Origin of the sequence: Chitinophaga sp. Hz27, from assembly GCF_042263525.1 — a bacterium.
In the GTDB taxonomy this organism is placed as follows: Bacteria; Bacteroidota; Bacteroidia; order Chitinophagales; family Chitinophagaceae; genus Chitinophaga.
Genome location: NZ_JBHKFJ010000001.1, coordinates 692,057 through 749,727, shown reverse-complemented (window position 1 = coordinate 749,727; position 57,671 = coordinate 692,057). Strand labels below are relative to the sequence as shown.

Annotated in this window: 52 protein-coding genes (2 of these 52 running past the window's edge); 20 read left to right on the top strand and 32 right to left on the bottom strand. The window is 44.3% G+C overall.

Features of this window, described 5'->3' with window-relative positions:
- A protein-coding gene (locus ACE38W_RS03020) for an arylsulfatase (RefSeq protein WP_375828752.1) crosses the window boundary here: on the bottom strand, positions 1-1,173 show its 5' portion. 375 nt of this gene lie to the left of the window's left edge; only the first 1,173 of its 1,548 coding nucleotides appear in the window; its start codon is at positions 1,171-1,173; its stop codon lies beyond the left edge, outside the window.
- A gap of 177 nt (positions 1,174-1,350) precedes the next feature.
- Positions 1,351-2,886: a M20/M25/M40 family metallo-hydrolase gene (locus ACE38W_RS03015; protein ID WP_375828751.1), complete on the bottom strand. Its 1,536-nt coding sequence runs from the start codon at positions 2,884-2,886 to the stop codon at positions 1,351-1,353.
- A gap of 129 nt (positions 2,887-3,015) precedes the next feature.
- On the opposite strand from ACE38W_RS03015, the gene ACE38W_RS03010 reads away from it, so the two are divergent.
- Positions 3,016-3,963, top strand: coding sequence for an alpha/beta hydrolase (locus ACE38W_RS03010; protein ID WP_375828750.1), 948 nt, complete (start codon positions 3,016-3,018; stop codon positions 3,961-3,963).
- A gap of 3 nt (positions 3,964-3,966) precedes the next feature.
- On the opposite strand, the gene ACE38W_RS03005 is transcribed toward ACE38W_RS03010, so the two are convergent.
- On the bottom strand, positions 3,967-5,151 hold the full coding sequence (locus ACE38W_RS03005) for an acyltransferase family protein (protein ID WP_375828749.1): 1,185 nt from the start codon (positions 5,149-5,151) through the stop codon (positions 3,967-3,969).
- A gap of 225 nt (positions 5,152-5,376) precedes the next feature.
- On the opposite strand from ACE38W_RS03005, the gene ACE38W_RS03000 reads away from it, so the two are divergent.
- From ACE38W_RS03000 to ACE38W_RS02980, 5 genes are all read left to right on the top strand, one after another.
- Entirely contained in the window at positions 5,377-6,207 is an 831-nt protein-coding gene (locus tag ACE38W_RS03000) for a hypothetical protein (protein WP_375828748.1), read from the top strand.
- Positions 6,208-6,238: 31 nt separating this feature from the next.
- On the top strand, positions 6,239-6,913 hold the full coding sequence (locus ACE38W_RS02995; RefSeq protein ID WP_375828747.1) for a hypothetical protein: 675 nt from the start codon (positions 6,239-6,241) through the stop codon (positions 6,911-6,913).
- A gap of 3 nt (positions 6,914-6,916) precedes the next feature.
- Positions 6,917-7,486 (top strand): dihydrofolate reductase family protein, encoded by a 570-nt coding sequence (locus ACE38W_RS02990; protein WP_375828746.1) that lies wholly within the window; start codon positions 6,917-6,919, stop codon positions 7,484-7,486.
- A 109-nt stretch (positions 7,487-7,595) separates the two neighbouring features.
- On the top strand, positions 7,596-8,192 hold the full coding sequence (locus ACE38W_RS02985; protein WP_375828745.1) for a TetR/AcrR family transcriptional regulator: 597 nt from the start codon (positions 7,596-7,598) through the stop codon (positions 8,190-8,192).
- Positions 8,193-8,197: 5 nt separating this feature from the next.
- Complete coding sequence (locus ACE38W_RS02980; RefSeq protein WP_375828744.1) at positions 8,198-9,346, top strand: FAD-dependent oxidoreductase; 1,149 nt, start codon at positions 8,198-8,200, stop codon at positions 9,344-9,346.
- 2 nt (positions 9,347-9,348) lie between these two features.
- Here the strand turns inward: ACE38W_RS02980 and ACE38W_RS02975 are convergent, their stop codons facing one another.
- Together ACE38W_RS02975 and ACE38W_RS02970 are read right to left on the bottom strand one after the other, a co-directional pair.
- On the bottom strand, positions 9,349-9,927 hold the full coding sequence (locus ACE38W_RS02975) for an RNA polymerase sigma factor (RefSeq protein WP_375828743.1): 579 nt from the start codon (positions 9,925-9,927) through the stop codon (positions 9,349-9,351).
- A 50-nt stretch (positions 9,928-9,977) separates the two neighbouring features.
- On the bottom strand, positions 9,978-10,490 hold the full coding sequence (locus ACE38W_RS02970; protein WP_375828742.1) for a hypothetical protein: 513 nt from the start codon (positions 10,488-10,490) through the stop codon (positions 9,978-9,980).
- 112 nt (positions 10,491-10,602) lie between these two features.
- On the opposite strand from ACE38W_RS02970, the gene ACE38W_RS02965 reads away from it, so the two are divergent.
- Genes ACE38W_RS02965 through ACE38W_RS02955 form a run of 3 tightly spaced genes read left to right on the top strand, consistent with a single transcriptional unit; the run spans position 10,603 to position 13,895 of the window.
- The gene (locus tag ACE38W_RS02965) at positions 10,603-11,790 is read left to right on the top strand and encodes a BamA/TamA family outer membrane protein (RefSeq protein ID WP_375828741.1); all 1,188 of its coding nucleotides are present in this window, start codon (positions 10,603-10,605) and stop codon (positions 11,788-11,790) included.
- The gene (locus ACE38W_RS02960; protein WP_375828740.1) at positions 11,790-13,493 is read left to right on the top strand and encodes a sulfatase-like hydrolase/transferase; all 1,704 of its coding nucleotides are present in this window, start codon (positions 11,790-11,792) and stop codon (positions 13,491-13,493) included. The genes ACE38W_RS02965 and ACE38W_RS02960 overlap by 1 nt, the downstream gene beginning before the upstream one ends.
- 33 nt (positions 13,494-13,526) lie before the next feature.
- Positions 13,527-13,895 carry a DUF1304 domain-containing protein gene (locus ACE38W_RS02955; RefSeq protein WP_375828739.1) on the top strand — a complete coding sequence of 123 codons (369 nt, stop codon included), beginning with the start codon at positions 13,527-13,529 and terminating at the stop codon, positions 13,893-13,895.
- Position 13,896: 1 nt separating this feature from the next.
- Here ACE38W_RS02955 and ACE38W_RS02950 read toward each other — a convergent pair whose 3' ends face one another.
- Entirely contained in the window at positions 13,897-14,037 is a 141-nt protein-coding gene (locus ACE38W_RS02950; protein WP_375828738.1) for a hypothetical protein, read from the bottom strand.
- A gap of 457 nt (positions 14,038-14,494) precedes the next feature.
- Between ACE38W_RS02950 and msrB the strand changes: the two genes are divergently transcribed.
- On the top strand, positions 14,495-14,938 hold the full coding sequence (gene msrB, locus ACE38W_RS02945) for a peptide-methionine (R)-S-oxide reductase MsrB (RefSeq protein ID WP_375828737.1): 444 nt from the start codon (positions 14,495-14,497) through the stop codon (positions 14,936-14,938).
- Positions 14,939-15,086: 148 nt separating this feature from the next.
- Here the strand turns inward: msrB and ACE38W_RS02940 are convergent, their stop codons facing one another.
- From ACE38W_RS02940 to ACE38W_RS02925, 4 genes are all read right to left on the bottom strand, one after another.
- A complete protein-coding gene (locus tag ACE38W_RS02940; protein WP_375828736.1) occupies positions 15,087-15,395 on the bottom strand; it encodes a hypothetical protein in 309 nt (102 codons plus the stop codon).
- A gap of 137 nt (positions 15,396-15,532) precedes the next feature.
- A complete protein-coding gene (locus ACE38W_RS02935; RefSeq protein WP_375828735.1) occupies positions 15,533-15,976 on the bottom strand; it encodes a hypothetical protein in 444 nt (147 codons plus the stop codon).
- 98 nt (positions 15,977-16,074) lie between these two features.
- Positions 16,075-18,678, bottom strand: coding sequence for a polynucleotide kinase-phosphatase (locus tag ACE38W_RS02930; protein WP_375828734.1), 2,604 nt, complete (start codon positions 18,676-18,678; stop codon positions 16,075-16,077).
- 45 nt (positions 18,679-18,723) lie between these two features.
- Positions 18,724-20,094: a 3' terminal RNA ribose 2'-O-methyltransferase Hen1 gene (locus ACE38W_RS02925; RefSeq protein WP_375828733.1), complete on the bottom strand. Its 1,371-nt coding sequence runs from the start codon at positions 20,092-20,094 to the stop codon at positions 18,724-18,726.
- Between the two features lie 164 nt (positions 20,095-20,258).
- Here ACE38W_RS02925 and ACE38W_RS02920 point away from each other — a divergent pair, with 164 nt between their 5' ends.
- Positions 20,259-20,573 carry a hypothetical protein gene (locus tag ACE38W_RS02920; RefSeq protein WP_375828732.1) on the top strand — a complete coding sequence of 105 codons (315 nt, stop codon included), beginning with the start codon at positions 20,259-20,261 and terminating at the stop codon, positions 20,571-20,573.
- A gap of 10 nt (positions 20,574-20,583) precedes the next feature.
- Here ACE38W_RS02920 and ACE38W_RS02915 read toward each other — a convergent pair whose 3' ends face one another.
- From ACE38W_RS02915 to ACE38W_RS02880, 8 genes are all read right to left on the bottom strand, one after another.
- The gene (locus ACE38W_RS02915) at positions 20,584-21,222 is read right to left on the bottom strand and encodes a hypothetical protein (protein ID WP_375828731.1); all 639 of its coding nucleotides are present in this window, start codon (positions 21,220-21,222) and stop codon (positions 20,584-20,586) included.
- 9 nt (positions 21,223-21,231) lie between these two features.
- Positions 21,232-22,005, bottom strand: a complete 774-nt coding sequence (locus ACE38W_RS02910; RefSeq protein WP_375828730.1) for a DNA polymerase beta superfamily protein — start codon at positions 22,003-22,005, stop codon at positions 21,232-21,234.
- Positions 22,006-22,663: 658 nt separating this feature from the next.
- Positions 22,664-23,167: a hypothetical protein gene (locus tag ACE38W_RS02905; protein WP_375828729.1), complete on the bottom strand. Its 504-nt coding sequence runs from the start codon at positions 23,165-23,167 to the stop codon at positions 22,664-22,666.
- A gap of 44 nt (positions 23,168-23,211) precedes the next feature.
- Positions 23,212-24,546, bottom strand: a complete 1,335-nt coding sequence (locus ACE38W_RS02900) for an anaerobic C4-dicarboxylate transporter family protein (protein ID WP_375828728.1) — start codon at positions 24,544-24,546, stop codon at positions 23,212-23,214.
- A gap of 156 nt (positions 24,547-24,702) precedes the next feature.
- The gene (locus tag ACE38W_RS02895; protein ID WP_375828727.1) at positions 24,703-24,876 is read right to left on the bottom strand and encodes a hypothetical protein; all 174 of its coding nucleotides are present in this window, start codon (positions 24,874-24,876) and stop codon (positions 24,703-24,705) included.
- The gene (mgtA, locus tag ACE38W_RS02890; protein WP_375828726.1) at positions 24,867-27,572 is read right to left on the bottom strand and encodes a magnesium-translocating P-type ATPase; all 2,706 of its coding nucleotides are present in this window, start codon (positions 27,570-27,572) and stop codon (positions 24,867-24,869) included. The genes ACE38W_RS02895 and mgtA overlap by 10 nt, the downstream gene beginning before the upstream one ends.
- Positions 27,573-27,755: 183 nt before the next feature.
- Positions 27,756-28,112, bottom strand: a complete 357-nt coding sequence (locus ACE38W_RS02885) for a VOC family protein (RefSeq protein ID WP_375828725.1) — start codon at positions 28,110-28,112, stop codon at positions 27,756-27,758.
- 32 nt (positions 28,113-28,144) lie between these two features.
- Entirely contained in the window at positions 28,145-28,447 is a 303-nt protein-coding gene (locus ACE38W_RS02880; RefSeq protein ID WP_375828724.1) for a hypothetical protein, read from the bottom strand.
- 274 nt (positions 28,448-28,721) lie between these two features.
- Here ACE38W_RS02880 and ACE38W_RS02875 point away from each other — a divergent pair, with 274 nt between their 5' ends.
- From ACE38W_RS02875 to ACE38W_RS02855, 5 genes are all read left to right on the top strand, one after another.
- Complete coding sequence (locus ACE38W_RS02875; RefSeq protein ID WP_375828723.1) at positions 28,722-29,273, top strand: RNA polymerase sigma factor; 552 nt, start codon at positions 28,722-28,724, stop codon at positions 29,271-29,273.
- A 104-nt stretch (positions 29,274-29,377) separates the two neighbouring features.
- Positions 29,378-30,313 (top strand): FecR family protein, encoded by a 936-nt coding sequence (locus ACE38W_RS02870; protein ID WP_375828722.1) that lies wholly within the window; start codon positions 29,378-29,380, stop codon positions 30,311-30,313.
- A 33-nt stretch (positions 30,314-30,346) separates the two neighbouring features.
- Positions 30,347-33,739, top strand: coding sequence for a TonB-dependent receptor (locus ACE38W_RS02865; protein ID WP_375828721.1), 3,393 nt, complete (start codon positions 30,347-30,349; stop codon positions 33,737-33,739).
- A 19-nt stretch (positions 33,740-33,758) separates the two neighbouring features.
- Positions 33,759-35,273: a RagB/SusD family nutrient uptake outer membrane protein gene (locus tag ACE38W_RS02860; RefSeq protein ID WP_375828720.1), complete on the top strand. Its 1,515-nt coding sequence runs from the start codon at positions 33,759-33,761 to the stop codon at positions 35,271-35,273.
- Between the two features lie 99 nt (positions 35,274-35,372).
- Positions 35,373-37,316: an alkaline phosphatase gene (locus ACE38W_RS02855; RefSeq protein WP_375828719.1), complete on the top strand. Its 1,944-nt coding sequence runs from the start codon at positions 35,373-35,375 to the stop codon at positions 37,314-37,316.
- Between the two features lie 101 nt (positions 37,317-37,417).
- Here ACE38W_RS02855 and ygiD read toward each other — a convergent pair whose 3' ends face one another.
- The 4 genes from ygiD to ACE38W_RS02835 all read right to left on the bottom strand — a co-directional run bounded on the left by ygiD (position 37,418) and on the right by ACE38W_RS02835 (position 40,955).
- Complete coding sequence (ygiD, locus tag ACE38W_RS02850; protein ID WP_375828718.1) at positions 37,418-38,299, bottom strand: 4,5-DOPA dioxygenase extradiol; 882 nt, start codon at positions 38,297-38,299, stop codon at positions 37,418-37,420.
- Between the two features lie 142 nt (positions 38,300-38,441).
- Positions 38,442-39,020, bottom strand: coding sequence for a Crp/Fnr family transcriptional regulator (locus ACE38W_RS02845; protein WP_375828717.1), 579 nt, complete (start codon positions 39,018-39,020; stop codon positions 38,442-38,444).
- Positions 39,021-39,199: 179 nt separating this feature from the next.
- Entirely contained in the window at positions 39,200-39,754 is a 555-nt protein-coding gene (locus ACE38W_RS02840) for a PhnA domain-containing protein (RefSeq protein ID WP_375828716.1), read from the bottom strand.
- 82 nt (positions 39,755-39,836) lie between these two features.
- The gene (locus tag ACE38W_RS02835; protein ID WP_375828715.1) at positions 39,837-40,955 is read right to left on the bottom strand and encodes a hypothetical protein; all 1,119 of its coding nucleotides are present in this window, start codon (positions 40,953-40,955) and stop codon (positions 39,837-39,839) included.
- Positions 40,956-41,110: 155 nt separating this feature from the next.
- Here ACE38W_RS02835 and ACE38W_RS02830 point away from each other — a divergent pair, with 155 nt between their 5' ends.
- On the top strand, positions 41,111-42,547 hold the full coding sequence (locus tag ACE38W_RS02830) for an acyl-CoA dehydrogenase family protein (RefSeq protein WP_375828714.1): 1,437 nt from the start codon (positions 41,111-41,113) through the stop codon (positions 42,545-42,547).
- A gap of 19 nt (positions 42,548-42,566) precedes the next feature.
- Here the strand turns inward: ACE38W_RS02830 and ACE38W_RS02825 are convergent, their stop codons facing one another.
- Together ACE38W_RS02825 and ACE38W_RS02820 are read right to left on the bottom strand one after the other, a co-directional pair.
- A complete protein-coding gene (locus tag ACE38W_RS02825) occupies positions 42,567-43,313 on the bottom strand; it encodes an SDR family NAD(P)-dependent oxidoreductase (protein WP_375828713.1) in 747 nt (248 codons plus the stop codon).
- A 35-nt stretch (positions 43,314-43,348) separates the two neighbouring features.
- Entirely contained in the window at positions 43,349-44,344 is a 996-nt protein-coding gene (locus tag ACE38W_RS02820) for a 3-oxoacyl-ACP synthase III family protein (protein WP_375828712.1), read from the bottom strand.
- Positions 44,345-44,694: 350 nt separating this feature from the next.
- On the opposite strand from ACE38W_RS02820, the gene ACE38W_RS02815 reads away from it, so the two are divergent.
- Positions 44,695-46,125, top strand: coding sequence for a hypothetical protein (locus ACE38W_RS02815; protein ID WP_375828711.1), 1,431 nt, complete (start codon positions 44,695-44,697; stop codon positions 46,123-46,125).
- Between the two features lie 3 nt (positions 46,126-46,128).
- Here ACE38W_RS02815 and ACE38W_RS02810 read toward each other — a convergent pair whose 3' ends face one another.
- The 7 genes from ACE38W_RS02810 to ACE38W_RS02780 form a co-directional block, all read right to left on the bottom strand.
- Positions 46,129-46,764 (bottom strand): Crp/Fnr family transcriptional regulator, encoded by a 636-nt coding sequence (locus ACE38W_RS02810; protein WP_375828710.1) that lies wholly within the window; start codon positions 46,762-46,764, stop codon positions 46,129-46,131.
- Positions 46,765-46,783: 19 nt separating this feature from the next.
- Positions 46,784-47,494, bottom strand: a complete 711-nt coding sequence (locus ACE38W_RS02805; protein WP_375828709.1) for an alpha/beta fold hydrolase — start codon at positions 47,492-47,494, stop codon at positions 46,784-46,786.
- Between the two features lie 171 nt (positions 47,495-47,665).
- Positions 47,666-49,087 carry an efflux transporter outer membrane subunit gene (locus ACE38W_RS02800; protein ID WP_375828708.1) on the bottom strand — a complete coding sequence of 474 codons (1,422 nt, stop codon included), beginning with the start codon at positions 49,085-49,087 and terminating at the stop codon, positions 47,666-47,668.
- Positions 49,088-49,098: 11 nt separating this feature from the next.
- Positions 49,099-52,233, bottom strand: coding sequence for an efflux RND transporter permease subunit (locus tag ACE38W_RS02795; RefSeq protein WP_375828707.1), 3,135 nt, complete (start codon positions 52,231-52,233; stop codon positions 49,099-49,101).
- A gap of 18 nt (positions 52,234-52,251) precedes the next feature.
- Positions 52,252-53,385: an efflux RND transporter periplasmic adaptor subunit gene (locus tag ACE38W_RS02790; RefSeq protein WP_375828706.1), complete on the bottom strand. Its 1,134-nt coding sequence runs from the start codon at positions 53,383-53,385 to the stop codon at positions 52,252-52,254.
- Between the two features lie 231 nt (positions 53,386-53,616).
- On the bottom strand, positions 53,617-54,366 hold the full coding sequence (locus ACE38W_RS02785; protein WP_375828705.1) for a LytR/AlgR family response regulator transcription factor: 750 nt from the start codon (positions 54,364-54,366) through the stop codon (positions 53,617-53,619).
- Positions 54,367-54,372: 6 nt separating this feature from the next.
- Positions 54,373-55,491, bottom strand: a complete 1,119-nt coding sequence (locus tag ACE38W_RS02780) for a sensor histidine kinase (protein WP_375828704.1) — start codon at positions 55,489-55,491, stop codon at positions 54,373-54,375.
- 204 nt (positions 55,492-55,695) lie between these two features.
- Between ACE38W_RS02780 and ACE38W_RS02775 the strand changes: the two genes are divergently transcribed.
- Complete coding sequence (locus ACE38W_RS02775) at positions 55,696-56,907, top strand: ATP/GTP-binding protein (RefSeq protein ID WP_375828703.1); 1,212 nt, start codon at positions 55,696-55,698, stop codon at positions 56,905-56,907.
- Positions 56,897-57,319, top strand: a complete 423-nt coding sequence (locus ACE38W_RS02770) for a hypothetical protein (RefSeq protein WP_375828702.1) — start codon at positions 56,897-56,899, stop codon at positions 57,317-57,319. Before ACE38W_RS02775 ends, ACE38W_RS02770 begins: the two co-directional genes overlap by 11 nt.
- 83 nt (positions 57,320-57,402) lie before the next feature.
- On the opposite strand, the gene ACE38W_RS02765 is transcribed toward ACE38W_RS02770, so the two are convergent.
- Positions 57,403-57,671: the end of an NAD(P)H-dependent oxidoreductase gene (locus tag ACE38W_RS02765; protein WP_375828701.1), read on the bottom strand. The gene runs 310 nt beyond the window's last position; the window shows 269 of its 579 coding nt (coding positions 311-579); its start codon lies beyond the right edge, outside the window — the gene reads right to left on this strand; its stop codon occupies positions 57,403-57,405.

Sequence of the window (57,671 nt, the reverse complement as noted above, 5' to 3'; positions counted from 1 at the left end):
GCCCGTCAGATATGGCACCATGTTATAGCCATCCAGATGTACTTTAAATGATTTGTTACCTGCTGCATAGCCATTCTTTACTTTATTCACCAGATCAGCATCTCCACCTGCAGCAATTACAAGTGTTGGCAGCCAGTCTTCAGCGGAGAAGATATCATTATAGACGGTACCCGGTGTGATGTGCCCTGGCCAGCGCACTACACAAGGTACTCTGAAAGCGCCTTCCCAATTCATATCTTTCTCTCCTTTAAAAGGCGATACACCACCGTCAGGCCATTCACATTTCATGGCGCCATTATCGGTAGAATAAATTACGATGGTATTTTCTGATAATCCATTATCATCCAGAAATTTGAGAAGATCACCCACCATATCATCATGCTCCGTCATGCCATCCGCTTGCAACCCGAGGCCTGTACGGCCATCAGAGGCTGGTTTAAGATGAGTATTGACATGCATACGGGTAGAATTGAACCACACAAAAAATGGTTTATTATCTCCTTTGGCGCGTTTCATAAAGTCAATGGCAGCATCGCGAAACTCCATATCTACCGTTTCCATACGTTTACGTGTAAGCGGTCCAGTATCCTCTATTTTGCCACCTGCATAAGAATGTATGACGCCTCGCGGGCCATACTTTTTCTTAAATGCCGGATCTTTCGGATAATCAGGGTATTCCGGCTCTTCCTCTGCGTTTAGGTGATAGAGGTTCCCAAAAAACTCATCAAAGCCATGCGCAGTAGGCAGATAGCGGTCCTGATCTCCGAGGTGATTTTTCCCGAACTGACCAGTCGCATATCCCAAAGGTTTCAGGAACTCCGCGATAGTAGGGTCTTCCTTCTGTAGGCCCACCGCAGAACCAGGAAGGCCTACTTTTGTTAGTCCTGTACGGAAAGGACATTGCCCGGTGATAAAAGCAGCACGGCCAGCGGTACAACTCTGCTGACCATAATAATCCGTAAACATTGCTCCTTCCTTGGCAATACGATCTATGTTAGGGGTCTTGAATCCCATCATCCCTCGATTCCAGCAACTAAGATTCCAGAAGCCAATGTCATCACCAAAAATGACAAGGATATTAGGCTTTTTTTGGGCAGATACTGGTAACTGTACCAATAGCAACAGGAAGACAGTTGCAAGGGTAACACAGCCTGATAGCAACAAACGTTTCATATGGGTCCTGAGTTTAGGTTTACATAATCGGGAGCTGCCCTCCGTATATTGTAATACACGCAGTGCCTGGTGTTGCTATGCTTTGCTCAGGAAAGGATGTTGAAGATTAATTGTTTTAACTTAACAGGTCGTACCAAACATTGTTTATGGTATGTAGAAATTAATGCTAACATCAGCCTACTTTTTGTCATACTCGCTCAACATCGTCTCAAAATACTTGATCATCCTGCTATAATTTTCTATGCTGATATATTCGTTATTGTTATGTATAGACTGTTGTTCAAAATTATTAATGGCTACGGGCAAAAACCGGTATACATGGTCACAGATCATTTCATACTTATAGGCATCTGTGCCACCAATGGTCAGATATGGCGCTACCACCGCATCAGGGAAATATTGCTTTACGGTGCGTTCCATCACCTTATAACCTTGTGAATTGGTAGAAGACACACGAGATGCCTCCCTTGCTTCGCGCACATTTTCTAGTTCCACATCAAATCCTTGACAAGCAGCCAGTACATGCTTTCTTACATCTTCCACCGTGTTTCCCGGTAATAAACGAAAATTGACCACAAAATCTACCACAGGAGCCAACACATTACTTGCATCGCTGCCTTTCATTTGTGTAAGCGCAGTAGTAGTACGTACCAAAGCGTTAGTAGTATGATTGGCCGTCAGTTGTTTTATCAGCATGCCTTTAAACAGCCATTGATTAGCAATCGCCATACGACTTGCAAAACCCATAGAACCACCGATTTCCGTAAAAAACTGATTGATGGTAGGAATGATCATGGGCTTCATCTGATCATTTTCCAGTCGTTGCATAATAACAGCAGCCTTACCCATGGCACTTTGCAGCGGAGGCATAGAAGAATGCCCACCCAATCCTTTTACCTTTATTTTTACTGACCAGAAGCCTTTCTCTGCGCATCCGATCAATGCCACAGCAGTGTTTATACCGGGCAAACTCCCTTTCGTTGATACGATGCCGCCTTCGTCATAAACAGCATCAAAGCTGATGTTTTTCTGTTTGAAGTCTTCTGCGATTTTTCTCGCACCTTCCGTTCCGCCTACTTCTTCATCAAACCCAAAGGCAAAATAAATATCGCGTTCTGGTGTGTATCCCTGGGCCAGGAGGTTATCAGCAGCTTCGAGCAGGGAGAAAAGCATTGACTTCATATCCAGCGTGCCGCGGCCATAGATACGGCCATTGACAACATTCCCTGAAAATGGATAGTAATCCCAGGTTTGCGCAATCGCAGTGATCGGTGGTAACGGTGGGTCTTTAGGTGAGAATATCACAGCTGCACTATCTTTCCCGGCAAAATCTCCCGGCGGCACCACATCCTGATGAGCAAGAAACAGGATAGGTTTGAGACCAGTATTTTTTCCTTTCCAATGAAATACGAGGCCGTGTTTATTGATCACATAATGTTCCATTCCCTCATAAATCCGTGGGTACGTGCGCGTTAGGTACTGCTCCAGGGTATCAAACGGCGTATAGTTAAACTGCATATAATCTACATTGGAAACGGTTGGTATCCGTATGCCACCAGAAAAGCGTATCAGTGCTGTATCGCTGATCGGGTAAGTCTTTGATTGTCCTTCACCAGTAACAATCTTCGCAAAAGGATAGGTCAGCGTTTTAACAACGATTACCACAGCCAATACAACAATTATTCCCAGCAATAACAACAGCAGTTTCTTCATAATACCCTGATTTTTATTTTTTATAAACAGTCGCTCCTTGTTATTGTTCCAATAAATTCTCTATCAAACCGGTACTTCACTATCAGCAGATAACTTCTTAAATTTAGAAACCCATGAAAGACCCTGGTTATGCATAAACAAATATTGACAGTCATCGTTTGCTGCCTCATTGCTTTTCAAACCCTTCAGGCACAGGATATAATACCTTTGTATGAAACAGATAAAGTACCCAATGCCATCCACACAGATATCCTGACGGATACGCTGCATGGTAAAAGCTGGATAACGGGTATGGATACTACGGTAATACGCCCACGAACTATCATGCCTACACTTACGGTTTTTGTTCCACATAAAAAGACCAGTGATATTGGCGTAATTGTTTGCTCGGGCGGTAGCTACAGAAATGTGGCCGATGAACAAGAAGGCATCCCCGCCGCTAAGAAGCTGGTAGATGCTGGGATTACCGTGTTCCTGTTGCATTATCGTGTACCCAGGGCTGATTTGATGGAGAACAAATCCATCGTTCCAATGCAAGACCTTCAAACGGCTATATTATTTGCCAGAGAAAACGCTAAAACATACAAGTTAAATCCAGATAATATCGGCATTATGGGCTTTTCTGCCGGCGGACATTTAGTATCCACTGCTGGTACGCATTTCAACACCAACTATATTGAGAACCCAAATGGAATTAATCTTCGCCCTGATTTCATGGTGCTGGTCTATCCTGTTATAAGCCTTACTGATAGCCTGACACATACCTTATCCCGCAAAAACCTGATAGGCCCGGATATCAGCGAAACGCAAGTCAATGAATTCTCCAATGAAAAACAGGTGCGGACCAATACCCCACCTACATTTATTGTTCATGCCATGGATGATTCTACCGTGAAGATTGGTAACAGCCTGGCCTTTGTGGCCGCCCTGGAACAGCAACAGGTGCCGGTACGCTTTTTCGTATATACGAAAGGAGGACATGGATTTGGCGTCAACAATGAAACCTCGAAACGCCAATGGATTGATCCCTGCATTGCCTGGATCAAGGAGGAAAAGTGGAAGGAGGCGAATAAATAATCATTAGGATTTCCTCCTTAAATATTTCTCTGCAATACGAACCGCCGCAGGCGTTTTATCCAACCAACGTTTTTCTATCAGCTGGTAAGAACAGAAGCTGACAATCATCAGCACTACAGATAATCCGCCAATCAGGCACCAATAGGCTACAGGACTTAAGCCTGCAACAAAGCCATGTCCGAGCAGAAAATGAAAAGTTGAGAATAATAAAATGCCATGCAGTAGATAAATACTGTAAGATAATTGACCGATGATAGCCGTGGCAGGAAGATTAAGTAAACCAAAAATTGAATTACCATTTGCTATCAATATAAAGCTCAACGCCATACAGCAATAGGGAATAATACTGTCAATATCCCGATAACCTATCACTACCACCATCAATAATGCGATGATAACCATCGAGGCATACCAACTTTTGGCGATGCGTTGCACCATGGTATTTTCCGATAAGAGACCAGCCATAATTCCTCCTGCAAAAAAACTGAGTCGCAGAAACATGTTGTATTGATAGAAATAAAGCAGGATAAATATGAAAAGCATCCAGCATAATAAGGCACAGATAAATGTTCTGAAGGAAGGCCATATTTGAAAAAACAGCATACCTAACAAAGGCAGGGAGAAGTAGAACAACCACTCATAGGCCAGACTCCAAACCACGCCTGCAACTATCAGTCTGGTGCCGCCAATACCATTAATATCGGGTTCCATGAAGAGGAGCCATTTTCCCAGTTCCAGGCCTATGGCCGGAACGGGTTCATTGAGCTGAAAATGCGTGATGATACCAGCAATGAAGAAAACAATTATTACCACTACAAAATACAAAGGCAAAATGCGAAAAAACCTGCCTGTATAAAGTTTTAGCCAATCTGCCCCATTTCTTTTAAAAGACCTTAATCGTGTGAAGAACAGGAAGGCGGTGATCATGAAAAACATGGATACACTCGTTGGCCCGAGGTGGCTGTACAGATGTGATGGCGGAAAGCCCCATTGACCCGAATGCAGGAAATAATACCATATCACTGAATGGTGAAAGAAAACAAAAAAAGCAAGTAATCCACGAAGTCCGTCTATGGATTTATATTTCCCTGGTTTCACTTTATAGCCGAACCTATCAGCAATAAATTTTATCCATAAAATGGTGAGGGTGATTAGCAGGAAAAAAGGAATGCAGCTTTCTATTTTCATGGGAAGGGGCATAGTGAAAATAAATATAAGGGGGCTTGCTGCGGTGCCCTTTACATTAATCTACCATTATCATTTTGATTTGGTATTTATGTTTATGTTTTTCGTATTTTTGATGAAGTGTGGCACACTATGTAAAACCTGTTCATCAATCCGTTGTAGCCTGATCCAGTTAGGAAGGCCCGTAATAAAAATTTATTCATTGTTTAACCTGCCAACACCCCCAAAATGAACTACGCTATCATTTCAGCAACGACATTACTCACTTTTGTTAGCCTTATGGTTAACAGCGATCCTGTGCCACTTACGGCAGATGTCGGCAAGTCTTTTCAAGCGCCTATAACGGTATCAACAGTACGAACAAAAAAAGACATTCAACTGTATAATAAAGAAAGCTTATCTTTAAACACAGGAATCAGTAATCCTAACTCATTCAAAAATAAAAAAGGTATTTTTTATTATGATCTGAATGGCTTCAGGAAATATGAAGAGAAAGATACTACAGCAAGGATTCTTGTACTTAGTTCCAGCAACAAGCAGTTCAGTACAACACTTACGAAAGGATATTGTCTCAACGACCCCGGCAAAGCGCTAATAGATAGTCTGGACAAAGTATATCGTTTATCAGAGATTGATCATTGTGAATATTACTTCCAGGTAGGATGGAAAGGTCGTATTTCCAGCATTGTCAAAGGCGATGGCCAATCGGTCAGCGCAGAATCAGTGAATGCAGCACGGGAAAGTCTTCATATGCAGGGCGATTCCGTGAAATTTTCGGTTCATATTCATCCGCGTATTTTAGACGAGTATGGTAATGTTAAACAAGCGGGCGATTACACGCCTTCTGTAACTGACAGGACCGGCCATGATGGAATATTCGGAATTATTATTGGATTTGAACAGAAAAAACCGGACTACAACCCATATGGTATTACTAACGGCCAATGGACCTTACCTTTTTATCCAGTGGCAGGCTTTTATTCCACGCACGATCCGGCATTTAAGGCCGCTATATCCCTGGAGAAATTCAAAGAGTTAATATCCACTATGGATCATTAACTACTGTCATGTGAATGAAATACTATAAGCTATGAAAAATTTGTTACTGATTATGCTGATAGGTATTGCCATGCCTTATCATTCAGTGGCACAGGCTTCCGATCAACTGGAGCCTTTTGAACCGTCGCAGAATGCGGTGGACAGCTACTATAACCATCTGTACCAAAAAGTACTATGGCGAATGGCTGATAAACCACTAGCCAGGTTTGTCGTAATACCACCTTATAGTCCGGAATATGCGCTATCTGTAGAAAAGGATCAGCACAACAACTACTGGCTTAAATCCAATATCCGTGTGGCCTACTATGATCCGGCATCCGAAAAAAGAGTGACCGCCGAAAAACCGGTCGTTCTCACCAAACAAATCAATGAGAAATTAGCGCGAAAAATACAGCACCTCTTTGACCTGGCCTTACAGCAGCGTAGAGAAACGATGGACTTCGGCGTGGATGGCATCCGATATTTCTTTTCTTCCTATGATGAAAAAGACGGCATGGTAAATGGTCAGGCATCCTCTCCTACATCCAGTTCCAGGACCGGTTTGCTCGTAAAAATTTGTCATGAACTGATAGGCTTTGCCAAAGGCCAGAACAACAGCGAAGATTCTCTGGTTAATAATATCAACAAGCTTGCTGCCAGGTATGAAAAGCCCGCGAATGAAGTCAGGCTCTCTGCCGTTTTTGAACCAGCCAGCTCACAGAAATAAATCATGCGGAAAATCATACTACACGCACATATGTCGCTGGACGGCATTATCAGTGAGCAAAATCACTGGATGAAGATCACCGATGAAATGCTCAATGACGGCTCAGCCCTTTATGAAACCCTCGATACTGTTATGTTTGGCAGTAAAACATATCCTGGTATGGCAACATACTGGACAAACGCCCTCAAAAACCCTATCTCCTATGCTGAACTGGAATTTGCCAGACAGCTCAACAGCAAGAAAAAACTAGTACTCTCCCGAAGCTCACAACCACTCGTCTGGGAAAACTCCTCCTTACTACAATACACTTCTGCAGATGATCTCCGTGTAAAACTGGATGAACTCAAAAATGAATCTGGCGAAAATATCAGTGTAGCCTGTGGCGTAGGCCTCTGGCATTTCTTTATTGAGAACAGCCTGTTTGATGACCTGCTGTTATATATTCACCCTGCACTTGCCGGCCATGGTGAAAGACTCTTCACCGAATTCCATTGGCATACCTCCCTCAGCCTCGTCAGAGAAAAAACTTATGAAGACGGCACCAAAGAGCTTTACTACGAAAAAACATCCTAAGACCTCTCAATATATTTTTTTATCATTTTTATTCTATTGATATAGAATAAAATAATTTTCTTTTAAAAGAATATTTTATTAGTAAATAAACATTTACTTACTTTGTATCATGCGACCAAGGAATTTTGAGAAGGAACAAGCTATTAAAACCATTGCCCTGGAAATCATTACCAACGAAGGGCTGGAAAATCTGACCATGCAAAAGCTGGCAAAAGCTGCTGGTATCTCTCCACGTACTATCTACATAAAATATGCAGATAAAGAAGATTTGCTGGTGAAATTATTTGTGGATGAAGTATTGGGAGAATATGAGCAGGCTGTTTTAAAAGATTTTTCGGTGGAGATGGATTTTGCTACCGGCATCCGTAAGCTGTGGTGGAATTCGTTCCGTTATCTGCAGCAGAACAGGCCAGGGTTTGCGCTGCTGCAATACAGTAAAACCACTCCTCTGCTCAACAAGGCCTTTCATGAGCGGAACATACGGCAAGGTGATCATTTCCAGGCCATCCACCAGTTCTATGAGCGGCATGCAGCTGCAGGAAGGATACCCACATTACCCATGGATGTATACCGCGCCATGACAGCAGCTCCGATGGAATCATTGCTATATGAGTACTTTGATCATATCGGTCGCGAAGAACAGATTATTACAGACCAGGTGGTGGCAGATTGCTGCGAGATGGTCATAAAAGGATTACTCAAATAATATTTATGCATTTAATTAATGACAAACAAATAGCCATTATTGGTGGCGGCCCAGGTGGGTTAATACTTGCCAGGCTTTTACAGATGAAAGGTGCCATGGTAAAAGTATATGAACGCGACCTAAACAGAGGAGTGCGTGTACAAGGTGCTACGCTAGACCTTCATGAAGAGTCAGGCCTGCTAGCCCTGGAGCATGCAGGGCTTATGGAGGAGTTTAAAAGATATTACCGCGCAGGCGCTGACAAGATCCGCATTATGGATAAAGCGGCGACTATCCTTTACGATGAGCACCACGATGATCATGAAGGCTGGAACCGTCCTGAAATTGACCGTGGCCCATTGCGGGAAATGATGCTCAATGCTCTTCAGGATGGCACTGTTGTCTGGGACAGCCAGTTTGTATCTATGGAAGTTGCCGGTGAAGGCTGGTCGATGTTATTCAGGAATGGCAACAAAGCATATGCGGATATCGTGATTGGGGCCGATGGCGCCAACTCCAGGATCAGACCCTATATAACAGCTATTCAACCTTTTTATTCCGGTGTAACAGGCATAGAGGGGGCCGTTTTTGACAGTGCAGTCAATCTACCTGAAGTACATGCCCTGCTGCAGAACGGCAAGATCTTCATACTTAGTGATGAGAAATCGCTCATCATCAGTTCTAAAGGGGATGGCAGCATGGTCTTTTATGCCGGATTTACCTGCGATGAAGATTGGCATAAAGCCAACGGGATCGATTATACGAATATTACGCAGGTGAGTGAGTGGTTTCGTGAGACCTATTCCGGATGGTCACCTTTATGGAACCGTTTGTTCGAAAAGGCTAATAAATCCTATATAGTAAGGCCTATGTATTGCATGCCTCCATATGAAGGCTGGGAAACGCTTCCTAACCTCACAATGCTGGGTGATGCGGCCCACCTGATGCCACCGTATGCCGGTGAAGGTGTGAATATGGCGATGAAAGACGCCCTGGAATTGAGTATGGCGCTGACCTCTACGGAATATCCCTCTATAGCTATTGCCATTGCAGCTTTTGAGGCAGATATGCATGCCCGGGCAGGCGCCGCAGCGGAACAGACGCTTGCACAGACAGCCTCCCTACATTCGGCTGCCGGTTTACAAAATCTCCTGGAGATGTTTACGGAACAATAGAATCAGGACTGCTTTAATACGTAGAACAATACCAGCAGGGAGAAATTTCCGAAGCTGTTATGTAATGATTCCAAGGCTGTACGCAGCAGGCTGTAGGTACCGCCGGAATGCATGTTCATGATGTCGCCCACTCTCTCCTGTGGGATACCTTCGTAATACTTGAGGTACATCGCTTCACGCTGGCGATTGGAAAAAGATTGCAGTAAAGCATCCAGGCGGCTGGAAAGGTCGATCATCCTACTTTTTGGAATAAGCGGATGTTCGGGTAGCGCCAGGAAGAAAGGAATATGCTCTCCACTGAGTGAATGCGGGTTGCGGCTGGAATTGTATTCCAGGTTGCCCAGCAATATCTTTCGGAAAGAGCTGTAGAGTAACTCTTTTACAGAGACTGCGTAAGTCATCTGTTGTCTGTTTTGCCATAGCCTGCGGAAAAGGTCCTGTATACTCTCATCTATACAGGAATTATCGGAGGTAAATTTACCACCATAATTGGCGAGTGGGTTGTAGAACTGCGAATACAGTCCTTCGAGGCCTCTCAGCTCTCCGGCCTTACAGGATAGCCATAATTCATTCTCGTGCATAAGATGCGGTGATTGATCTTTGTCTGCGGATATCAATATATACGGAAAATCTAGCTGAATTGCTTTATCACATGTAACAAATCCCTTCTTTCTTCTGCGGTTAGCTCACCTGCCTTGTAAAACTGTACAGTGGCCGTTTTATCAATAAAGATGATGACAAACTTATTGTTAACATCTCCCATATTCCAGGACCGGCTTAGGGTATTATCGACATCTGTGTAAATGTTGGCCCCTGTTTGTTTGACTTCTCTTCTGACCATCATTCGGACAATACTGTTTGGCAAGAGCGGTGCATCCTTTAAATTAACCACTCCAAAGGCAAAAATGTTGTGGCTATTGATAGGATGTGCCTTTAAATAATTTGTAATAGTCTTATTCTGAGATGCATGATCGGGATCGGGATAAAAAATTAACAATGCCTTTTCTTTAAAATGCGGCAATTGCATGGGTTTATTACTGGCGTCACGGATGGTAACCTGAGGAACCTTATCTCCTTTTTTTAGCTGTGCAAACAATTGCAGTGCGAAGCAAATGGTGCAACATAAGAGCAATCCTGTTTTCATATATACATACCTGGGGTGAAGAAACTTTATAAAGACAGTCATCCTTTTAGCGAAAAAGGTGTTATAGGTTACAGATGTCTGTTCTATGTTCAAAAACATATTTTTTCTCATTTTGTTTCTGATACCCCTTCAATTATACGCTGGTCAACCGGTGCGGGACACTGTTCCTCCAGTGATGAGAGACAGTACAGTAGTCCAGGGATTATCTACAGATACAACTACTATTACTGCAGCGGAGGAGGATATTAAGGGCATCTTTAATAAAATTGTGCATTACCTGAAACACACCAACGATGTTCGTCCGCGGAAGAAATTCGATTTCAGCATCATCGGGGGGCCTTACTATGCGCCGGAAACAAGTGCCGGCATTGCCGCGATGGCAGCAGGCTTATATAGCATGGACCGGAAAGACACACTGTTACCCATGTCCAGTATTTCTGTATATGGAACGGGGTCTTTGTCTGGCTTCTATGGCATTGGTATTAATAGCATCACTATTTTTCCGGATGAGCGATTTCGGTTGCAGGTAAAGGCTTCTTTCAGTTCTCAGCCTAATAAGTACTGGGGGATTGGTTATGACGAGGGATCTGAAAAGGACGACTATACGAAATATACGCTGGTAACGAAGAAGATATCCGCTGATTTCAGCGCCTGCGTCATAGGCAGGCTCTTTGCCGGCATCAGCACAATACTCAATGATGGCAGTGCTCAGCAAATAGATACCAGCGGTGGCAAGCCACTGATGCAGCCTTCCCATGTATTTGGATTGGGCGTTGGGCCATTTGTCACCTTTGATTCCAGAGACTTTATCCCAAATGCTTATAAGGGTATTTATGTGAGACTGGGATATAAATTCTTTCCATCATTTTTAGGCAACACTGCTACTTTCAGGGCTTGGGATGCGCAGTTTGATTGGTACCGCAGGTTATGGAAAGGGGCTGTGCTGGCGACCGACCTGCTGGCAGAATCTTGTACCAAGGGCGTACCCTGGACATTGATGCCTGAAGCCGGCGGTTCCAACAGGTTGCGTGGATATTTTGAAGGTCGTTTCAGGGATAATAATTTCCTCACCGGGCAGGTGGAGCTACGTCAGAAAATTCATGGAAGGAATGGTGCTGTTGTGTGGGTGGGTGCGGGAAATGTATTTCCTGAGTATAACGCCATTAGTTTTAATCAAACCCTTATCAGTTATGGTATTGGGTATAGATGGGAATTCAAACGCAGGATCAATATCCGCCTGGATTATGGCATGGGTAAAGACCAGTCCGGGTTTTATTTTGGTATTAACGAAGTTTTCTGATGAGAATAAGAATCGGACTACATTGGAACCGTCAGGCCACCTACCTGGTGTTGTTTGCGATCAGCTGGATCATTCCAAATTTAGCATTGGTATGTATTCACTTCACGTGGTTTAAACTGATATACAACCTGCTATTTCCTTTTCTGCTTTCCATGGCGTTGATCTCTGTGTTCAGAAAGCCAGGCATTATGATGCTGGTGTTGTTGCCTATGTTGATCATCCATGCTTATGAAATCGTTTTCCTGTATTTATTCAGGGAAGGTGTGATTACCACGGATATGTTTCTCAATACCGTTACCACAGATGTAGAAGAGAGTACAGAGTTGTTGGGGAATATCATGCCTAGCATTGTCATTGTATGCGTTTTATATCTTCCTATACTTACCCTTTCGATTATTTCCTGTTGTATGAAAATGAGACTCCATGCAGGTTTCAGGCGGCAGTTCAGTTTATATAGCGGGGTAGCCAGTTTGGGGTTACTCGGGATTATATTGATTGCAGGAATAAGATTAGACAAACAGGTATATCCGCTGAACGTATTGTATAATTTAAATTTTGCGATAGATAAATGGTATAGGGAGAAACGTTACCCGCTTACCTCTGCGGGATTCAGGTTTGAAGCGGTGAAGTCGCAGAAGGCCGCACATCGGGAAGTATATGTGCTGATATTAGGCGAATCTGCCAGGGCGATGAGCTGGAGTATCTATGGCTATGAAAAGGCCACCAATCCAATGTTACAGCCGCTGCCCGGCATAATTCCTTTTTCGGATATTACGAGCGAATCCAATGCTACGCAGAAGAGCGTGCCGCTGATATTGAGTTCTGCAGATGCTTCCACTGCCCGTTGGTTGTATACCCGAAAAAGTATATTGTCGTTGTTTAATGAAGCGGGTTTCAGGACCTGGTTTATAACTAACCAGGTGGCTAATCAGCAGCTGATAGGCGCCTATTCGCGGGAGGCAGAAAAATGGATAGACATTAACAAGGGAACAGATAAGAAGAAGGTGGTCGGGCAGTTTGATGCGAACCTGATACCGCATTTCAAAGAGGCATTGGATGCGGATTCCAGCGATGCGTTTATTGTTTTGCATATGCATGGATCACACTTCAAGTATACGAATCGATATCCTCAGGATAAGAATTATTTTCAACCTGATCATCCGTTGGCGATTAAGCAGGAGAACAAAAAGGAATTAATCAATGCCTATGATAACAGTATTCGCTACAGTGATAGTATTCTGGCTACTATATTGAATATGCTGGAGCAGCGGCATCTTTGTGCGGGAGTGCTGTATGTTTCGGACCATGGGGAGAATTTAATGGATGATGACCGGCATTTATTTTTACATAGTACACCTTTCCCAACATTTTATGAATTGCGTATTCCATTGTTTCTCTGGTTTTCTTCTACTTATAGAAGCGCTTTCCCTGAAAAGGTGGCCAGAGCTGTTTCCTGGCAGTATACGCCTGCGGATACACGCATTGTATTTCATACGATGGCGGAAGTAGCAGGAATTAGCAGTCCTTATATTATTACGAAGCAATCGGTGGTGAGTACGGCATTTGAGCCGGAGATCAGCAGGAATATATTGGGAGATCATGAGGAGCCGGAGGAGTATACGCGGTATTTCAAATCGGAGGATTACGAAGCTTTGCGGCGGGAGGATTCCATACTGTCCTTACGGCGGCATCCTAAGCAATAAATGTGTATCTTACAAATATTAAAGTTAGTATCCATGTTACCTATCATCACGAAGATATTGATTGCAATTATTGCTGCAGAACATTTGTATATTCTTTGGTTTGAGATGTTTGACTGGGAGAACCGGGGAAAGAAAATTTTCAAGGGCGCATTTACGGACGATATGTTTAAGGCCACGAAGGGGCTGGCGGCTAACCAGGGTTTGTACAATGGTTTTCTGGCGGCGGGTTTGATCTGGTCGTTGCTGATTCATAATGCAGAATGGCAGCATCATGTGGCGGTATTTTTCCTGGTTTGTGTGGCCATAGCAGGGATTTATGGCGCTGCTACGGCCTCACGCAAGATCTTTGTTGTGCAGGCCCTGCCGGCATTGATTACTTTGGCGTTGGTATGTTTGCTATAGTTCAGAAGTCACCCATTTTTATCAGACCGTTTGCCAGTGTCACTTTACGGGTATCTCCATCTTCTTTAATTACCACGAAACGCTCCAGTCGCTGCGACCATGCCACCAGGCAGTCCTGATCGTAATAGTAGTTGGTGGTCATTACGGGTTCATATTGTGAAGTATAGGAGCCAGGCAAGGCTTAAGCCAGGGCATTATTCTTATCTTTTGAGATGATATCTGCCGTGAGTGATTTTGTCTGATCGATATTACCTAGCATAAACTGGCTGAGGGCGTTATCAGCAGCGTTGCTCTGGGCTTGGGTATTAGTAATGATTCCGTAGAAAAGAATTGTTAAAATGGCGCCCGCACCTTTTGGGCAAAAGATAGCAGTGTTTATTGGTTTTAATTACTTAAGTATGGTTTTTCCTGGTACTGATTTATCGACTCGTAAATATAGCTTATATCCCTAACTTTGTATAGAAGAAAGGATTTATCTTCTCTCCCATCATCTCAAAAAAATAAATATGAAAGCAATATTTTCCAATATAATTATATTGTTAATCTGTGGGCTTCTTGCCCAGACATCCTGTAAAGGACAAACAAAAAAAACTGAGACTATGAGCTATGATCATAAGAACAATCCGTACTATTCCCGTACGGACACGAACCATCTGAATGTAAGTAATGCAGAGTGGAAAAAGATATTGCCACCGGAGTTATATAATGTGGCAAGAGAGCAGGGCACAGAGCGTGCTTTTACTGGTAAATACTGGGATAGTGATGCGAGAGGCACTTACTATTGCGCCGTATGCGGTAACAAGTTATTCCGTTCGGACGCCAAATTTGCCAGCAGCTGTGGTTGGCCGAGTTTCTTTGAATCGGAAAGACCTGATGCAGTTATTTATAAGCCAGATAATTCCTATGGCATGGAACGAATTGAAGTGGAATGCGCTCGTTGCAACTCGCATCTGGGGCACATCTTCGATGATGGTCCAGCGCCAACGCATAAACGATATTGCATGAATTCAGTATCGCTGGATTTTGAGCCAGATGCGAAATAGGTTTTCTCGCAAAGAAGCAAAGGAATGCGAAGCTCGCAAAGGGCGCCTCCGGCGCCTTTTGTTCCGCCTTCGGCAGGCACGCAAAGAAGCATAAGAAGCAAAGCAGCAAAGACCTGTATTAGATTGGATTAGATTAGATTGGATTGGATTAGTTATTCTTTTTAAACCCTAATGCAACATTAATTATCAAAAGCGTTTGTATACCCAGATAAATAAAAGCAAGTAGTCGCATATATCCCACCAGAAAAACCGCATCCAACACCGCATCAAAGCCTGAATCCGGTGGCTGTTTCATCCTGTAATCGAAAAGTAACCAAAAATACAAGACTGTACAAACAAGTGATAAAACTACGTGTAGCCATTCCAGTTTTATTGAATAAATACGCTTGCTGAAAATAAGGTAGATCATTCCTGGAAGCAGCAGCCCCACAATTCCTAAGACTGATATTTTCTGCAATTTTGAAAATCTTTAAATCCAAACTGTCAAAATCATCATTCGGATGCTGTCCCCAAACCACTCCGGTAACCAGCATTATTATGGCTGGGATGATGAACAATAGCCAGGGGACTTGCTTTAATATCTTCATAAAGAATTTAACCTTTTGGATGCTTAATAATACCTCTAAGCAGATTATAAGGATATAACAATTGTAGTAACAGCAATGCTATTACACTTATTGCTATAAGATATTCATTTTGGGCTTCCATTGGTAAATCTGGAACTGGATAACCATGCGGATTGGGAATAGGACGTAATTCAGGGTGATACCAATTGCATCTCAGACAAATTATTCCTATAAATGTTCCAATTATATGAATCCAGGTAATGGTAGATGAATAGAGATACTTGTTGGTAAAGAAATAGGCCAGTGCCGGAATCAGCGAAATTATCGCTAACGCAACATACCATCTTGATCCTTTAATAATATAATAGGTATCATACAAATGCAGTTGAATGGACGTTTTATTTATCTGCGATAAAACTAAAAAAAATATTGCCAGTACAATAAACGGATACCAGGGTTTAATCTTATTCATGGGCTAATATTGTTCGGTATGAAGATATTCTGTTTAAAAGAAAAAGGGAAGGTTTCTAGTCTTATGGCTGGAAACCTTCTCGAAGTTTTGAATAGATATTATAATCTAGGATCTATCGGTTCACTTTCCAGTGCAAGGATACCAAATACACATTTATGTACCTGTTGCAAAGGCGCCTGTTCCGTGAATAAGTGCAGGGATTCCAGGCCCAGTGCATATTCACGCAATGCCAAGGATCTTTTCTGATTCAGCTTTCTGAGGCGTAAGCGCTCGAGGTTTACAGGCGTATCATATTCAGGGCCGTAGATGATACGCAGGTATTCACTACCACGGATCTTTACTGCTGGCTGTATAATATCCTTATCATTTCTGGTGAGGAATGTTTCCGGTTTGATCACCATCCCCTCTCCTCCTGCGGCCGTGAGGCTTGTCCACCAATCAATAGCGGCCTGCTCGCTGGCAGCATCTCCAATGTTTACCACCTTGTAAGGCGTTGCCAACAAGATACTTGTATCTTCAGCACATACGTCTTTGATAGTATTCATATGCCACTCATTGGTTTGGTCAAAGTAGGTTTTACCTTCTGTTGCCAAAATATGAAATGGCGCCAGCTTATAGTCTTCCAGACTGTTTACCGGCCAGCAATATTGCCTGTAGGCCGTCTGGAACTTGTGAGACTGCTCCAGCTTTGTAGCATACATATCATGCAAGGCCTGGGCAGGAGAACCATTGGCTACCGATTGTTTCAAGGCCGCCACTACATCCATTAATGCACTTGAGGCAGCAGCGCCAGTAGCAGCATACTGATACTTCAACAGCGACTGTGCCTTTGCGCTCCATGGCATCAATTCAGCATCCAGACAAACCCAATCAGTATCGAACTTTTCGTAGAAGCCACTTGCTATCAAAGCATTATTTACACGATCAATGAAAGCCTGTTCTATGGCTTCTTCATTGAAGAATGCACGGCCTGTTCTCGTATATACGATACCTTTACCTTCGCCCTTCACACCGAAACGCTTTACCGCTGTTCCTTCATCTTTACAGACAATCACGACTGCACGAGAGCCCATGTGTTTTTCTTCACATATTACTTGCTTCACGCCCTGTGATTCATAGAATCTGAAACCCTCTGCAGGATGTTCCAGTAAGCCTTCCAGCTTACTGGTTTCGGCAGGAGACATTGTTGGAGGCAAGTAAATCATCCATTTAGGATTAACACCGAAACGAGACATTACCTCCAAAGCAGCAATACTGTTTTCTTCCCGGATAGTTACCGTATGCCCATATCTTGGCATCAGATAATTCTTACCCATGAAATCATTTATATCAAGCACCTCATCTGCCTGTTGCTGTGGCGTGAGACTGTTGTTTTCCTTGAAGCCAATAGGTCTGGAAGGCACCGCATACTGCTCCTTTGCAGGAACGGAGATAATTTCCTTTTCAGGATATCTCAAAGCGGTGAGTGATCCTCCGAATACACAACCTGTATCGATATCGATGGTATTGTTCAGCCACTGTGCCGCAGGAACAGGCGTATGACCATACACTACGGTGGTTCTGCCTTTGTATTCCTGTGCCCAGTTGTAACGTACCGGCAAGCCAAATTCATCTATCTCGCCAGTGGTTTCGCCATACAGGCAAAACTCACGTACAGCACCAGAGGAACGTCCGTGCATATTTTCCCTCAAGCCGGCATGCGCTACTACCAGTTTTCCATCATCCAGGACGTAGTGACTGGTCATATCGTCGATGAAAGCTTTTACTTCTGCTTTGAACTCATCTGATTCAGTAGATAACTGTTCCACCGTTTTTTCCAACCCATGACGCAGCTGAACATCTCTACCGTTGAGGTATTTCACGAGCTTAGCGTCATGGTTACCTGGAACGGCAAGGCCCTGGCCATTCTTCACGATGTTCATCACCAGGCGGAGTACCTGCGGAGAGGCAGGGCCACGGTCTACGAGGTCGCCCACGAAAACAGGTTTACGATGTACTATTTCTCCGTTGGCACGTAGTGTTGAAGGCGCCGCTACAATTGCAGCATTCTCTTTATCTACAGTATATCCCAGTTTCTCCAGCAATTCACACAATTCATCGTAGCATCCATGAACATCACCGATGATATCGAAAGGTCCACGCTCTTCTTTTTTATTAGAAGCGCCCTTTTCTCTGATGATACTCGTAATACTATCTGCAATTTCTGGTGTATCTATCTGCAACACTCTCCTAATCCCATCCTTTACGAGATACTTCAGGCTGCGCCTCAGGAGTTGCAAATGGTTGATGATAACATGTTTACCCACCTGCCTGTCGGTACGGCCTGTATTTCTTTCAAAACACACCGAATCCGGCATATTCATCACGATAGCTACTACAGGAACGTTATGCTCCCGGGCGAGTGCTATCCAGTCTTTACGAGCTTCCATTTGCACGTTGGTTGCATCTACCACGGTGAGTAAGCCCGCTTTCAATCTTTTAGCGGTAATAAACCTGGCTAGTTCGAAGGCATCTGCGGTAACGGCCTGGTTGTTTTCATCATCAGATATTAATCCTCTGCATACGTCAGAGGAAATGATTTCAGTTGGTTTGAATAGTCGGTTGGCAAACGTAGACTTACCGGAGCTACTTGCTCCTACAAGCAATACCAGGGATAATTCTGGCAGGGTTAACGAAGTTTGCGTTGTTCTTATTTTAGACATATTATTTTCTCTTTAGTAGGGCAGCTAATTTTACGCTACCAATATTCAATCAGTATCAGGTATGGTGAACAAGGCTAACTGACTAGGTGCGCCGTGTTCTTCGTGTAATTCGCCAAGGTCTTTATAACTTACCTGGTATCTAAATTGTTCGGCCACTCTATCGCCCCAGGCGCGGAATTCGGCTCTGGTCCATTCGAAGCGGTGATCGCCATGACGGAACTCTCCCGGTTTCAGCTTTTCATACATCACGTTGTATTCTGCATTCACCGTGGTAACGATTAGGTGTTTGGGTCTTGCGAATTCAAGCACTACCCTTTCCAGAATCTCCAGTCTTGGCAAATCCAGGTGTTCAATTACCTCGATCAAAACACCAGCTTCAAAGCCTGATAAACGTGTATCCCTATACGTTAGTGCGCCCTGAATGAGTTGGAACTTTTCACGCTCTGCCTCCGGAAGCTTATGTAGCTTGAGTTTACTCTTTGCGATTTCCAGAGAGGGATAACTGACATCCATGCCGAGTACTTTTGTCAGTCCTGGCATATCTTTCAAGACTTTCAGGAATTTCCCTTCACCACATCCGAGATCGACGATAGTTGTCACTTTCAGCTCTTGAAGTAAGTCACGAACTGTTTGTAAACGCAGGTCATGCAAACGGATTTTTTCTTTAGGCTTTTCTTCTTCAGCAGCACCTTCTTCTTTCAGGATGGAAGACAGCGCTTCTTTTGTGAGCGCACCGATATTTTTCAGGTACCTCCGTGTGATCAACTCCTGCTCAGGATGGGTTTCCAGCCAGCCTTTTCCTTTCTCTGTCAGCTTTTCTAACTCCTGCGCATCTACGAAATAATGTTTATCATTATCGCACACAGGCAGTAATACGAAGAGCTGTCTGAGCACCAGCTGTAATGTTTGGGTATGGCGTAAAGTAACGCGGAAATACTGGCTCATGCCCCATTCGGTATGGATTTCGTCGAGCATGATCTGCTCGCAGCTCACTTCATAACCTAACGGTTCAAACAGCTGTCGGAGCAGCTTTTCACCACCACGTACCTTCAATACGGAAATACAAATTTCGTACGGAATAGCTTCTTCCGTGAGTGTAGGTTTATCTTTACAACGGCCATTCATCGCAGAAGAATATACATGCGAAATAGCGTTGCTCATAAATGAAGAAGCCACATATGGCCTATCATTTACATACTGATCAAGGGCAAATTCATTTGCTCCTTTACGCACAAGATGCACGGGATCGATGTCCAGTAGAAGCGCGGCGGTACATGACTGATCGGTAGCTTCAGGATAAAAGATGTGTGCACTTCCGGCGGAGAGTGAGACCTGTTGAACTTTTGCGGGATGCTTATGTAACAGGTAACCCAGGTCGGTTGCGGGGTAACGGTTCGTCTTAATTGTTAATAACATAGGTTAACATGTGTTTCCTTTGAAACACCAACTTTTAAAAAACTGCGCAAAGATATATACTTATTTTCCAATTTGTCAACTATTTTATAAAGTTTCTGAACAAATTTCTTCTCTCATGAATTAAATTTAAGAACAAGTGTAGATCATCTCCTTTAAAAAAAATTATGATGGAACATACGCTGCAACAAATGATGGAACAGCTGGAGCAGGCTGCTCATCCAATGGCCAAAGCCCTGTATAAAGGCCAGGGGACAAAGGTGCTGGCCCTGGCGTTTAAAAAAGGTATGCGCCTAAAAGATCATAAGGCACATGAGCCAACAACGCTGTATGTTTTAAGTGGTAGTGTTATGTATGAACAGGGTGATGAAAAAAAAGCGCTCACACAATACGAGCAAACCAGTATTCCCGTGGAAGTAGTGCATGCAGTTGTTGCTACGGAAGATAGCTTATGCTTGCTGGTACAGGGCGAGGAAGAATAGTTGTATTGTGTTATGCTGTCACCTCGAAGATGCTAATGTCTAGCAGGTCTCCATCTTTAGGATAATTGCCGGTAGCCAGTGTTGCATCATCGAATGCAGGCAGCTCTCTTTCTGGCATTAGGTATTGGCCCAGGAATTGTGCGCCGATTATTTCTTTTTCGTGTGTACGTACAATCTCAAATTCTGTGTTAGGAAAATCGGTATCTACTGCCCAATAATCATACTTGGGATTTTGCAGGTAAAGCGTTCGTTGTTGTCCATTGACGTAAACATCCAGGTAGTAGCCTTCTCCCAGCGATTCATCTGCTTCGCGAACGATCGCATGGTTAGTTTTAATGTGCAGTACTTCCACCTGCATGAGCGCAATGGAAATATCATGCATCTGCTGATTCCGACGGATAATACGTTTCAGCCAGACAATGGCGCCAATACCAATGCAGGCAACGAGTATAATCGTCCATACAGGCAAAGGCCAGTGCTGGTCGGGATCGGACACGCGTTTCATAGTTACGCTTGCCATAAATAATCCGGAGATGATCACTAAAAAAGTCGTTAGTGCGTGCATCACCACATTTTTCGCAACCGGCTTCATTCTCGCCAGTTTCTCTGCTTCTTTATCGGTGATAGAACGATGATAAACATTATACATAGGTCAGGGTTATTTATGCCAGACTTCCTGCATGGTGTCTACAAACAACTTATCCAGTAATGCAGTATTAGCAGGGATTTGCGGCGTTATGCCTTTTACATATTCCTTATAAAATTCCAGTTTTTCTTTCAGGAAATGTTGAAGTACAGGAATAGCGGGTTCTGTACTCAACTCTTCACCACTCATCTTTCTCAGCAACAATGCTTCTATCGTTTCTTTTACGATTGGATCAGTAACATAGGTATCCAGCAATGGCCTGAATTCCGTTGGTGGCATGGTGTTGCGCGATTTAATCCAGTCACAGGCGAGCAAGGGTCGTAGTACATAAAAGTATTTCTTCACTCTTACCTGTTCATCGAGCAGGTAGTTTTCATAATTCCCTTCGGCCATGTGCAGGTAGTGATGCATACAGGCTTTGGGGCTGAAGAACTCCGCCTGTAGCTGGCGCAGGTGCTCAGCAGTGGAATACGTTTCCTGGTAGATGATAGGGCTATGCAGCCATTCCAACATAGGAGGATTGGATTTTCTAAAAAGGCGTAATGCCTTTTTCAGCTCCCATCCTGCCAGGTCAATATCGTTATCTAGTATCTCATCCTGGCTATCTTTCTGATCATCGATTTTCAGGTACCATTCCAGTGGATGGATGTAAATGTAGCGCACATCCCAGTCGCTATTAGCTGAGGCGAAGCCCCAGGCACGGCTGCCACTTTCTACTGCGTATAGGATCTTAATGTTGTGGTGTGATTCCAGCCGGGCAATTTCTTTTCTTATCTCCTCAATCATGATGTCATAGGTTGGTAGTATGCATTATAGGGATTTTTTGGGAGATGATGGTGTTTTGTTGGTTTTTCTTTTTTTGAATGCCTTCGGCATTCAAAAAAAGAAAATAGGGGCTCCCCGCCGCAGGCGGGGAGCCCCTATTCCCCCAGATAATTCAGCGAAGCGCAAAATAAATCAGATATCCCCATGTTCAGGAATGTGAAAAAACCATATTTGATTCACGTCAACCTTATAACATTGGGCACGGTTGGCATCTAAAATACTCAAGACTTTCAGAAAATGGCCATAGTTTGCAGTAGGACTAAAAACATAATGAATCCCATGTACACTGTCATTTTTCTGGATAATCTCAAGCATATACATCGATGTAAACTGAAGTGCACAGGCTGTTTTGACTGAATCAGCACTAATCGTTACCGTTAGGAATTCCCGTGAGGGACATGCCGCGTCAAACATAAAAATTGGTTGGAACCTCGGTCTACGATGAAACCTATGCAGCACGAATACAATTGAAGAAACAATTAATCCAATAAAAATCAGATTAGCTAAAATAGCCGATGGAAGAAAATATCTTTCCTGCGATTTCATTTTTTATTAAGAGATGCCGAAACCGCGGTTTTCCATAGCATAAAAAAGCCATCCTCGGATGGCTCTTTATTTTTTACTGCTGATAGTCTGCAGGATCAAAAGGTTCGAACTCTCTTTCTTCAAAGGCTTCGGTAAGGATGCCTGTGTTACACAGCCATGAGATGGCATCTCCCAGGGTATCTCCTATTTTGTAGATCATCTCCTGATGTCTTGGCAACACATAGTATTGTTGGTGATAGCTGATGATTTCATCTCCATCTAAAGTATCACCCAGTACTACAGATTGCAATACCTGTTCTTTGGTGAGAATTTCTTTTCCCTCGTCCCAGAACCAATATTGGGTGATTCTTTCCAACCATTCTTTTTGCAAAGCTGTAGCCACTTGGGGCAGGTATACACGAATGTATGTACCTCCTAAAATTCCACAACCATAAGTAGTCACATAAGTTTTGTAGTCTTCATCAGTGGTGATGTTCAACATTTTTTCCATGGAGATGATATCCGCGGGTGTAGCGGTAAAACGCTGCGTGCTATTGGTATTTACATTTGGGATGATGGTGTAGTTTTCCAGTGGCATGTTCACTTCTTTTTAAATTTTACAAGATCACGAACATACAAATATTACACGATAAAACTCAGGAGAAATCCAACTGCAACGGCTACAGTTACAGCGGTGAGTCCTGGTACCATAAAGCTATGATTCACTACGTATTTCCCTATACGTGTGGTACCTGTACGATCAAAATCCATAGCAGCAACCAGGGTAGGATATCCAGGCAGGAGAAAATCGCCGTTTACTGCGGGAAACATGGCGATGAGGTGAGGCTGTGTAATGCCCAGCGCAAGGCCAATAGGCATCATCGTACGTGTAGTGGCGGCCTGGCTGAAAGTTAGCGCTCCCATGAAAAACAGAGCGAAAGCAAAAGTCCAGGGATGCGCGCCAGCAATATCGCCGAAGGTATGTTCTATGAGTGCTTCGTTGGCTCCCATGAAGGTGGCGCTCATCCAAACTACGCCCAGCACGGATACAATCGCAGATGCCATAGAAGTGAAGAGACTCATCTTTGTTACTTCTACCGGCGATACTTTTAATACCAGCATCATGATAGCGGAGGCGGATAAGGTGATCATTATGATCATTCCAGTAAGGTTCACATTTCCGTCTGCATTTACAGCCAGGCCGGGCTCTCCAGCACCTACATTGGGCAATAGTTGCGGGAACGCCCCACACAGAATAATCATTAATATGGCGATACCGAATATTAACACAGCAGTTTTGGCGCCAGGTTTTATTACTGTTGTTATATTATCGGAAGATTCGATACTTTTTGCAAAGGCGGGGTCTTTCATTTTTTCCAGGAAAATGGGATCGTCATTGAGTTCTTTTCCTTTCTTCCACACTACCAGCACGCCAGCGAGTATACCGATCAAACAAGCGGGAATGCAAACTTTTATGATATCCAGCGCGGCGGAAGAATAGGCCAGCACTGCTGCCAGAGAGGCCGTGGCAGCGCTCATAGGACTACCTGTGAGCGAAAGATGCGCAGCGATGACCGATATGCTCAGCGGTCTTTCTGGCCGGATCCTCTTTTTTGCAGAAACTTCTGCGATGATGGGTAACAGTGAGTATACGATATGAGAAGTACCTGCAAAGAGGCAAAGAAAATAAGTGGTAAATGGCGCGATAATAGTTATCTGTCCGGGATTTCGGCGAATAATTTTTTCGGCGATGCTCACCAGGTAATCCAATCCGCCAGCAGCTTGCAGCGTGGCTGCAGTAGTTACGATAGCGAGGATAATCAACAATACTGCTACTGGTGGCTCTACTGGTTTCATATGAAATACCAGCACAAAAATTAATAGTCCCACCATACCCATTACTCCTAGGCCGATGCCTTTCATTCTAGAGCCTATCAGGATCATGAGCAGTAATATCGCAAGTTCTACAAAGATCATGGTAATGAATTTTCAGGTAGATGAATAGCAGTTTTTTTTGCCAGATCAGCTGTTTCAAGTGCAGCTACCTTCTTTAGAACGATGGTAACAATTTGCAGGTGGCAGTAACGTGTACGACAGTACGACTGTAAACCCATAGTTCATTTATTTCGAAGATCAGGGAGATGGCAGCAGCCAATCGTATGTACCTTCTGTAAATGAATTAACAGCAAGTATAAAGAAATGTTCTGAGGGCGGGGTTAAATCATAGGAGAGCAGGAATACAGCATATGCATAGGCAATGCCGTATTCCTGTTGATTTTCATAAGATAGTTTTATAATTATAGCCATTCTGCGAATTTGCGTATATACCATTTTTTCACCAGCTGCGTAAGTACACAGTACCCTGTGAGTATGGCTATCAGCCATGGGAAATAACTGAATGGCAGCGGTTCAAGTTTGAGTACTGTTGCAAATGGAGAGAAAGGCAGTATGATACCAATCAGCATGATCAATGATGTTAAAGCTACTACTGGCGCGGCGGCCCAGCTCTGCACAAAAGGTATCTGCCTGGTCCTGATCATATGAACGATCAGTGTTTGTGACAGCAGCCCTTCTATGAACCAACCACTCTGAAACAGTGATTGATGCGCAGGTGAGTTTGCTTTGAATATCCAGAACATGAGCCCAAAGGTGGCATAATCAAATATAGAGCTGATAGGTCCTATCCAGAGCATGAACCGCTGGATACCAGCTGCATCCCATTTGCGTGGTGTTTGTAAAAAATCTTCATCCATTTTATCCCAGGGAATAGATACCTGGGAGATATCGTACAGTAGATTTTGTACGAGCAGCTGTACTGGCAGCATGGGCAGGAAAGGCAGGAAGGCGCTGGCTCCCAGCATGCTGAACATATTCCCAAAGTTGCTGCTGGCAGTCATTTTGATGTACTTGATGATATTACCGAAGGTTCTGCGGCCATAGATGACGCCTTTGCGTAATACCATCAGGTCTTTTTCCAGGAGGATGATATCAGCACTTTCTTTGGCGATATCTACGGCGGTATCTACACTGATGCCTACATCAGCATCGCGGAGTGCAGCAGCGTCATTGATACCATCTCCCATAAAACCAACTGTATGGCCTTTAGACTGCAAAACTCTTACTACACGGGCTTTTTGCAATGGACTTAATTTTGCTAACACCGCCACCTCATCGATTTGCTCGCGGAGTTGATCATCGGTTAGTTTGTCCAGCTCGGCCCCTAATATTACGCGATCAAAGGAGATGCCCACATCGCGGCAGATTTTGCGGGTAACGATATCATTGTCGCCGGTTAGTACCTTCACGGCTACACCGAGTTGCTGCAGGGCTTCAATACTTGCTTTGGCAGAGGGTTTGGCAGGATCAAGAAAACCAATAAAGCCTGTTAGCACCAGGTCTTTTTCATCGGCTACACTATAGGTAATCTCTCTAGGTTCAAACTCACGGATGGCAACGAGCAGGACACGTAGTCCTTCTTCATTCAGTTTTCGGGAGGTATGGAGGATACGTTCGCGCATGGCGGCGTCCATTGGTACGATAGCATCTCTTTCTATGTGCAGATCTTTATCAGCGCCCGGTAGAAAGGCTTGGCTACACAGGGCAAGCATCTCTTCTACAGCGCCTTTGCAGATGAGCAGGTGTTTGCCGTTTTGTTGGTTTAAAACTACGGACATGCGTCGGCGTTGGAAGTCGAAGGGTATTTCATCAATTTTTTGGAAGTGTTCTTCTACCCTGAGATAGTCATGTAATTCCACATGTTCCAGCACAGCCAGGTCCAGCAAGCTTTTGAGGCCTGTCTGATGGTAGCTGTTGAGATAAGCCCATTTCAATACTTCTTCATCATCTTCTCCGAATATATTGAGGTGGCGTTCCAGGACAATTTTATCCAAGGTAAGTGTACCGGTTTTATCGGTACAGAAAACGTCCATGGCGCCTATGTTTTGGATGGCGTTGAGTCTTTTTACGATTACCTTTCTTTTACTCATGGTTACGGCGCCTTTGGCGAGGTTGGCGGTAACGATCATGGGCAGCATTTCCGGGGTGAGTCCAACGGCAACGGCTATAGCAAAAAGCAGGGCTTCCATCCAGTCGCCTTTCACGAGACCGTTGATGATAAAAATGAGTGGCACCATGATGAGCATGAATCGGATGAGGAGGTAGCTGACTTTATTTACACCTTTATCGAAGCTTGTTTCGGCGCGGTTGCCTACGATGGATTTGCTGAGGGAGCCAAAATATGTTTGGTTGCCGGTGTTGATGACGATGGCGGTAGCGGCGCCACTGACAACGTTGGTGCCCATGAAGCAGATATTTTCCAGGTCCAGCGGCGAGGCCCCGGGTACAAAAGGGACGGGCTGATGGTTCTTTTCTACTGGCAGGGATTCGCCGGTGAGCATGGCCTGGCTGACGAACAGGTCTTTGGAATGCAGGATGCGACAATCGGCTGGGATCATATCTCCGGCTGAGAGGAATATGATATCACCTGGCACGATGTGGCTGATGTCCGTTTCCTGTTTGCCGGAATCTTTACGTAATACGGTGGCGGTGGTTTTCACCATGCCTTTAAGTTGTTCGGCGGCGCGGTTGCTTCTGTATTCCTGGAAGAAGCGTAGCAATGCGCTGACCATTACCATGACGCCGACCATGACAACGGTTTTATAATCTTGTTCACCGGGGGCGGCCGTCCAGACGTCCATGATGAGGGATATGATGGCGATGATGAGCAGAATACCGATGAAGGGGTTGATGAAAGCGGCTACCAGCTGGCGGAACCAGGAGGGGGCTTTTTCGTGTTGTACTTCATTGACGCCGTAGCGGCGCAGATGAATGGCTGCTTGTTCTGCGGAGAGGCCTTCTGCGGAGGTGTCGAGCATTTCGAGGCATCCTTCTGTAGTATGGGAGCCTGCCTTTTTTAGTTTTGCGGCTGCTTCTTCGTTTAGCCCGTTGCCGTTATTAATTCCTGCTATGCGATACCGGATAGTCTTTTTTACTGTAGACAGCATAGTCATATTTTTTATAGGTCCTGTACTTTGTTTCAATGCCGTTGGCAGCAGCGGTACAAAGGTATTGCGGAGCTTCCTGAAGGAGGATTAGGGAGCCTATAAAAAATCATTAGAAAATTATTAAAATGCGGCAATGCCCTGCATACTGGCGTTATGCAGGGACATTGCTGTCAAGATATTTTATTAAATGTGTTTTTCCGTCAGTTCTACTCTTCTGCCGTCCATGTCCTGCACTAATGCCATAAGGCCCCATTCAGTTTGGCGAGGGGCGGTGATAACGGTTACATTGAGTTTTTGCAGTGTTTGCATGGTTAGTTCCAGGTTGTGAACGGTAAAGCCCAAGCGAGTGGTATGGTCAGTCCCATGCACGGCTGCAGGCAGCGGATAGATTTCCAGTACCAGTCCTTCGTCGGTGCTGGAATAATGGAAGGGTCCAGTTCCATGCTGATGATAAATAAACTGGAAGCCAATGGCCGCATAAAATTCGACCTGCTGTTCGGGTTTGTCTGTCTTGATGACGAGTAGGTTTAATGTAGCCATATCTATCTTTAATGGGTTATTAGGTGCACAGGTTAGTTTTTAGCGTCCAGCTCCAGCAGGAGTTCGTTGGCGACATTAATTTCATAGGCCAGCAAATCGTCCAGACCTTCTTCTAAAGGCGTACTTACGGTTATATCGAGATAATGCCGGGCATTAGTAAATTCATCCCGGTTATAATAATATTGTCCGAGGGCGCAACTGGATTGCACCAGGTGCAGGGAATCGTCTGTTTCCAGGCTTTCCTGGTAGATGGCGTCCAGCAATTCTTTTGCTGCCTCTTCCTTGCCCGTATCGAGGTATATTAATGCTTTTCTGAAGGCGGCGTCCAGGTTCATATGATACTTTTTTCGGGTGGATTAGATACAAACTGACCTTAAATATAATGATTCTTTCGGGGAGATTGTTTAACCAAAATGTACTGCCATTTTATAGCGGCAGATATTGTTTTATAAAAAGTTAATGCGTAATATAATAGTCGTAATTCCCAGTTGATTTTTGTGAGAGACACAAACAGTTTTGCTATCAATACTTAACACAAACATAAACTACTATTCAGGAACAGGATAATTTCATTATTATCTTTGGGCCAGCTTACGCAATTTTGCATTTATGCCAGAAAATATCAGGTGGGAACAGTTCCAGAAAGGTGATACTACAGCATTTGAGCTGATTTTCCAGGAACATTGGGATGCATTGATGAGATATACCTGTAGCATTATTTACGACGATGCTATGGCGAAAGATATCCTGCAGAACTTCTTCCTCGAGTTATGGGAAAAACGTAGTCAACTCCCTGTGCCCAGGGAAACCAGGGCATTCCTGTTATTCCTGTTACGACTAAGAATCCTGAATGCCATGCGCAGAGAAGATATCCGTAGTCAGCACGAAAACAGTTTCGCTTCTTTATTGCAGGAACATACGAATAATACATCAGACCATATTTATTATAAACAGTTATACGAAGAACTGCGGCAGAATATTCACCTATTGCCACCAAGAGTAAAACAGGTGTTTGAACTCAGTTGCTTCGAGCAGCTGTCAGTGCCTGAAATTGCGGCCCGGCTGGGCGCTTCGGAACAAACTGTGCGTAATCAGTTGAATACTGCCAACAAAAAATTAAAGCTAATGCTCAAGGGTTCTGTAGCCAGCTTCCTCCTTTAATGTTACCAAATTGTTAAGTCAAAATTTCGAATAGTTATCGCTTTTGTGAGATGTGACATTATATCAGAACATCGATACAAATTCATAGCTAAATCGATTTATAAGTGAGAAAGAAGGAGTTATACGAGCTGATTGCAAAGTACCGCGCAGGACAATGTAGTGCTGAAGAAGTGATTATATTAATGTCGTGGCTGGACAAAATGCATATGGAAAAACCAGATGCAGTATTGCCAGATGCGATGCAGTCTGCCGTGAAAGCAGCCGTGCTTAAAAACATACAAAGCAATAAAAGCACCAGCATCATCTCCTGGCGTAAATGGGCCGCAGCGGCCGCCATACTCCCTGTTATGGCCGTAGCCGGATGGTGGTGGAAAAATACCTTCAGCGGGAAACATGCCATGGCATGGACAAAAGTAAGCACCGGACTCCGGGAAGTACGACAGATACAGCTTCCTGATGGCTCACAGGTATGGCTAAACGCCGCTTCCTCACTGGAATACCCCAACGATTTTAATAAAAAAGAAAGGATAGTACGCATCAAAGGACAAGGATTTTTTGATGTAGAGCAGGATATCAGCAAACCTTTTATGGTAGAAGCGGAAAATATCCATGTAAAAGTACTGGGAACATCATTCTCTGTAACCTCCACCAGTGGCCAGCCCGCAAGAGTCGCCGTAGCCACAGGTAAAGTACAGGTCACCGAAAACGACCAGGTACTGGGCATCTTACATGCTTCACAACAACTGATCATCGCAAAAGATAAAGCCATACTTTCCAGCACCGACAGCGTGAATGTCAGCAGCTGGACAACAGGAGAAACCATACTGAATAACGTACAACTACAACAGGTTCTCTGGGAACTGGAAAGGTTCTATGGTATCAAATTCAATACACACCTTGACCTGAGCGAATGCAGGCTCACTGTCAACTTTAGCAGCAACATGACCTTACAGAATAAATTAGACATCATCAGTAAGATCGTAGTAGCACCACGCATTCATTTCACAACGACAGATAACAAAAACTACCTGATACGGTAACCAAAAAGGAATTCAATATTTAATACAACAACTATGCAACCAACATTGCGTCAACACCTGAAACATCCCCGAAGGATGAAGCCAATACTTATGCTGTTATTGGCCGCCGTCCCTTTCACAGAAAGTTTTTCTGCATTCAGCCAGGCACTGGAACACGTAGTACCAGGTGTGGATGTAAAAAAAGGTCCGCTTACCTCTGCCATCGTTTCTCTGGAACAACAGGCTGGTGTAAGAATTTCCTATGACCAGCGCGCGCTTGCCAACGTCCAGGTGACAACGCACTCCTGGAAAAATGAGAAACTGGCGAAAATCCTGTCTGAACTGCTCAACAGCACCGGCCTCCAGTTCGAAGAACGCCAGAACACAATTGTTATCTACCCTTCTACTCCAACTTCTTTATCTGCTCAACAACAGGACAAAAAAATTACTGGTACTGTTACTGACGCCAGCGGCCCGCTTCCTGGTGCAGTAGTACAAATTAAAGGCACCACCAAAGGTGCTATCACCGATGCTTCCGGACGCTTTACCATCAACACTGCTACTGATGGCCCTGTAGTACTTATCATCAGCATGGTGGGTTACAAAGCACAGGAAGTTGCCTACAACGATCAACCCTTACAAGTAACCATGGCCGCTTCCAGCCGCGAACTCGGACAAGTACTTGTAGTTGGTTATGGTTCTCAGAGCCGTACTAAAATTTCCGGCGCTATCACTGATGTGAAGCTGGACAAACTCAACTCCCGCTCTGTGAACAGCGTGGAAGAAGCCATGCAAGGCAAAGCGCCTGGTGTAGTAGTACAAAACCAGGGCGGTGATCCTACCTCTGCTCCTAAAGTATATATCCGCGGTACTGGTGGTATCAACGGTGAAAACCCGCTGTACATCGTAGACGGATCTATCTATAATGGCCTGATCAATCCTGCGGACATCGAGTCTATTTCTGTACTGAAAGATGCTGCTGCTGCCATTTACGGCGCCAGAGCTTCCGGTGGTGTAATTCTTATTACTACCAAAAAAGGTAAGTCTGGAAAAATGAGCGTTAACGCAGATGCTAAAATAGGTGTACAAAACACTTATAAAACATTGGACGTATTAAACGCTGCTGAGTTCAACAATGTGATGAACCAGGCATACGACAATGCTGGCGTTGCCCGCAACCCAGCCTATGATCCGGCACAGAACCCAGATGGTAACGTCACCCGCACCAACTGGATGGATGCCATCACCCGCTCTGCCAAACTGCAAGAATATAATGTAGATATCAATGGCGGTAATGATAAGTCCAAATACTTCATGGGCTTCGGTTACCGCAAACAAGACGGTATCCTGCTGAATACCTTCAACGAAAGATATAACTTCCGACTGAATACAGACCACCAGGTAACGCCATGGCTGAAGATTGGTGAAAACCTTTCCTATGCCTATTCTAACGGCAACGGCGCTAATACTACCAGTGCCTATACCGGCGCTATCCTCACTGCTTTGTACTACACACCAAGTGTAACTCCTTATCAGCCTGATGGTACCTACAGTGGTCTCCCTGTGAAATTTGCCGGCGCCTATGGCGACGTTATCAACCCAGTGGCTTACCTGCAACGCCTGGACAGCAAAAATCCTAAGAGCTTCTTACTCATCAACCCATATGTAGAAGTAAAACTGCCTGCTAACCTGACTTTCAGGTCTAACCTGGCTATCAACAAAGTATTTGACAACACCAAATCATTTACTTCCCGCATACTGGAAATCGGTAAGATCTTCGACTTCAACAACCTGTATCTCAGCAACAGCAATACCAACGACGTACTGGCAGAACAGACACTGACCTACGACAAGCAACTGAAAGATCATCACTTCAATGCCATCGGTGGTTATAGCTTCCAACAGATTCAACGTGATTATTTCAGCCTGCTGGTAAATAATTTCAACGATGAACGTCCTGCATTTCGCTACCCACAAAACGGCGCTGCTGTTGATCCTAACGGCTTTATCGGCGGTAAAGATAAACAAGCGATCGAGTCATTCTTCGCGCGTTTGAACTATGATTATAAAGCAAAATACCTGCTGTCATTAGTAGGAAGAAGAGATGGTTCCAGCCTGGTAGCTCCACAGAACCGTTATCAAAATTATTACTCTGTTTCTGCAGGTTGGGTACTTACCAATGAGCAGTTTATGAAAGACATGGTTTCAGAAAAGATCCTTTCTTACCTGAAACTCAGAGCCAGCAATGGTTTATTAGGCAACCTCGGTTCCTTACCTTCTGGCGCTGTAAGTCCTTTACTGGGTAAAACTACCAGCTACTTTGGTTCTTCCATTGTTAGCAATGGTTACGCTGAAACAGCATTGGCCAACCCAAATCTTACCTGGGCTGAATCCAAACAAACCAATATTGGTCTGGACCTGGGATTACTGGACAACAGAATCTATGTGGTGGCAGACTACTACGTAAAGAATACCATCAAAATGCTGCGCCAGAAGCCACCATTAAGTACGGACGGTGTGCCTAACGGTACCTGGATGAACGTTGGTGATGTTAGAGATAAAGGCCTGGAACTGGGCATTACCTTCAACAGCAAACAAGGCAGCGAATTCCAATACAGTGTGAGCGCTAACATCGCTACAGTGAACAATAAGCTGATGAGCCTGGGCCTCGGTGATAAAGTATTATCTACTTCAGACATCAATATCCGTAGCTCTATCACGCCTATCCGTATAGAAGAAGGACATCCGCTGTATTCTTACTATCTGGTAAAAACTGCTGGCATCTTCCAGACACAGAAAGAGATCGATGATTATACCTTCACTGATCCTAAAACCGGTGTTACGTCTAAAATCCAGCCTAATGCAAAACCTGGTGATCTGAAATTTATTGATGCTAACCATGACGGTAAAATCAATAACAACGATCGTCAGTTTATGGGTACGCCATTCCCTAAATTCACCTATGGCTTCTCTTTCAATGGTAGCTATAAAGGCTTTGACGTAAACATCTTCATACAAGGAGTTCATGGCAACAAGATCTTCAATGCACTGAAATACACTGGTCTGGCGCCAATGGTAACTGGTCAGGGTTACAACCTGCTGGCCGACATCAAAAATGCCTGGACACCAACCAACACCAATACAAATATTCCTAGAGTTTCTATCAGCGATCCTAACGGTAACTTCGGTACTACCTCCGACTGGTACCTGGAAGATGGTTCTTACATGCGTATCAAGAACATCACCTTGGGTTATACCCTGCCTGATAAACTGACCCAACGTGCGCATATTACCAAACTGCGTGTATTCGTTACCGGTAATAACCTGCTCACCTTCACCAAATACAGCGGCATGGACCCTGAAGTTGGTACCGATACCTATGGTATGGATCTGGGCCGTTATCCACAAGCAAGAGGATTTATTGCTGGTCTGAACCTGAATTTCTAATACTAACCGGACATTTTTTATGAAAAAGACTATATACGCTTTCTCTATACTCGCAGGCCTTAGCTTTACGGCCTGTAACAAGAAGCTGGACGTAACGCCTGAAGGCTCACCGTCTCTGGCTAACTTCTGGCAAACTTCCCAGGATGCTACCAGTGGTGTTAACGCCATGTATGAACAATTTGACGACGAAAACTTCTATGGCCGCGGATGTTTCTGGTTCATTGATGCCAGCGACGACATGGTGGTAGGCCGTGGTAAACCAGAAGCAGAGAATATCAAAAACTTCAATCCTTCGTTTATTGGTGGTAGTTATACAGAAGGCCAATGGTCTTTACGTTACATCGTCATCAAACGTGCAAACGATGTGTTGAACAAAGTGCCTGCCATTAAGATGGATGAAAGTCTGAAAAATCGTTATCTTGGAGAAGCATACTTCCTGAGCGGACTGATGTACTATCAGCTGGCTTATAATTATGGCGATAATCGTGCAGGTGTACCTATTGTAAGTAAATACAATCCTACTCCCGGAGAAGTGGTACCAAGAGCTGCCAACGTTAATGTGAACTATGATTCTATCATCACAGACCTGAAGCATGCTGCTGCGCTGTTACCAAATTTCGACACCTATAAACCAAAGGATTATGGCCATGCGCATCGTACTGCGGCCTTGGCATATATCGCTAAAACATATCTCTACAAAAAAGATTACGCTAACGCAGAAGCTTATGCCGATTCAGTAATCCTGAGCGGCAAGCATTCACTGCTGCCTAATTTTTCAGACGTATTTACGATTGCCAACAACTGGACATCTGAATATATCTGGTCTGCCTACAGTACTGCTGCTGGTAGTAGCGGCTGGGGAAGTATTCTGCCAGGCGTAATGCTGGAACTGACTGGCTGGGGCGCATATAATGGCTGGGGTTATTATATGCCAACCAGAGAACTGGTAGATGAGTACGAAGCAGGAGATCTGCGTAAAGCTGCTACCATCCTGACGCCAGGTGATCAGTTCCAATACTTCGGCCAAACCATGACTTACAATTCCAGCAATAGTAAAAGTGGTTATCAGTTCCGTAAATACATGGAACCATTTGGTTATGCCAACCCTATCGGTACTTATCTGAGCCCTAGTGGTGATCACCCTACCACGGCTTTAAATCCGCCATTGATGCGTTATGCAGAGGTATTGCTGATCAAAGCAGAAGCAAGACTGATGCAGGGAAAAAATGCTGACAATGAAATCAACATGATCCGTAAACGTGCCGGGCTGTTACCTGTTGTTAATGCAACTATGGTGAACCTGAAACATGAGCGGAGAATGGAACTTGCCGGCGAATGGGCTGACCGCCACTTTGACCTGGTAAGATGGGGTGATGCTCAGGCAACCTATGCCAAACCTTTACACGGTTACGATCCAACAAAAGTGATTTGGCCTGCTCGCAAATTCGATCCGGTTGTAAACGCTGTATGGCCAGTACCACAACGTGAAATCGACGCCAGCGGTGGAAAAATCCAACAAAACGCCGGCTGGTAATTAGCTTTCTCGCAAAGCAGCATAAGCAGCAGTGCAGCAAAGAATTATGTTTTGTTGTTATTATCAATAACAGATCACACAAACAACAAAATGCAGGTCTTGGCTGCACTGCTGCTTATGCTGCTTTGCGAGCCCGCCGTAGGCGGAATAACATCTCCGATGGCACAAGCCTACGGGCAATTCTCAAATATCAATACCATTTCAGTGAAAAAATCATTGCTTATTCCAATCTGCCTGCTCGCCACTACCCTGCACGCACAAACGAAAGTTTATACCATGGCGCAGGTACACTCCCACAACGACTATGAACGCGGCATCCCGTTCTATGATGCTGCCGCGCTGCGCTTCGGTTCCATCGAAGCAGATATCCACCTCAAAGACGGCGTTTTATATGTTGCCCATAATGATAAAGATATCAAGTCTAACCGCACACTGGAAGAACTCTATATAAAACCGGTAGTCAGACAATTCAGTCTTAATAACAATAAACCTTATCCCGGCGATGAATCGCTGCAATTACTGATAGACCTCAAAACCGCTGCTGTTCCTACGCTCAAAGCCTTACAGCAGCTGATCCAACCCTACAAACAATATTTTGACAGGCGTATTAATCCTCATGCCGTAAGAATAGTACTGTCAGGCAATCTCCCTGATATGAATACCTGGGAGGAATATGATAACCTGTTTTATTTTGATGGCCGCCCAGATAGCACCTATACGCCAGCAGCAGCGAAACGTATAGCCATGGTGAGTGTTGACTTTGAAAATTATTCCAAATGGAACGGTAAAGGCACCCTCACTCCTGCCGACTTACAAGCGGTGAAAGGCGTTATAGACAAAGCACATGCACAAGGCTTCGCTTTTCGTTTCTGGGGAGCGCCCGATACCAGGAGCACCTGGTATAAGCTGATGGACCTGGGCGTTGATGTTATCGGCACGGACCATCCTGCTGAAATATATGACATCATGCATCATACCACTGCCAACTATGCCGGTAATTTGCCGGTACACAGCGTGTATACGCCAACGTATGCCAGTGATGCTACCAACGTTAAATCTAAAAATGTTATCCTCTTTATTGGCGATGGTACCGGCCTCGCGCAAATATTTGCCGGCTATACCGCTAACAAGGGTGATCTGAATATATTCCGACTCAGGCAGCTGGGATTATCCAAGACGCAGTCGGTAGACAACTACCATACTGATTCTGCCGCAGGCGGCACTGCTATTTCTTCCGGTAATAAAACTAATAACCGGGAGATAGGTATGGACAATACTTATGTTGCCATTCCTGTATTACCGGAGAAGCTGGCACCTAAAGGCATCCGTAGCGGCGTGCTGGTAACAGAAGAAATCACTGGCGCCACACCAGCATCGTTCTATGGACATACTGCCGACAGAGACAGCGCCACCACACTGTTTCAGCAGCTGGTGGAAAGCAAAATTGACCTGGCGGTAGGCGGCGGACTCGAAGAATTCAAACAGGAATATAAAGACCAGCAATTACAAGAATTAAAGCGTGCAGGCGTTACCGTTATCAATGATGCGAAAGAGTGGAGCGGCGTTACCAAAGGCCGTACGCTGGTGATACTGAGTGATAAGGTGGTAACTTCTATGGAGCAAGGCCGTGGCGACTACCTGAAAACCATGCTGAAAAAGACGTTGCAGCAGCTAAGTAATGACAAGGGGTTTTTCCTGATGGTGGAAGGCTCCAGAATAGACCATGGTGGCCACTTCAACAATCTTGATTATTTAGTAAGGGAGATGCTTGATTTTGATGATGCGATAGGAGAAGCCATTCGATTTGCAGATCAAAACAAGGAAACAACCATCGTGATTACAGCTGACCATGAAACCAGTGGCTTATCGCTGATGGATGGCGACATCCACGAAGGTTGGCTGCGTGGGCATTTTGCGACGAATGACCATACTGGTATACCAGTGATGGTATTTGCCTATGGGCCTAATTCGCAGCTGTTCAGAGGAGTGTATGAGAATACCGAAATTTATAGGAAGATTATGGAGTGTTTTAGAATTAAATAATTACGTTTTTTGATGCAGCTGCGCTTTACAAAAAAACAAATGCAGAACGGATGCCTATGGCATCCGTTCTGCATTTGGGCAGTAAAGAAAATAACTTGTCATTAACCAAACTTCACTGACGTCATCGTCAGCGAGCCACCAACAGCTTTGTCGTTAAAGAAAGAAATAGCTTCGTTACCGTTATTAAGGCCTAAAGTATAGATCAGCGGGAGATAATGCTCTGGCGTAGGAATGGCCAGCAGCGCTTCTTTTCCGAGGCTCTGAAAATTCATTAGCGCGTTGTGATCACCATTTTGAATGAGCCGTTTGAATTTATCATTGATATCCAACGCCCAGTCGTAGCCATAGTTTTCTTCATTCAGTCGACTCCAGGCTACCATACGAAGGTTATGTACCATGTTGCCACTCCCGATGATCAATACCCCTCGGCGACGCAGCTCATATAATTCTTTTGCCAGCTCATAATGATATTTGGCATTTTTCGTATAGTCTATGCTAAGTTGTAATACCGGGATATTAGCGGCGGGGTACATATGCCGTATAACGGTCCAGGCACCATGATCGAGGCCCCAGTCGTGGTCCAGTTCAATTTGCGTGGAATGCACCAAACCAGCCGTTTCTTTGGCCAATATTGGTGATCCTGGCGCTGGGTACTGTACATCGAATAATTCCTGCGGAAAGCCCCCGAAATCGTGAATGGTTTGCGGAAAGTCCATGGCAGTGATTTTGGTGCCGGGTGTATACCAATGTGCCGACACTACTAGTACGGCTTTAGGTACTGGCAATTCTTTTCCCATCTGTGCCCAGCGTCTGCTAAACTCCGTATCTTCTATACCATTCATGGGCGATCCGTGTCCGATAAATAATACGGGCATCAGTTGCTGTTCCCTTGGAAGGGAATCTGTAAACTGTTTGAAAGCCGAAAAAGTAGTCATTCCTATTACTCCTGTTATTGCTGTTTTAATAAATTGCTTTCTTTCCATCTGGAAATTATAAAAAAGGCGGAAAACCAGGCATACATCCTGTTTGTCCTGCCTTACTATGCAAAGATATCACCTGCGCACTCCTGTTTCCAATGATCCAGATCAAGAAAGCGGCTTAAAGCAGTTCAACAGATAACAAAAATCAGGATATATGCAGCCGTTTGCGGATACGGCTGATTGTTTCGGGAGTGACGCCCATAAAGGAGGCGATCATATGTTGCGGCACGCGTTGGAGAATGTTGGGATAAGCCGCCACCAAGGCTTTGTAGCGTTCTTCTGCGGAAAGGCTGATCATATCAGTGGTCCGTTTCTGCAGGGCAACATAGGCATCGGTAATGGTTATACGAATAAACCTTTCGAAGGCTGGCATGGTTTCGAGCAATGTAGTATAGGCTTCGTAGCTGATAAGCGTCAGCTCAGTGTCTTCCAGGGTTTCGATGGTGAGCGTGCCTGGCGACTGCTTCAGGAAGCTGTTTAGATCGGCGATAGTCCAGCCTTCCAGCGCAAAAGCGGCTATATGTTCGTGTCCTTCGTTATCGATGAGGAAAGCACGCATAGCGCCTTTTTCTACAATGGCAACCTGTTTGCAGACTTCTCCTTCCTGCAGAAAAAACTGGCGCTTACGGATTTTTTTGTGCGACAGGTGTTGTTGCAGCAGTGCCTTGTCTGTTGTTGTTAAAGGCACTTTTTCTTCAAATTTATGAAAGAAGGTTTCGTACATGCATGGGTTATTATCTACAAATATAAGTATTCAGGCAGATGATATAAATAGATGCTATCGCCGATTTCCCGAGGTTTGTTACTAAAACGAAAACAGGATGCCGTTGGCATCCTGTTTTCGTTTTAGTTTTTTGTCGTGCCCCTCTGGGGCACGACAAAAAACTAAATATAAATACTTGACTATCCTTTCTTTACATACTTCGCGAGGATAACGATAGTCTGATCATTGATCTTACCTTCGATTTGTTCGATGTTATCAGGAACAAGTCGGATTCTCTTTACTACAGTACCTTTAGGAGCGCTGAAGCTGGTGCCTTTAACATCCAGTGCCTGTGTGAGCACTACGTTATCGCCATTGCTGAGGGCATTACCAAAAGAGTCTCTGTGTACTTCTGCTACTTCGAAAGCACTCAAAGCCCATTGAACGATATGCTCTTCCGGTTCTACAGAACCAAGGATATCTGCGGCCCAGTCTTGTGCTTTAGCTGCATACAGCAAACGGTAACTTAAAGCCTGTACAGCTGGCTCCGGGTTCCAGATTGCCCCTTCCAGGAAACGCCAGTAGTCGCCGGTTTCATTCTTCTCTATAGCCTGAAAACAGGTATCACATAACGCTACCTGATTTTCGACACTGTCAGATTTAGGACTAACAGTATATTCTACAGTTGCAGGTAACGAACCACAAAGCTCGCAAGTGCCTGAACTGCGGTCATGAAGGCTTTTTCCAATTGCCATAATAAAAAGTTGTTTGTTAAAAGACGGCGCAAAGTTATGAAAATTCTATGACAATTCAGGTAACACGCCGTTGTTTGCCTGCTCAAAGACTGGCTTGTTGCAGGAGTAGAATGGTTTTAGGTGATACTCCCCTGACCATATGCGCCCATTGCAACAACGACTGTCCATCTGCATTTCGCAATACTGCCAATTCCCGTTTCTGGTATTTCAGGAAAGGCATTAGCATATCCTGTTCATTTCTTCTTACCAAATCAAATATTGTTGGTGGGGAGATGCTGATAATTTGCTGCAACAGCCAATGTTGACGTTGCATAAAATAAGTCCGGAAATGCTTCCTCCGCTGCTGATCACTGGTGAAAGCATTTAACAAACTTTGAATCACATGATCTGTGAGATTTTTACGAAGATTATCCAGGTAAGGTTTTATCCGTGGTTCCTCATACGGGAAGATCAATGTGAGCCAATGGATGTCTATCAGGGCTATTCTTCTGAAATAAGATGCGGACACATAAAATTCTCTGGTATCAAAAGGCAGTAACCCCATCTCTATCATCCGATGTATTACCGATTCCTGCATGTCCTTTACTTCCGGCGACAGCCGCAGGTCCCGGAGGAATGCATCAAAAATCTCAAAGCGATAGAGATTAGCGACGCCCTTTTCGATAAACCAGGGGAATATCTCAAAGCAGCACTGGTACTGCTCTCTGGAGGTCAGGTACAATCCATTGCGTCCTATGCCGCCGCCCAGGTAGATCAGCAACCATTCCAGCGGAATAGTGCCACCATTGCCGATATACGCTTTCTGATGGTAGATATCAGCACCAGCAATGATGCACAGGCGGATGATTGCTTTTACTGTCGGTAAAATTTCGGTGGGCATCATGCCGATTTCCTTTATCAGCATAGCCACGTTGTAGCTGCCTAGTTCATTGTTTCCTAGCAGCACAGCCGAGCCCCCTTTAGCAGTAAGGGCTTTCAGGGCAACATAAATTTCTTCAATATTACCTGTACGTTTACTTAAGAAGTAGGGTTCTAATTGCTCAAATGTTGCTTTAAACTGCTCATCCAATGTGGTAGCCTCCTCCGGAGGCAGTGTTGCCCTCAGCTGCTGATGGGCAGCCTTATCTCTCACGATACCGGCCGTATCATCATCCGATTGTTTCCAGGAATGTCTAAATGGATTTATCTGCTGTTGGGTCATACAAAAACTATTCACTGAAGCCGGAAGGTAAGTATATTTTTTTTGATGGAATATGCCACAGGATTCTCTTCTACTCACATATACTTGCAGTACCTGCTAATATCTTCACTAACTTAAAAAGACATCATCAGATTGACAACCCTAAACTAGTAACCATGGAATATTCCGACTTATGCACGGAAGATTTCCTCCAACAGCTGGGGGAAGTCATCAAAAAATTTGATTATTACCAACATCCTATCGGCAATCTGAGTCATAATGAGTGGGAAGAACTGGTAACCGCAGGGATCTATCATCCTTTGTTCAAAAAGCGTATAGGCGGCAGGGAGAGTCATGAGGAAGTATGCCGCATCATGCGGCTGGCAGGATACCACCATCTTTCGTTAGGCTTCTTTTTGATGACGCCATTAACGATCTTTTGCCGAACAGTTACCAATTTTGGCAGCCTGGATTTACAGGAAAGAATTTTTACAGATCTGATAAATAATAATAAACTTGCCGGCTTTGCGGTGATAGATCCTGACGCGCCTTCCGGGGCCACCACTATGCAAACCTGGTGGGAGCAAGCTGCTGGCGGATATCATATCACCGGCCGTAAACATTGGCAAAGCGGTAGTCGGATGAGCGAGTGGTGGCTGATTGTGGCAAAAGACAAAGAGAAGGGCCCTGCTGCCACTACGGTAGATTACTTTCTTTATGAAAGCACTGGCGGTTTTCAGACAACAAAAACGTATCATCCACTGGGATTACATCTGCCAGATTACGGCCTCAATGAATTGGATATATTCGTTCCCGATAGTCAGCGCCTGGAAATCCCCAGCGCCACCTTCACAGAGCTGCTGGGGCTCATTTCCGGCGGCTGGAGCCAGTGGGCTTCTATGGCAGCAGGCTTCCTTAAACGCATATACGAAGAGGCAGATAAGTTTGTAACCGCCCGTAAAACGCGCACGGCTACACTAAAAGACCTGGGCTATGTACGTTTTAAACTGGGTATGATAGCCGCGAGCAAAACAATCGCTGATATCATGTATGATTATGTTTTGACACAAACCAATTTATTCCAACAATTTCCTAAAGACCTCTTTGTATTGCAGGCCATCAAAACTACGGCAGCGGATTATATGTTTACCAGCGCAAACCATTACCTGGAGCTTTGCGGCGCCGATGGTTACCGGTTTAATGCCACGAATAATTTTGCAGCGCAGGCGCTCACCGATGCAAGAGGTTTCAGCATCCTTGGTGGTGCAAATGATGTATTATACCAGTTGCTAACGCAATACTGTCTGCAGGATGAGTCCACAAAAGGCAAGACAGACTTCCTCGAGGTGATGCAGGTATTTCCACATACGAGGGATGCCTCCCGCTACCTGAAGCAAGTAGGGACGCTATTTCAGCAAATACCGGAAGATAATCTTGCACAAGTATTTTATGGCAAGATCCTCTCCCGGTTATTTATCATTCAACTCCTGGAATCCGGTGTAGAATCGTTGGTGACGGAGTCATTTGAGGCGGCACATGCCTATTGCCTGGCTGATCTCAATGATTTGTTGCAGCACTATGCCTTATCCCATAAGATCGCTATCCGGCGCTAAAACAAAAGTCATCCTTTTGCTATCGTGCCAAGTATCCGCCATCAATCGGATAGTAGCCTCCGGTAGCAAAGGATGCTTTATGGCTGCTCAGGAAAGTGACCAGGTACGCCACTTCTTCCGGTGTACCCATTCTTCCAATAGGTTGCGCACCATTGAGCATTTCATCCATCCCTCCAAAATTATTGCTTACCAATGGCGTATCGATAAACGCTGGTCCCACGGCGTTGATTCGAATATTACGTGTAGCATATTCCAATGCAGCAGTGATAGTCAGTCCTACATTTGCGTGCTTGCTGGCGATATATGCCGCTGCACCGGGCAAGCCTATACGACCACCTACAGACGACATATTAACGATGACGCCACCGCCAGCAGCCAGCATTACCGGAATTTCATACTTCATGGAATAGAACATGCCATTGAGGTTGATATCGATGGTTTCTTTCCAGTCATCGATCGCGAACAGGTCAGTGTCTGTAGGCTGTTTGAGTATGCCGGCGTTATTGCAGGCGATATCCAGTTGTCCATAATGTACTACTGTCTCCTTCACCATACGTTCGCAGTCTTCCGGGATGCTAACATCCGCCACCACATAGATGGCGTCGCCGCCGGCGGCATTAATCTGTTCGGTGACTTCTTTAAGCGGGGCTTCCTTGCGGCCTGTCAGCACTACTTTTGCGCCGTTGGCCGCGTAATCAATTGCTACAGCTTTTCCGATACCCAGGCTAGCGCCTGTAACTAAGGCTACTTTGTTTTCTAATAACATATTAATTGTTTATTGGTGAGAGAAAGAAGCGCGTATTATGCATCATAATCCCAGATCATATACATGGCGCCCCAGGTAAATCCTGAGCCAAAAGCTGCCAGTATCAACTTATCACCCTTTTTTAGCTGAGGCTCATAATCCCAGAGACAGAGCGGGATAGTACCTGCTGTGGTGTTGCCATAGCGGTCTACATTGATCATAATTTTTTCAACAGGAAATTGAAGTACTTCGGCAGTGCGAATAATGATTCGTCTGTTGGCTTGATGTGGCACCAGCCAGATTACATCATCTGCAGTGAGGTTATTCCGCTGCATGATACCGTTAATAGATTCTGTTAGTTGCAGCACTGCATACTCGAAGATGGCTTTTCCATCCATATACATGAAGTGTTCTCGATTGTCTACAGTATCGCTGGTGGCGGGCCATGCAGAGCCGCCGGCTTTAACGAAGAGGAAGTCGCGGCCGCTGCCATCCGTGCGAAGGAAACAGTCCTGGATGCCGCTTTCCAAAGGGCCTGGCTCCAGTAAAACACCGCCGCTGCCATCGCCAAATAAAGCGGCGGTAATGCGATCGTTTTCATCTATGATGGCACTCATCTTGTCGGCGCCCAGCACCAGCACGTATTTGTAGATGCCTTGTTCCACATATCGGGATGCGATATCCAATGCAGAGATAAATCCACTGCAGGCACCATTGATATCGATCGCCCATGCTTTGGACGCGCCGATGGCATGTGCTACGATATTGCTGGTAGAAGGCGTGATCATATCCGGTGTAGAAGTGGCCAGGATAATGGCATCCAGTATTTCGGGAGAGATGCCTCGCTTACGACAGATTTCAAGGGAGGTTTCGATACACATCCGCGATGTACCTGCACCCGCTTCATTTAATATTCTTCTTTCGCGTACACCCAGGTACTTGGGGATCCAACCGGGAGGTATTTCCATCTTTTGTTCCAGGACAGCGTTAGGCACTACATTTTCCGGCACATAACCTCCCACCGCGGTTATGACAGCACTACACTTTCTCATGATAATTTTTTTAGGATAGTATTTCCCTTTGGGTAAACTATTGATTATAAAAAAATATCTATTACAACCGGTGCATGATTTCCAAAACGTAAAATTACATAGGGGACATGAAGTACTATTTCAGCTTTTAAATTTGATAATTATTTAAACAACAAAAAATCTGCATCTCCATAAAACCCTTACAAATAAAGGAGATTCAAAGATCTCACCACTGTAATAACAGATGCAGCATCATAAAGTATTTTTGTTTGAAATCCTGACAGTATTAATTACCAACAACATCCAACTATTTAAGAAGCCCCCAATAAGTATTGCTTTAAAATTGTGTAACTGTTTAAAAGTAAGTAGCCATGAAGCCCGATATGTACGTGATGCCGCAGGTTTTGCGGGAATTATCTTCATTAAGAAAAGATGACAAATACCATCCAGATATGGAGGTAGCAAGAATTAACCAACTATATATTCCAGAAAACGTAGCAGCATTAGCCCTTAGTTTATCAGACATTACAGCCGCATTTTACGGGATATTATTGCAACAGGCAGATGCTATTGCCGGAGATCATGCAGCTGATGCATTATCACAAGCGCTTTTATACCAACTGGGTTATAACAAAGGATTGAAGGTCGCAGAAATTTATCCAGGGCTGGAACCTGATGCCAGTGGTGTGATAGAGGTAATCATTGCAGCCATACTTACTGCCAGTCCTGAATTCAGATTTAGCGTGGAAACGTTTACTGATGCGGAGGTGACGTTTAAACTCAGTGGTCATGATCGTTATCACCGAATTGCCAGGAAATTGAATATTATTCATCTGCTGCAATGGCCGGTGATACTGCCGTTCTTTAACGGCGCTTGTGCGGCTGTAGCGCCGGGCTGGACAACTACTGCCATCAATATAGAAATAGATGACGACAGTGCTTGTGATTATATATTCAGTATTTCCAGGCAGCCAGCAGATCGGGTGCTTGCTGATGTTCAAACGGGCATGCGGCCGCCTTTCTTCAAACTTCCCGCGTCTCCGCTGGTGCCCAAGGGAAATTTAGTTACGGTGCAACTGGGCAGTGCGCAGGATTTTTTGATGCATGATTTTATAGAATTAGTGAGGTATTGTCTTTCCGCGGAAGCCTGGAATGCGAACAGGTTGTATCCTACGGGCGCAGATCAATATATGCTGGGAGATAAATTCAGGGCGATACGTATTGGTCAATTTACTGAAACGACCCAATACAAGGCAGTGATAGATAGTTTGGTTATTAAGAAGCGTAAACGCAAAAGCATCATGCATATAATGTCTGAAAGCGGGGAGTTGATTTACCTGCTGATGTTTGATTATTATATGTGGAATGGTGGGGAGTTTAAGCGGAAATTTGCGCAGTTGAAAAGTGATGGCAGTGTTAACGTTACTGCACCTTTGCCAACAGTTACCAGAAACAATTTCGATAACCCTTACGACTATACGGCAACTATATCACCTATATTGGAAGCTCATTGCGCCGGGCATTTCGACGGTTATCCGCTGGTGCCGGGTATGTTGATTATGACCATATTATTGCAGGAAGCAGCGCAATGGGTACAGGAAGTAATAGGAATAACCTCCAAACCTGTACTGGATACAATTTCCATACATCCCAACAGGGTCATGCAACCGAATACCGCTTTCAACGTGGCAATCAGTGTGTATAAAGCATCACCGACGGTGCTGAAGTTTGTGCATACGATTACACATGAAGAAGAGCCGGAGCTGGTGTTGTCGTTTGTGGAGTTTGATTTGGAGGTGTAGGGTTTATAAAGAAAAAAGACTGGTATTCGATGAACCCAAACTGCTATGTCCTCCAAATTTCCTGGCGACCATTACCCTGGCTCGGCTCAGGGCTTCACGGCTGGTAAAAAGATAACGTGCAATATTTGTGAGCGATATTTTTTGTATGATAGCTGGCCGATGACGTAGTAAAAAGCGATATCGTTCCAGCGGGCTTTTCAGTGATAAAATATACTGATGTTCCGCCTGTTGTTCCATGATATCCTGGTAGAGTTGCATATTGACATGCAGTATACTGGAATGAAGGTCGTATAAGGGCTGTAATTTCTTGATATTGAATCGTAATATAACCGCATCTTCGAGTGCAGTAATATCCATATATGATGGCTTATTATTAACATAACTCAAGCAGTTCGTCAGGAAGTCATCCATGAAACCGAAGTTCATGATTTTCTCACTGCCATCTTCGCCGGTGAAGCTATATTTGAACTGGCCCGACAAAACGAATGCGCCATACCTGGCTATCTTTCCAATGCGCAGGAATTGTTCTCCTTTCTTGATATAACGTACCGTGGCCAGCTGGTCGAGCAATTGCCACTCTTCCATGGATACCTGTGGGTATTTCCTGATCAGCCTTTCGTAATAAGATGGGAGTTTCATAAGCATCAAATGTATTATTTTATTTGGATTGTGCATCATGCAGCCAGGACGCTAATACCTGGTTGAATGCTGTTGGTTTTTCCATCATCGGCACATGCCCGCATTCTGCAAATACCACCAGGCGGGCGTCAGGGAGCCAGTCCTTAAATTCATGCGCCACATGTACCGGTGTAATATGGTCTTCAACACCCCATATTAATAGCGTTGGGGAAGTGATGTTGGGTAAGAGATCTGCAACGTAATGCCGCTGCGCCGACTTAGCGGCACGCAGTACTGTCAAGCATTTGCGGGAATCCTGTGTAATGGCGAGTACTTCTTCCACCATCTCTTCCGTTGCCATTGCCGGATCATGAAAAGTATAGGCCACACGTTCTTTGATATATTCGTGGGTGTTACGTTTGGGAAAGCCACCCATATTGGTATTTTCGTATAGCCCTGAGCTGCCCGTCAGCACCAGACGTCTCACATTTTGCGGGTGCCTGGCCGCATATAAAATAGCGACATGTCCGCCCAGAGAGTTCCCTACCAATATTACATTCTCCAGCTGATTGGTTTTGATGTAGTCTTCCAGAAAAGTGGTCAGATGACTCAGCTGATCAGCGGTGGGCGACTCATAAATAGGAAGTGCCGGTATATGCAGTTGGTAGTCGCTGCTGAAATGTGCCACTACGCTGCTCCAGTTGCTCAGTTGTCCGAAAAGCCCGTGCAATAATATCATATGCGGTTTCATATCATCGATTTAAAACAAAAGTAGCAGCATATAATTTCGCGGGTCGTGATCAGAATCACAAAGTGTAAAAACAGAAAGGCCGTCTCCAATAATGGAGACAGCCATTTGCTACTAGAAAACTGGTTGGCACACAGATGGCCAACCTATCTTAATTAAAACTGTCCATATAAACTATTGCCCTTCTGTTCCTCCTCCTAACGCTCTATAGAGATCTACCGTGCTATTGAATTGTTGTAATTCGATGTTGATCTGTTCCAGGTCATTCTGCAGCTTTGAATTCTGTGCGTTAATCACTTCCAGGTAGGTAGCCATTCCACTTTTATATAGCAGTGTGGCATCGTGTGTGGCCTTATCCAAGGAGGCCGTTTTCTGCTTCACCAGCGATAGCCTTTCTGCGGCGCCCTGGTAGCTTGCCAATGCGTCGGAGACCTCCCCTACTGCTACTAATACTGCCTGTTTAAATTGTATGGCTGCTTTCTCCTGTTCTATCACCGCCGTCTGATAAGCTGTTTTAAGCGCGCGCTTCTGGAACACCGGCTGCGTAATATTAGCAGCCAAATTTTTAGTAATAGATCCAGGGAGATCAAACCAGGAGTTCACTTTAAAGGAGTTCAATCCTCCCTGCGCCGTCAGGCTGATAGCTGGGTACATCGCTGTTTTAGCCAGTCCTGTTTTAGCGCTTTGCGACATCACTGCATATTCCGCTGCTTTCAGGTCCGGGCGCCTGCTTAATAACTGCGCAGGCACTCCCGCGCTGATCGTCATTGCTGGCTGTAGTTCCTGCAAAGAGGCAGCTCTCTCCACACTACCTGGATATGCTCCACATAAAATACTCAGTGCATTTTCCTGAATAGCGATATTCTGTAATGCCTGTGGTATCAAGAGTTCAGCGGTTTTCTTCTGGGCCTCTGCCTGTTCAATCGCTAATGAATTTATCTGACCCGAATTATATTGTAAGCGCATCATGGCTAATGTGCTTTCATTCAGACTCACATTCTCGCGGGCAATACGTAACTGACCATCCAGACTAACCAGGTTATAATAGGCCTGTGCTACCTGTGAGATAATGCGGGTTTTCAGCGCTACCAGATTTTCTTTCTGACCAAAGTAATCAGCACGCGCCTGCTCTCTTTGCAGTTTAGCTTTCTGCCAGATATCTACTTCCCAGGAAACTGCCAGGTTGGTATTAAAGTCATCGATATATTTGGTGCCAGCAAACTGCTCCGTGAGAGAGCCGTTTAAACTATTGGCAGACTGCCATGTTCTATTGGCGCCCGCCGTAGCATTGACAGTAGGCAATAACGCCTGCTTCGCCATCTTCCTTGCCAGGTCCAACTGCTCCATCGTTTTGATGCCCACATTGATATCGCTGTTTTTCTGCAAAGCTTTTTCTACGAGAGATATCAACTTAGCATCCTTGAAAAATGTACGCCATGGCAGCTGCATTGTGTCGCCTGTCAGCGTTACCGGGCTGTTATACTGCGCCGGCATATCCAGCGGCTGCCGCGAATATGGTTTGGTGACAGAACAAGCAGCTAACAACAGCGTTGCTCCCAAACCAGTCAGTATATGCTTTATATTAGAATCATTCATTTTTAATAAGATTAGTGGTGAGCAACCTTTTTCTTACCTGATACTTTTTCCTGTAAATACTGGAAAAACATATATAACACTGGTATCAAAAATACCCCGAGGACAACGCCGCTAAGCATACCCATGGCGGCGCTCACGCTGATAGATTTATTCCCGGAGGCCATACCGCCAGATGATAACATTAACGGTATCATACCTACGATGAAGGCCAGTGATGTCATGATAATAGGCCGTAACCTTGACCTGGCACCAGCTACCGCTGATTCCAAAATAGACATACCGCCGCGCCTGCGCTGTACCGCAAATTCTACGATCAGGATGGCATTCTTTGCCAGCAAGCCTATCAACATAATCAATCCTACCTGCACGTAAATATTATTATCAAAACCTATTGCCAGCACGCCGGCAAATGCACCTATCACACCTGTTGGAATAGATAACATCACCGCCAATGGCAACAGATAACTTTCATATTGCGCGGCCAACAGCAAGTACACAAAGAGTAAGCATAAGCTGAAAATGGCGATGGTCTGTCCGCCGGAAGCTTTTTCTTCCAGACTTAAACCTGTCCATTCATAGCTGTAATCCGAAGGCAATTGCTTCAATACTGGCTCTATGATATCCATAAGCTGTCCGTTGCTGACGCCAGGATATGGCGATACGTTGATGTTGAGTGAATTATAGAGATTATATCTGTTTACTGCCTCAGGGCCATATACTTTCTTTAAATGCACAAGTGTAGTTACCGGCACCATCTCTCCATTATTATTTTTCACATAGATGTTCTTAAATGCCTGTTCATCCATCCTGAATACGCCATCTGCCTGTATCTTCACGCGGTAAAATTTACCAAAGCGGGAAAAGTTATGTGCCTGGTCACCCGCGAAATAAGATTGTATCGTACTTAAAATATCTGATACGCCTACACCCATTTGCTTTGCTTTATCTTCATCCACTTCCAGCTCCAGCTGTGGGAAGTCGGCGCGGAACATCGTATATGCATAGGCCACTCCAGGCGTTTGCATCAATTTGGCAATCAGCTCGTCCGCCTTAGCCTTCAAGACTTTAGGTTCACGACCCATGCGGTCTTGCAGTACTATTTCCGCATCGTTTGTCATACCATAACCATCTACCGGCGGCATGCGGAAGGCCAATACAGCACCTTCTTTGATAGTGCCCAAATCTGCACTGATGGCAGTTAATATCTTCGCAATGTCTTTCTCTTTTCCACGGTCTTTGCGCTCCTTCAGTTTGATGAAGCCCATGGCATACGTAGAACCTGCGGAACCAGATAATAAGCTGTAACCCGTCACAGAAGTATTTTCTTTGATGGCCTCATAATGTTTTAGCTTATCATTGATTTTATTTGCTACCTCAGTAGTTTTGGTAAGACCCGTACCTGGAGGCATTGTCAACGAATACATGATCAATCCGTCGTCTTCCAGTGGCACAAAACTCTTAGGTGTGGAAGTCATTAGCAGTCCTGCGATAGCAATAACGATCGTAACCAAAGCCGCTGCGAGCCATTTCTTTTTCGCCAGGAACCTGACGCCTTTCACATACTTACCGGTCATGTTTTCAAAGCCGGCATTGAAAGCGGTGCTGAACCTTTTCCCGAAGCTATTAGATGGCTTATGTGCGCCATCAGCGTGATTATTCTTCAGAAATAGCGCACAGAGTGCAGGCGTCAACGTTAGTGCATTTACTGCCGATATGATAATAGCTGTTGCCAGCGTATAGGCGAACTGTTTATAGAAGAGACCTGCCGACCCTGACATAAAACCGATGGGGATAAATACCGCCGACATGACCAGTGTAATTGAAATAACGGCACCAGTGATTTCCCGCATAGCGCGTTTGGTCGCCTCTTTTCCACTGAGATTGGTACCTTCCATCTTACTATGTACGGCCTCCACCACCACAATTGCATCATCCACCACAATACCAATGGCCAGTACCAGTGCAAACAAGGTGAGTACATTGATCGTAAAGCCTAATACCAACAGGAAGAAGAAAGTACCTACAATAGCCACCGGCACAGCAATGGCCGGAATAATGGTAGAACGCAAATCCTGCAGGAAGAGGAACACCACAATAAACACCAGCACAAAAGCTTCTATCAGTGTGGATTTCACCTGAGATGTGGCCTCATCGAGTCTGTCTTTAGAACTGATGACCTTAGAATATTTTATACCTGGCGGGAAAGATTTCGCTAGGCGGGCAATCTCTTTTGTGATACCGATTTCAATCTCATTGGCGTTGGAACCTGTCGTTTGCATGATGGCAATAGACACCGCATTTTTTCCATTGGTTTGGTTATCACCAGTATACGAAATAGCTCCAAACTCAACCCTGGCAACGTCTTTGAGTCGCACGAGGTTAGCGCCGTTAGATTTCACGACGATGTTGTCATAATCTTCCGGCAGATTTTTCTTTCCCTTATATCTGATGACATATTCCAGTGCGGCATTGGACTCCTCTCCCAGCTTACCAGGAGCGGCTTCCAGGCTCTGATCACGGATAGCGTTGGAGATATCCGCTGGCACGAGGCCATAGGCCGACATCTTCTGCGGGTCGAGGTAGATCCTCATGGAATAATCCTTGATCCCGAAGATCTGCGCCTGTCCTACCCCTTTGATCCTTTTGATCTGTGGGATCAGGTTGATATTGGCATAGTTCTGTAAAAATGTTTCATCGTAGCGGCTATTATCTTCTGTGTATAAGTTAAACAGCATGATCATGCTGTTCTGTTGCTTGGAGGTGGTGAGGCCGAGGCGTACCACTTCTTCCGGCAGTACAGGCGTGGCCTGTTGCACCCTATTCTGCACGTTTACGGCCGCCTGGTCTGAGTTTACCCCTTGTTTGAATACGATGGAGATAGAAAAGGTACCGTCATTGCTGGCAGTAGATTTTATATACTCCATATCTTCCACCCCATTGATCTGCTCTTCCAGCGGCGTTACTACAGAACGAATCACCGCTTCGCTATTACCACCAGGATAAGAACCAGATACCATCACCGTAGGCGGTGCAATATCAGGGAACCGGGTCACTGCCAGTCTGCTCAAACCCAGTAACCCCAGGATCACAATGATGACAGAGATAACAGTTGCAAGAACAGGTCTGTCTATTATCTTTCTTAACATATAATCTTCTTAAAAAAATTATTTACTGATAAATACTGAATCTGCAGACAGATATTTAGGCGCCACCACCATGCTGTCTTGTAGCATGTCCAGGCGGTTAATGGCTATCTTATCTCCTGGTTGCAAGCCTTCTTTTACAAAGTAGCTGTGCGTTGCAGCGCCTTGTACTTTCACCGGCACCATGGACACTTTATTATTGCCTATCAGTTTAAACACAAAAAATTTATCCTGAATATCTTTTACGCTGGCAATAGGTAGTTGTATCACATTATTCAAAGTGCTGTTGATGACTACTTTAGCGGCACCGCCTGAACGCAGCAGCTTTTCAGGATTGGAGAAAATCGCTTTCATGGTGATACTTCCTGTGGTCTGGTCTATGTTACCACTGGCAGTTTCCAATGTACCCTGATGGTCATAGGTAGAGCCATCCGCCAGTATAAGAGAGATGTTGTTGGTTTTTCCATCGCCTATTACACCAGATTTTTTATAACCGATAAAATCAGCTTCGCTTATTGAGAAATAGACGAAGATGGTGTTGATATCAGCGAGCGTAGTCAATGCTACCTGATCTGCCGGCGCAACGAGGTTACCTATCCTGTTGGGAATTCTACCTATATAACCACTTACTGGCGCTTTTATGAGGGTGAAATCCGCATTGATTTTAGAAGATCCCAATGCCGCCTTTGCCTGCTCTACCTGTGCGGTGGCAGCATTCAAATTGGCCTGGGCTGTTTGCAACTGGATATCGGTAATTACTTTTCCAGCTACCAGCGGCTTCAGTTTTTCTACTTCCAGGCTTGCATTGGCCTGGGCCGCCAGCGCGGCTTTGAGAGCAGCACTGCTGCTATTTACCTGTTCCGTATATACTTCAGGTTTAATTTTAAATAGCGTCTGTCCCTTTTGAACATAGTCTCCCTCCTTTACCAATACGGCTTCCAGGTATCCGGTCACCTGTGGTTTTACGTCTACATTTACAATACCTTGCATCAGGCCAGGGTAGCCTTTTTGCGTAGCCGCATTTCCTTTCGTCAATACAATAAAGTCCGTTTCCATAGGAGGCATTTCTCCTGTTGATTCAGCGCTATGCCCGCAGGAAGAAAGCAATATTGCACCCATCATAACTAATAGAGAAGGAAGATATTTCCTGTACATAATTCTTGCTTTTACAGTTTCTAATTCAAGGCAAAGGACGCCCATTTCAGCCGTGGATAAGGTGTAGAAAGACTGAAACGGAAATAATGGCGACTGAATGGTAAAATGGAAAGACTGAAAAGAAAGGGAATTTCATAAGGCGTCCGATCATCCGGACAGGCATATACTATCTTAGCCAGTAAGACTACCGGCCGAATGATGAAATTGTATGAAGCTAAAAAATCGTAAGGATTAATAACCTAACCATGCTTTAAGCAATGGTGCTTTGTCGCGGCTGACAATGATTTCAACATCAGGATATTTTTTAAGCTGGATTTTTAGTTTGTTGTTGAAATAATTATGTACTACTTCAATGGCATCTATGTTGACGATAAACTGTCTGTTGGCGCGAAAGAAATACTTTGGATCGAGTTGTAATTCCAATTCATCCAAGGTAAGCGGCACTATTTCTTCGGGGCCGTTGAGTAGTCTGGCTTTAGTAGCTTTCTGTTCGGAGCAGAAATACAGGATACTATCTACCATAATGGTTTTAAAACCATCTCTGTAGGGTATCAGGAAGCGGCTGCGGTAGTTTTTAGGTTTGATATCGTGCAGGAGTTTTTCCAGGGAAATATTACTGGTAGTCGGCGCCATACGATCATATTTTTCGAAGGCAGTAATAAGTTCTTCTTTTTCTACAGGTTTCAGGAGATAGTCGATGCTATTTTGTTTGAAAGCCTGTATGGCATAATCATCATATGCTGTAGTGAAGATGACTGGAGATTGTATAGTTATTTTATCGAAGATATCGAAGCTGATTCCGTCGCCCAGTTTGATATCCATGAGGATGAGGTCTGGTTGCGGATGCTGTTGCAGCCAGGTAACGCTTTCGCTTACACTTTCCAGCACGGCAGCTATTACAGCTGTTGGGCGGATTTCCTGAATCAGGCGTTTGAGCCTTTCAGCGTTGGGTCTTTCATCTTCGATAATTAAAATGTTCATCTCTCCTTAATTTAAAAGTGGTACAGTTACACTGAAAATTTTTTCGTCCTGGTAAATTTCGGGCAGTGGCGCATCCATTAGCGCATAGCGTCGGGTGATATTATTCAGCCCTATCCCGGAACCTGGGGCGGTCCGTTCTAAAGGATTGAGGCTATTCTCTACGATTAGCTGCTGGCGATCATTGCTTCTGATGGTGATCGTCAATGGCTCATTTTTGGTCGTTTTATTGTGTTTTAAAGCATTTTCTACCAGGAGTTGTAAGGTCAGTGGCGGCAGCTGAAGATTGTAATAATCATTATCGATATTGATATCGAATAGGACGCCTTGTCCCAGCCGCTGTTTGAGCAGGAATACGTATGCGTTCAGGAATTTTATCTCTTCTGCGAGCGTTAGGATATTCTTTTTGGAGTTCACCAGGAGATAACGGTAAATCTTGGCGAAGTTCTCAGAATATTCATAACCGAGTTGCTGGTCTTCTAATATCAGTTCAGAAAGGACGCTGAGGTTATTGAAGACGAAGTGCGGGTCTAGTTGTAGTTTCAGCGACTGCAGCTCTGCTTCAGCGGCTATCTGTTTCAGTTGTGCGGCTTTCAGTGCTTCATTGCGCCAGTTGACGATAAGATAGTTGCCTGTATTGACGGCCACTATCACGAAGGCGATAATAATACTGGTAACGAACCATTGCACCAATCCTCTGGCCTCTTCAATAGACAATGATTTCTGAGCGGTAGCCCCATCTATTCCTACCACGAGATAAATAAAAAAGAGGGTGATCAGGAAGTGAAGGATAGACACCAGGAGTAGTACGAGGCCCGCTTCGGCAAAAAATCTTTTGCCGGGGCTTTCTACCCAGGGTAGTCTTTTATTCAGCTGGTTGCTGATAACGATGCTTAGTTCGCTGATAGCGAAACAAAAAAGCAGTGTCGTTAAAAGGTTCGCTAATATTTCTTTGAGCGGCTGATTAAAGAAGTTAGGCAGCCAGTCAGTGAATGGGTCGATGATATAAGAGATGAGATACATCAGGAAAAACGAGGTCACGACGATGACTATTCGTTTCCAGCGGTTATTGATGAATGTATCGTTTGTTGCTCCCATATCTTTGAAAATGACTGTTTTTCGTTGCAAATGTCACATTTTACTATAATTCTGCGATATAAATACAACTGAAACGGCATTTTGGGTTACTGAAACTGGAGGATATGGTGATGAATGGTGTTTGCCGGGAGAGAAAATGTTAAAATAACGAGGATGTTATTAATGCTAAAATTTACCATTTTTTTGCAATTTTAATAAATAACGTCTATTTTAGCATAATACCACACCTTTATTATGCTAATAGAATTCAAGTTCAAAAATTATCTTTCATTTAAAGATGAAGTGAGTTTTTTAATGACTCCAGTGAAGTCATTTAAGGAAAAGGAGAAGGAGAATATTATCAAAACCGGCAAGGGGATTGAGCTGTTGAAGGTGGCCGCAGTTTATGGTGCTAATGGCAGTGGGAAGAGTAATTTCATCGCTGCTTATTATGAATTTGCTAATGTCATTTTCAATTCATTTCGTGATTCTTTAAATCCTGAAAAACAACGAAAAATCTACCAGAAACATTTTCTGCTCAGCACCACTGCTGATAAAGAGAATACGATGTTTGAGGTTTCCTTTATACAAGGGCAATACATTTATCGGTATGGTTATGAGATATTTCGCAATACCATCAAAAAAGAATGGTTATATAGAAAATTAGACAGAGAAATACTTTTGTTTAACAGGGAGGAGCAAGATTTTCAGATTAATCGTGAATCTTTTGCAGAAGGAGAAAAATATCATGCAGAAGTAAATAATAATGTTTTAATGTTAAGCCACCTCGCCCAGCACAATCAACCTGTGAGCAAGGATGTCTTGGAATGGTTTTATAGTACGATTGCAATGGATGGCATTGACCAGAAACCATATACGCAAATAACTGTTTCGCTGCTAAAGGATGAACCGGAATTCAAGGAGTGGGTTACCATTGTGCTGAAATACCTGGAAATAGCCAACATTGAAGCTGACGAAAAGGATGGTGAAGTTATTACCTATCATAAAAAGTATGATGCCAACAACCTTATTGTATCCTCAGTTCCTTTTGATCAGGCAATGGAATCCGATGGCACTAGAAAGCTAATTCATATTTTGGGGCCAATCTTTTTAACATTGCGGCTTGGAGGCGTTTTATTAATAGATGAATTTGATTGTAAGCTTCATTCGAATCTCACCAAAAAATTGCTTTCGCTATTCCAGCAATATAATAAGCACAATGCACAATTTATTTTCACTGCACAAGACACCAATTTATTAGACAAGGAATTACTTAGGAGGGATCAAATCTGGTTTACGAGCAAAGATCAATTTGGCGTCTCAACTTTGTATTCTATGTCAGAATTTAGTGTGAAAGCCGTTCGCAATACCTCTGATTTTGCAAAGAAGTATCTCGATAATACTTTTGGTGCTGCCGATACATTAGAGATAACCAAAAAACTAACTGATCTTTTGTATGGCGAGTAAGAAGGAAAAGCAATTGCCTGCTTATCAAAGAGAACAAGGAAAGCGTGGCCCGCAGCCTCCCAAAAAGCCTAAGCTGGTTTTTTCTTTTGAATACCTCATTGATGTTCGGGAAGGGCAGCGTTTCAAAGAATGGCAAACACTTGGTCATCTGGCGGAATTGATGGAAATGATTCGGCATTTAAGTAAATACTCCTGTGAGGAAGCCCTTCAGGAAGGCTGCATTAAACAATATGGTGAATTTCCCAGTCATTCAAAATTCACCGCACCTAAGCACTTACCTCATAAAAATTGGGGATCGATGCATATCACCAAAAAAAGTAAGCAAGTGGTGGCTGGATTTTTTGAAGAAAATGTCTTCAATATAGTTTATCTGGATAAGGACCATGAATTTTATCCGATGGCAGAAAAATAATTAAATATAAAAAGCGGTACCTGATACCGCTTTATATGTTTGTAATAGGAAGATGCGCTGTAGCACAGAAGTTATGGGCATTATTATTTCAAGGCAGCAGCCAGACGTTCCACCCTGGTTAACCATTTTTCACGAAAAGCAGCACTACAATCCTTCATCGGCGCTATATACGAGACTTTTTTCACCTTGATACCGCATAATTCCAATGTACCTTTTTTCAATTGGTTCAATGCCGGACTTCCCATAAACAATATATCATACCAGCGTGGAGTATCGGCTGTAACGATGAGATGAGCGGTTTTTCCTACAAGTAATTTTCGGATAAAAGGTTTTCCTGGAATAGCTTCGAAAG

Coding starts and splice junctions, on each gene's coding strand:
- ACE38W_RS03015 (WP_375828751.1), bottom strand. CDS start 2,886: ATGAAGAAACTGCTGTTGTTATTGCTGGGAATAATTGTTGTATTGGCT.
- ACE38W_RS03010 (WP_375828750.1), top strand. CDS start 3,016: ATGCATAAACAAATATTGACAGTCATCGTTTGCTGCCTCATTGCTTTT.
- ACE38W_RS03005 (WP_375828749.1), bottom strand. CDS start 5,151: ATGAAAATAGAAAGCTGCATTCCTTTTTTCCTGCTAATCACCCTCACC.
- ACE38W_RS03000 (WP_375828748.1), top strand. CDS start 5,377: ATGAACTACGCTATCATTTCAGCAACGACATTACTCACTTTTGTTAGC.
- ACE38W_RS02995 (WP_375828747.1), top strand. CDS start 6,239: ATGAAAAATTTGTTACTGATTATGCTGATAGGTATTGCCATGCCTTAT.
- ACE38W_RS02990 (WP_375828746.1), top strand. CDS start 6,917: ATGCGGAAAATCATACTACACGCACATATGTCGCTGGACGGCATTATC.
- ACE38W_RS02985 (WP_375828745.1), top strand. CDS start 7,596: ATGCGACCAAGGAATTTTGAGAAGGAACAAGCTATTAAAACCATTGCC.
- ACE38W_RS02980 (WP_375828744.1), top strand. CDS start 8,198: ATGCATTTAATTAATGACAAACAAATAGCCATTATTGGTGGCGGCCCA.
- ACE38W_RS02975 (WP_375828743.1), bottom strand. CDS start 9,927: ATGCACGAGAATGAATTATGGCTATCCTGTAAGGCCGGAGAGCTGAGA.
- ACE38W_RS02970 (WP_375828742.1), bottom strand. CDS start 10,490: ATGAAAACAGGATTGCTCTTATGTTGCACCATTTGCTTCGCACTGCAA.
- ACE38W_RS02960 (WP_375828740.1), top strand. CDS start 11,790: ATGAGAATAAGAATCGGACTACATTGGAACCGTCAGGCCACCTACCTG.
- ACE38W_RS02955 (WP_375828739.1), top strand. CDS start 13,527: ATGTTACCTATCATCACGAAGATATTGATTGCAATTATTGCTGCAGAA.
- ACE38W_RS02950 (WP_375828738.1), bottom strand. CDS start 14,037: ATGACCACCAACTACTATTACGATCAGGACTGCCTGGTGGCATGGTCG.
- msrB (WP_375828737.1), top strand. CDS start 14,495: ATGAGCTATGATCATAAGAACAATCCGTACTATTCCCGTACGGACACG.
- ACE38W_RS02935 (WP_375828735.1), bottom strand. CDS start 15,976: ATGAATAAGATTAAACCCTGGTATCCGTTTATTGTACTGGCAATATTT.
- ACE38W_RS02930 (WP_375828734.1), bottom strand. CDS start 18,678: ATGTCTAAAATAAGAACAACGCAAACTTCGTTAACCCTGCCAGAATTA.
- ACE38W_RS02925 (WP_375828733.1), bottom strand. CDS start 20,094: ATGTTATTAACAATTAAGACGAACCGTTACCCCGCAACCGACCTGGGT.
- ACE38W_RS02920 (WP_375828732.1), top strand. CDS start 20,259: ATGATGGAACATACGCTGCAACAAATGATGGAACAGCTGGAGCAGGCT.
- ACE38W_RS02915 (WP_375828731.1), bottom strand. CDS start 21,222: ATGTATAATGTTTATCATCGTTCTATCACCGATAAAGAAGCAGAGAAA.
- ACE38W_RS02910 (WP_375828730.1), bottom strand. CDS start 22,005: ATGATTGAGGAGATAAGAAAAGAAATTGCCCGGCTGGAATCACACCAC.
- ACE38W_RS02905 (WP_375828729.1), bottom strand. CDS start 23,167: ATGCCACTGGAAAACTACACCATCATCCCAAATGTAAATACCAATAGC.
- ACE38W_RS02900 (WP_375828728.1), bottom strand. CDS start 24,546: ATGATCTTTGTAGAACTTGCGATATTACTGCTCATGATCCTGATAGGC.
- ACE38W_RS02895 (WP_375828727.1), bottom strand. CDS start 24,876: ATGGCTATAATTATAAAACTATCTTATGAAAATCAACAGGAATACGGC.
- mgtA (WP_375828726.1), bottom strand. CDS start 27,572: ATGCTGTCTACAGTAAAAAAGACTATCCGGTATCGCATAGCAGGAATT.
- ACE38W_RS02885 (WP_375828725.1), bottom strand. CDS start 28,112: ATGGCTACATTAAACCTACTCGTCATCAAGACAGACAAACCCGAACAG.
- ACE38W_RS02880 (WP_375828724.1), bottom strand. CDS start 28,447: ATGAACCTGGACGCCGCCTTCAGAAAAGCATTAATATACCTCGATACG.
- ACE38W_RS02875 (WP_375828723.1), top strand. CDS start 28,722: ATGCCAGAAAATATCAGGTGGGAACAGTTCCAGAAAGGTGATACTACA.
- ACE38W_RS02865 (WP_375828721.1), top strand. CDS start 30,347: ATGCAACCAACATTGCGTCAACACCTGAAACATCCCCGAAGGATGAAG.
- ACE38W_RS02860 (WP_375828720.1), top strand. CDS start 33,759: ATGAAAAAGACTATATACGCTTTCTCTATACTCGCAGGCCTTAGCTTT.
- ygiD (WP_375828718.1), bottom strand. CDS start 38,299: ATGGAAAGAAAGCAATTTATTAAAACAGCAATAACAGGAGTAATAGGA.
- ACE38W_RS02845 (WP_375828717.1), bottom strand. CDS start 39,020: ATGTACGAAACCTTCTTTCATAAATTTGAAGAAAAAGTGCCTTTAACA.
- ACE38W_RS02840 (WP_375828716.1), bottom strand. CDS start 39,754: ATGGCAATTGGAAAAAGCCTTCATGACCGCAGTTCAGGCACTTGCGAG.
- ACE38W_RS02835 (WP_375828715.1), bottom strand. CDS start 40,955: ATGACCCAACAGCAGATAAATCCATTTAGACATTCCTGGAAACAATCG.
- ACE38W_RS02830 (WP_375828714.1), top strand. CDS start 41,111: ATGGAATATTCCGACTTATGCACGGAAGATTTCCTCCAACAGCTGGGG.
- ACE38W_RS02825 (WP_375828713.1), bottom strand. CDS start 43,313: ATGTTATTAGAAAACAAAGTAGCCTTAGTTACAGGCGCTAGCCTGGGT.
- ACE38W_RS02820 (WP_375828712.1), bottom strand. CDS start 44,344: ATGAGAAAGTGTAGTGCTGTCATAACCGCGGTGGGAGGTTATGTGCCG.
- ACE38W_RS02815 (WP_375828711.1), top strand. CDS start 44,695: ATGAAGCCCGATATGTACGTGATGCCGCAGGTTTTGCGGGAATTATCT.
- ACE38W_RS02810 (WP_375828710.1), bottom strand. CDS start 46,764: ATGAAACTCCCATCTTATTACGAAAGGCTGATCAGGAAATACCCACAG.
- ACE38W_RS02805 (WP_375828709.1), bottom strand. CDS start 47,494: ATGAAACCGCATATGATATTATTGCACGGGCTTTTCGGACAACTGAGC.
- ACE38W_RS02800 (WP_375828708.1), bottom strand. CDS start 49,087: ATGAATGATTCTAATATAAAGCATATACTGACTGGTTTGGGAGCAACG.
- ACE38W_RS02795 (WP_375828707.1), bottom strand. CDS start 52,233: ATGTTAAGAAAGATAATAGACAGACCTGTTCTTGCAACTGTTATCTCT.
- ACE38W_RS02790 (WP_375828706.1), bottom strand. CDS start 53,385: ATGTACAGGAAATATCTTCCTTCTCTATTAGTTATGATGGGTGCAATA.
- ACE38W_RS02785 (WP_375828705.1), bottom strand. CDS start 54,366: ATGAACATTTTAATTATCGAAGATGAAAGACCCAACGCTGAAAGGCTC.
- ACE38W_RS02775 (WP_375828703.1), top strand. CDS start 55,696: ATGCTAATAGAATTCAAGTTCAAAAATTATCTTTCATTTAAAGATGAA.
- ACE38W_RS02770 (WP_375828702.1), top strand. CDS start 56,897: ATGGCGAGTAAGAAGGAAAAGCAATTGCCTGCTTATCAAAGAGAACAA.